The sequence below is a fragment of the Helicobacter pylori FD535 genome, assembly GCF_000296015.2.
Taxonomy (GTDB): Bacteria; Campylobacterota; Campylobacteria; order Campylobacterales; family Helicobacteraceae; genus Helicobacter; species Helicobacter pylori_CT.
The window spans coordinates 1-43,777 of record NZ_AKHP02000032.1; the positions used below are offsets into that span (position 1 = coordinate 1).

At 39.8% G+C, this 43,777-nt stretch carries 39 protein-coding genes, 7 tRNA genes and 1 pseudogene; 33 read left to right on the top strand and 14 right to left on the bottom strand.

Annotated elements, in window-relative coordinates:
• Window positions 1–218: 218 nt before the first annotated feature.
• The 4 genes from carA to DV63_RS13670 all read right to left on the bottom strand — a co-directional run bounded on the left by carA (window position 219) and on the right by DV63_RS13670 (window position 4,123).
• Window positions 219–1,346: a glutamine-hydrolyzing carbamoyl-phosphate synthase small subunit gene (carA, locus tag DV63_RS13655; protein ID WP_000624837.1), complete on the bottom strand. Its 1,128-nt coding sequence runs from the start codon at window positions 1,344–1,346 to the stop codon at window positions 219–221.
• Window positions 1,346–1,897 (bottom strand): DUF507 family protein, encoded by a 552-nt coding sequence (locus DV63_RS13660; protein WP_001237424.1) that lies wholly within the window; start codon window positions 1,895–1,897, stop codon window positions 1,346–1,348. Before DV63_RS13660 ends, carA begins: the two co-directional genes overlap by 1 nt.
• A 78-nt stretch (window positions 1,898–1,975) precedes the next feature.
• Window positions 1,976–3,223, bottom strand: a complete 1,248-nt coding sequence (locus DV63_RS13665) for a glycosyltransferase family 39 protein (protein WP_001177376.1) — start codon at window positions 3,221–3,223, stop codon at window positions 1,976–1,978.
• A 3-nt stretch (window positions 3,224–3,226) separates the two neighbouring features.
• Window positions 3,227–4,123 carry a DMT family transporter gene (locus DV63_RS13670; protein WP_001246367.1) on the bottom strand — a complete coding sequence of 299 codons (897 nt, stop codon included), beginning with the start codon at window positions 4,121–4,123 and terminating at the stop codon, window positions 3,227–3,229.
• Window positions 4,124–4,512: 389 nt separating this feature from the next.
• Here DV63_RS13670 and DV63_RS13675 point away from each other — a divergent pair, with 389 nt between their 5' ends.
• Window positions 4,513–4,974, top strand: a complete 462-nt coding sequence (locus DV63_RS13675) for an HP1233 family protein (protein WP_000301349.1) — start codon at window positions 4,513–4,515, stop codon at window positions 4,972–4,974.
• A gap of 24 nt (window positions 4,975–4,998) precedes the next feature.
• Here DV63_RS13675 and folP read toward each other — a convergent pair whose 3' ends face one another.
• The 6 genes from folP to DV63_RS13705 all read right to left on the bottom strand — a co-directional run bounded on the left by folP (window position 4,999) and on the right by DV63_RS13705 (window position 9,468).
• Entirely contained in the window at window positions 4,999–6,141 is a 1,143-nt protein-coding gene (gene folP, locus DV63_RS13680) for a dihydropteroate synthase (protein WP_000636109.1), read from the bottom strand.
• Complete coding sequence (locus tag DV63_RS13685) at window positions 6,138–6,794, bottom strand: DNA polymerase III subunit delta' (protein WP_000788104.1); 657 nt, start codon at window positions 6,792–6,794, stop codon at window positions 6,138–6,140. Before DV63_RS13685 ends, folP begins: the two co-directional genes overlap by 4 nt.
• Complete coding sequence (hobA, locus tag DV63_RS13690) at window positions 6,791–7,333, bottom strand: DNA replication regulator HobA (protein WP_000788216.1); 543 nt, start codon at window positions 7,331–7,333, stop codon at window positions 6,791–6,793. The genes DV63_RS13685 and hobA overlap by 4 nt, the downstream gene beginning before the upstream one ends.
• A complete protein-coding gene (locus DV63_RS13695) occupies window positions 7,330–8,547 on the bottom strand; it encodes an aspartate kinase (RefSeq protein ID WP_000909651.1) in 1,218 nt (405 codons plus the stop codon). Before DV63_RS13695 ends, hobA begins: the two co-directional genes overlap by 4 nt.
• 1 nt (window position 8,548) lies before the next feature.
• Window positions 8,549–9,016, bottom strand: coding sequence for an RNA pyrophosphohydrolase (locus tag DV63_RS13700; RefSeq protein WP_000902585.1), 468 nt, complete (start codon window positions 9,014–9,016; stop codon window positions 8,549–8,551).
• 161 nt (window positions 9,017–9,177) lie between these two features.
• Window positions 9,178–9,468: a c-type cytochrome gene (locus DV63_RS13705; protein ID WP_000755886.1), complete on the bottom strand. Its 291-nt coding sequence runs from the start codon at window positions 9,466–9,468 to the stop codon at window positions 9,178–9,180.
• 95 nt (window positions 9,469–9,563) lie between these two features.
• On the opposite strand from DV63_RS13705, the gene hemW reads away from it, so the two are divergent.
• Entirely contained in the window at window positions 9,564–10,601 is a 1,038-nt protein-coding gene (gene hemW / locus DV63_RS13710) for a radical SAM family heme chaperone HemW (protein ID WP_020982428.1), read from the top strand.
• A 51-nt stretch (window positions 10,602–10,652) separates the two neighbouring features.
• Here hemW and crcB read toward each other — a convergent pair whose 3' ends face one another.
• From crcB to DV63_RS13725, 3 genes are read right to left on the bottom strand one after another with little or no spacing between them, the layout of a single operon-like run.
• Window positions 10,653–11,045: a fluoride efflux transporter CrcB gene (gene crcB, locus DV63_RS13715; protein ID WP_001011998.1), complete on the bottom strand. Its 393-nt coding sequence runs from the start codon at window positions 11,043–11,045 to the stop codon at window positions 10,653–10,655.
• Window positions 11,046–11,091: 46 nt separating this feature from the next.
• Entirely contained in the window at window positions 11,092–11,772 is a 681-nt protein-coding gene (locus DV63_RS13720; RefSeq protein WP_001209519.1) for a uroporphyrinogen-III synthase, read from the bottom strand.
• A gap of 2 nt (window positions 11,773–11,774) precedes the next feature.
• The gene (locus tag DV63_RS13725; RefSeq protein WP_000888820.1) at window positions 11,775–12,107 is read right to left on the bottom strand and encodes a rhodanese-like domain-containing protein; all 333 of its coding nucleotides are present in this window, start codon (window positions 12,105–12,107) and stop codon (window positions 11,775–11,777) included.
• Window positions 12,108–12,178: 71 nt separating this feature from the next.
• On the opposite strand from DV63_RS13725, the gene DV63_RS13730 reads away from it, so the two are divergent.
• The 17 genes and pseudogenes from DV63_RS13730 (at window position 12,179) to DV63_RS13820 (ending at window position 29,007) form a co-directional block, all read left to right on the top strand.
• Window positions 12,179–15,019, top strand: coding sequence for an FAD-binding and (Fe-S)-binding domain-containing protein (locus DV63_RS13730; RefSeq protein WP_000392352.1), 2,841 nt, complete (start codon window positions 12,179–12,181; stop codon window positions 15,017–15,019).
• A 40-nt stretch (window positions 15,020–15,059) separates the two neighbouring features.
• Window positions 15,060–15,764 carry a di-trans,poly-cis-decaprenylcistransferase gene (locus tag DV63_RS13735; protein ID WP_000370698.1) on the top strand — a complete coding sequence of 235 codons (705 nt, stop codon included), beginning with the start codon at window positions 15,060–15,062 and terminating at the stop codon, window positions 15,762–15,764.
• A complete protein-coding gene (locus DV63_RS13740; protein ID WP_000959607.1) occupies window positions 15,758–16,444 on the top strand; it encodes an ABC transporter ATP-binding protein in 687 nt (228 codons plus the stop codon). The genes DV63_RS13735 and DV63_RS13740 overlap by 7 nt, the downstream gene beginning before the upstream one ends.
• Before the next feature lie 478 nt (window positions 16,445–16,922).
• Window positions 16,923–17,369 (top strand): hypothetical protein, encoded by a 447-nt coding sequence (locus tag DV63_RS13750; protein ID WP_001865994.1) that lies wholly within the window; start codon window positions 16,923–16,925, stop codon window positions 17,367–17,369.
• A gap of 1 nt (window position 17,370) precedes the next feature.
• Window positions 17,371–17,694, top strand: a complete 324-nt coding sequence (locus DV63_RS13755) for a hypothetical protein (RefSeq protein WP_017179795.1) — start codon at window positions 17,371–17,373, stop codon at window positions 17,692–17,694.
• Window positions 17,695–18,093: 399 nt separating this feature from the next.
• Window positions 18,094–19,368 carry a phosphoribosylamine--glycine ligase gene (purD, locus tag DV63_RS13765; RefSeq protein WP_000654416.1) on the top strand — a complete coding sequence of 425 codons (1,275 nt, stop codon included), beginning with the start codon at window positions 18,094–18,096 and terminating at the stop codon, window positions 19,366–19,368.
• 41 nt (window positions 19,369–19,409) lie between these two features.
• Complete coding sequence (locus tag DV63_RS13770) at window positions 19,410–19,889, top strand: RDD family protein (RefSeq protein WP_001257397.1); 480 nt, start codon at window positions 19,410–19,412, stop codon at window positions 19,887–19,889.
• A gap of 2 nt (window positions 19,890–19,891) precedes the next feature.
• Entirely contained in the window at window positions 19,892–22,153 is a 2,262-nt protein-coding gene (locus DV63_RS13775; protein ID WP_000641009.1) for an LPS-assembly protein LptD, read from the top strand.
• Window positions 22,154–22,167: 14 nt separating this feature from the next.
• A complete protein-coding gene (locus DV63_RS13780) occupies window positions 22,168–22,872 on the top strand; it encodes a phosphoribosyltransferase (protein ID WP_017179794.1) in 705 nt (234 codons plus the stop codon).
• Between the two features lie 2 nt (window positions 22,873–22,874).
• Window positions 22,875–24,941, top strand: a complete 2,067-nt coding sequence (locus DV63_RS13785; protein WP_000345762.1) for a polyribonucleotide nucleotidyltransferase — start codon at window positions 22,875–22,877, stop codon at window positions 24,939–24,941.
• 132 nt (window positions 24,942–25,073) lie between these two features.
• On the top strand, window positions 25,074–25,391 hold the full coding sequence (locus DV63_RS13790; protein ID WP_000669961.1) for a F0F1 ATP synthase subunit C: 318 nt from the start codon (window positions 25,074–25,076) through the stop codon (window positions 25,389–25,391).
• 67 nt (window positions 25,392–25,458) lie between these two features.
• Window positions 25,459–25,545, top strand: a tRNA-Leu gene (locus DV63_RS13795).
• A gap of 53 nt (window positions 25,546–25,598) precedes the next feature.
• Window positions 25,599–25,685, top strand: a tRNA-Leu gene (locus tag DV63_RS13800).
• Between the two features lie 256 nt (window positions 25,686–25,941).
• Window positions 25,942–26,457 (top strand): serine O-acetyltransferase, encoded by a 516-nt coding sequence (cysE, locus tag DV63_RS13805; RefSeq protein WP_000886336.1) that lies wholly within the window; start codon window positions 25,942–25,944, stop codon window positions 26,455–26,457.
• A gap of 93 nt (window positions 26,458–26,550) precedes the next feature.
• A pseudogene (locus DV63_RS13810) lies at window positions 26,551–27,238 on the top strand (NlaIII/IceA1 family type II restriction endonuclease).
• 8 nt (window positions 27,239–27,246) lie between these two features.
• The gene (locus DV63_RS13815) at window positions 27,247–28,236 is read left to right on the top strand and encodes a DNA adenine methylase (RefSeq protein ID WP_001106553.1); all 990 of its coding nucleotides are present in this window, start codon (window positions 27,247–27,249) and stop codon (window positions 28,234–28,236) included.
• Window positions 28,237–28,338: 102 nt separating this feature from the next.
• Window positions 28,339–29,007 carry an HAD family hydrolase gene (locus DV63_RS13820; protein ID WP_001163041.1) on the top strand — a complete coding sequence of 223 codons (669 nt, stop codon included), beginning with the start codon at window positions 28,339–28,341 and terminating at the stop codon, window positions 29,005–29,007.
• Between the two features lie 8 nt (window positions 29,008–29,015).
• Here DV63_RS13820 and DV63_RS13825 read toward each other — a convergent pair whose 3' ends face one another.
• Window positions 29,016–30,752 carry an ABC transporter ATP-binding protein/permease gene (locus DV63_RS13825; RefSeq protein WP_001074959.1) on the bottom strand — a complete coding sequence of 579 codons (1,737 nt, stop codon included), beginning with the start codon at window positions 30,750–30,752 and terminating at the stop codon, window positions 29,016–29,018.
• Window positions 30,753–30,937: 185 nt separating this feature from the next.
• Here DV63_RS13825 and DV63_RS13830 point away from each other — a divergent pair.
• The 14 genes from DV63_RS13830 to DV63_RS13900 form a co-directional block, all read left to right on the top strand.
• Window positions 30,938–31,013 (top strand) — tRNA-Thr (locus DV63_RS13830).
• Window positions 31,014–31,040: 27 nt separating this feature from the next.
• Window positions 31,041–31,125: transfer RNA gene (locus DV63_RS13835), tRNA-Tyr, on the top strand.
• Window positions 31,126–31,140: 15 nt separating this feature from the next.
• Window positions 31,141–31,217: transfer RNA gene (locus DV63_RS13840), tRNA-Gly, on the top strand.
• Between the two features lie 30 nt (window positions 31,218–31,247).
• Window positions 31,248–31,322: transfer RNA gene (locus tag DV63_RS13845), tRNA-Thr, on the top strand.
• 125 nt (window positions 31,323–31,447) lie between these two features.
• Entirely contained in the window at window positions 31,448–32,647 is a 1,200-nt protein-coding gene (gene tuf / locus DV63_RS13850; RefSeq protein WP_001040572.1) for an elongation factor Tu, read from the top strand.
• 33 nt (window positions 32,648–32,680) lie between these two features.
• Complete coding sequence (rpmG, locus tag DV63_RS13855) at window positions 32,681–32,839, top strand: 50S ribosomal protein L33 (protein WP_000865159.1); 159 nt, start codon at window positions 32,681–32,683, stop codon at window positions 32,837–32,839.
• Window positions 32,840–32,878: 39 nt separating this feature from the next.
• Window positions 32,879–32,954 (top strand) — tRNA-Trp (locus DV63_RS13860).
• A 139-nt stretch (window positions 32,955–33,093) separates the two neighbouring features.
• Entirely contained in the window at window positions 33,094–33,273 is a 180-nt protein-coding gene (gene secE / locus DV63_RS13865; RefSeq protein ID WP_000362125.1) for a preprotein translocase subunit SecE, read from the top strand.
• 29 nt (window positions 33,274–33,302) lie between these two features.
• Window positions 33,303–33,830 carry a transcription termination/antitermination protein NusG gene (gene nusG / locus DV63_RS13870; RefSeq protein ID WP_001846772.1) on the top strand — a complete coding sequence of 176 codons (528 nt, stop codon included), beginning with the start codon at window positions 33,303–33,305 and terminating at the stop codon, window positions 33,828–33,830.
• A gap of 17 nt (window positions 33,831–33,847) precedes the next feature.
• Window positions 33,848–34,273: a 50S ribosomal protein L11 gene (gene rplK, locus DV63_RS13875; RefSeq protein WP_001085997.1), complete on the top strand. Its 426-nt coding sequence runs from the start codon at window positions 33,848–33,850 to the stop codon at window positions 34,271–34,273.
• Window positions 34,274–34,317: 44 nt separating this feature from the next.
• Window positions 34,318–35,022, top strand: a complete 705-nt coding sequence (rplA, locus tag DV63_RS13880; RefSeq protein ID WP_001085839.1) for a 50S ribosomal protein L1 — start codon at window positions 34,318–34,320, stop codon at window positions 35,020–35,022.
• 108 nt (window positions 35,023–35,130) lie between these two features.
• Window positions 35,131–35,625, top strand: coding sequence for a 50S ribosomal protein L10 (gene rplJ / locus DV63_RS13885; protein WP_001171738.1), 495 nt, complete (start codon window positions 35,131–35,133; stop codon window positions 35,623–35,625).
• A gap of 44 nt (window positions 35,626–35,669) precedes the next feature.
• Window positions 35,670–36,047: a 50S ribosomal protein L7/L12 gene (gene rplL / locus DV63_RS13890; protein ID WP_001018228.1), complete on the top strand. Its 378-nt coding sequence runs from the start codon at window positions 35,670–35,672 to the stop codon at window positions 36,045–36,047.
• A gap of 223 nt (window positions 36,048–36,270) precedes the next feature.
• On the top strand, window positions 36,271–43,777 hold a 7,507-nt coding region (locus tag DV63_RS13900), incomplete at its 3' end, for a DNA-directed RNA polymerase subunit beta/beta' (protein ID WP_020982429.1).

The following is a 43,777-nucleotide window of genomic DNA, read 5'->3' on the forward strand; positions in this document are numbered from 1 at the left end:
CTGCCACTAAAAACCCTTCAATAGGTTTGCCCATACTACCGATACTTCCCATAATAACTCCTTCTAAAAGTTTTGTCGCAATAACAATAATAATTATTGCGAGAGAATGCTATTGCAAGAGAATTAATTTAGAGTAAATGCGAGATTTTTTGATAAAAAGATTTAAATCTATTTTTAAAGCACTTTTCAACCTCTATAGGCGTTGTTTTTAAAAACCCCTAAAAATCCTTTAACAATTCCATAAATTCCTTAAAAATATAGTGGCTCTCTTTGGGGCCGGGGCTGCTTTCTGGGTGGTGCTGGACAGAAATAATGGGAGCGTTTTTATAACGCACGCCCTCAATGGTGTTGTCAAAAAGGTTGCGGTGCGTGATGATAGCGATTTCTTCAATTTCTTCAGGGACGCAATAGTTGTGGTTTTGCGCGGTGATTTCAACGGCGTTTGTTTTCAGGTTTTTAACGGGGTGGTTGCTCCCATGATGGCCAAATTTGAGTTTGTAAGTAGGGTAGCCTTGCGCGATAGAGAGCAATTGATGCCCTAAGCAAATGCCAAACATGGGGATTTTAGCGTCAATGAGTTGCTTGATTTCTCCAATTTCTTGATGCAAGCTTAAAGGATCGCCTGGCCCGTTAGAGAGGAAAATCCCGTTAATTTCTTTTTTTTCATAGGCCTTAATCAGCTCGTTAGCTTTAGTGTGGTGCGGGTAAATAAGGGCTTTTAACCCCACATTTTGAAGCTCATTTAAAATATTGCCCTTAGCCCCAAAGTCTAGCACCGCGATAATTTTATGAGAGGTTTTTCCATCAAAAGGCTTGTAATCTAGGGTTTTGAAATCAAAAGTCGTGCGTTGGTGCGTGGTTATTTTTGGCGTAGAAACGCTAGACACTAGGGGGGAGTGGGAAATTCTAGGGGCGTTTTTTAAAATTTCTTCAAGCTTGTTTTTGTCATGCTCTATCGTGGAAGCCACCATCATCAAGCACCCATGATGGCGTAAGGTTTTGATCAAACTTCTGGTATCAACGCCACAAATCCCTAAAACGCCACGCTCTTTCAAATAAGTGCTCAAGCTAAAATCCGCCCTTGAATTAGAAAAAAATTCGTTGTAATGGCGCGCTAAAACCCCTGTACATGAAAAAAAGGATTCATCATCTTTAGAATTAGCGCCCACAACCCCAATTTCAGGCATGCTAAAAACCACAAATTGCCCCTTATAGCTAGGGTCGCTAATGACTTCTTGATAACCGCTCATAGAAGTGTTAAAAACAAGCTCGCCTGCTTGCGTGCCGCTAGCCCCAAAACTTTGCGCTTGCAAAAAAAGCCCGTTTTCTAAATAGAGAGAAATCATTATAAAAAGCCCTTGCGCCTTAATTCTTCTTCATAGAGCCTTTCAAACACCAACTCGTATTCATCGCTCCCTACGGGCAGTTTGCGTTTGTAATGCTTGATTTTTTCATGCACTTCATTTTCAATGCTTTCATACGCTTTAGAATAGGTGTCAATGGATTTGTAAATCAAATTTCTTATCAAATTCTCTGACACGCTAAACATGATCAAATCCTCATCTAAGATTTTATTCAAAATCTGGTACGACAAATCGTTGCACCTTTCTTCCCAAAACAAATGAAAGCCCTCTTTTTGAGCGATCTGTCTTTTAATCATCCAAAAAAGCTGCCTTTCATCCATCCGCATGAATTCTATCTCATCGGTGTTTTCTTCTAAAAGCTCTCTGGCTTGCTCGTCTATGGCGTTTTCTTTTTTAACGCTTTTTTCCAAAATCCCTTCTATCAATTCGCACAATAATTCTCTAGGGGCTTTTAATTCTAATAGTTTTGAATGGATAAAGTCGTTGGCAATCTTATGGCTGATATGGTTTATATGGGTTAGTTTGAGTCTCATGATTTTTCTCGCGTATTTTATTTATTTTTGGAGTGTATTTTATCATTCTTTAGATAAAATGCTTTTTAAAGAATGGGTTTAATGGCGCACCAAACTATAGGATTGTAGAATTTTATCAGCGTAGATGATTGCAATATCAGGGCGTTTTTTAGAAATTTTGGTGTTGATCAGTCTTAATCTCCCCCCCTCTTTAATGCCATAAAATTGAAGCCTTAAAGCGAGTTGTTTATCGTTGGTGCGGATTTGATGAATGCCCCTTAATTGCAAGGCCGTAGCGACTTCTTTGGCTAAGAAATGCCGGTTTAATAATTTTTCATTGGCGCCAGAAATTTTACTCCCCCATAAAAAAAGCGTTTCAGTGAGCATTAAAAGATACAAACTAAAAACGCGCAAATAATACTGCCCCCTAAATTCCTTTAAACGCACCCTAAGGCTATTTAAAACGCTTTTAACAAACAAAGGCAAACCGATTAAAGCTAAGGGGGCGAAAGTTTTTAAATCTATCTCTTGGCGCATGCTCAAAAGCAAAGGGAAAAGCCAACCGCTCGCGCTCATAAAGGCTAGTAACGATGGCTTTTTATCAAAAAGGGCTTTATAGATCGTATAAGGGTAGTAGAGGAACAATAAGGGCGAATATAAAAGCATGAGTTCTAAGCATGTGTCTATAAAATACCCGCTAGGCAAGCCCTTATTGAAACTCCCGCTAAAAAGAGCGGTATTCACGCTTAAACCCACCAAAATAAAGATCGCGCTCTTAAAATAGCGTCTTCTTAAAGCGTAGGTAAAAACCCCTAGTAAAAGCGGGATGAACGCGCCGTCTAAAAACGCGCAAGCGCTAAGGGTTAAATAAGGGATTTTTTGGGTTTTGATATATAAATAGCTGACCAAAAGCCCAAGGCTTAACACCAGCACGCTTTTAGCCAATAAAATCGCAAAGAGATTCACCCCAGGCAATAAAGCGTAAGTCAATACCACATAAAGGGCGTCTTTAGGCTTTTTTAAAATCTTTCGCCCTATCAAATAAAATAAAAACATGTTAATGATGTGAGCGATCAAAAAAGGCAATCTTAAAGCCAAATCGTTTTGGCCTAAAATTTCAGTGCTTTTTTGAGCGATTTGGACAAACCATGCGCTGCTATAAAAAAAATCCTTTGCTTCATTGTAGCTGATAGAAATTTCTTCGCTCATCAACAGTCCCAAAGCCAGGACTAAAAAAACCATGAGAATAAAGACTAAGTCGCTTAAATCAAAGCTTCTTGTTTTTTTCTCTGGATAAATAAAGTAGCTAAAGTATAACAGAGCGCTTTGTAAGGGGCTTAGTTGCATCGCTTAAATTTTTTTTAATTCTTTTAAAAGAGCGGGCAAGGCAATGAGTAAGCCTGAACATAAAATCAAAGCCACCCCCAAAGAGCTTTTAAGATCCAAAAATTTATCGCCTAAATACAGCCCAAACAACAGCCCCCAAACAATGCGGGTGTATTCAATGGGGGCAATGATCCCAGCAGGAGCGTTCATGTAAGCATAAGTTAAGAAATACTGCCCTAAAGTCCCGCTAATCCCTATTAAAGAAATCCACAAAATGTCTTCTTTTCTAGGAACATGAATGCCTGTGGATAAAAAAGGAATATCAACAAACATGCCCACTAATCCAAGAAGGCTCATGCCAAAAGCGAACGCTAAAATCACGGCTTGCTTGTCATAGTATTCCCTCAAATCCCTTAAAGTGATATACGCTAAAGACACAAAGATCCCGCTCAATATGCCCATAAAAATTTCAACCGGCCCCACATTTTCCACGCTAGGATCTGAAATCAACACCACCCCCACTAGCCCGATGCATGCGGAAATTAACGCGCTTCTTTTTAGTTTTTCTTTCAAAAGCAAAGGGGAAAGAAGCACCGTATAAATCGGTGCGCATTGCGAGAAAGCCGTCGCTGTAGCGAGTGAAATTTTTTCAATATTATAAAAAAACGCTAGCATGGCCAAGCCCCCTACAACGACCCTAAAAGCGAGCTTTTTAAAACCGCCTTGTTTGTAACTCTTTAAGCGGTAGGGTTTGAAAGGATAAACGAGCAAGAGCAAGAGCGTCATGGTAATGGAGCGGTAAAACACGTTTTCCATAGGGGAAAAATAATCCGCTGTGATTTTAACAAACGCGCTCATGGTCCCAAAGCATAAATTCGCCAAGAGTATCATTGAAACGCCAAATAAAATGGTATTACGCATGCCCTTTACCCATAAAGATTTTAGGGTAGTTTAACCTAAAATCTCTAATCAAGACTTAAAGTTTTTAAGCTTTAAAAGCATAAAAGTTGCGTTGATTGGTAAAATCATGTTATAACAATGTTCTAGGAGTTTTACCTTTTGTCTAGAATGATTCTAGAAGCTTCAGCATTTCAAACTCCTTATAGAAATATGAAAACATAAAAACACGAATCCTTTTTGAAAATAAACTCCTAGACCCTTTTTAAAGGGTTTGAACGCCACCGCTTAGAAAACTCTTTTAAGCTTTTCAAGTCCTTTGTTTTGTTAAAAAATCATGCCATGAGGCTTAGTTTCATTAGGGAATGGATTTTGCTTGATATTAGCGTAAAATTCAATTTCAGGAAATTCGCATGGCTGTTTCTTCTATTAACCAGTTTGATTCCAACCTCTATGGGCTTTTAAACGCTAAAAGCACTCCTAAAGAAGACCTGGCTCCTGTTGAAAACACAGAAAAAATAGAGCGAGAAAAAAAGGACGCTCCCATAGAAAACCTCCCCTTTAACCCTGACAAGCGAGAGACTTACGGCTTTTTGGTTTTAGAATTGATGAGCGATAGAGAGTATGAGGCTTTTTTAAGGGCTACGGCCGGAATGGATGAGAGTCAAAAACGCTTGGCCGCTCAGTCGCTCTATAGTTTGACGGATTTTTATAACGGGAAATTCTCTAAAGAAGTGGAAAACGCCCCCAAACAACCGATAAATGGCTTGCACAAAAAGGCCCTACAAACCTTTAACGCTACCAACCATAACGCTTTTTTGCAACGCTATCAAAACGCTTACAACAACCCTTCTTCTATGGATGTTACCCTTTAAAATGGGGTTAGGGTGAGGCGCTTTTTAATCCGTTTCTTCTAAACTCTTAAACACTTTGATGAGATCGATATGCTCATCGATGTCATGCGCTCTTAAAATACTCGCTCCATTTTGCAACGCTATTAAATGTAAACTCAAAGTGCCAGCGAGCCGGTTTTGAACTTCACGCCCGGTGATAAGCCCGATCGTGTTTTTACGACTCGCTCCCACCAATAAGGGTTTTTTGAATTTGAGGAAGTGGCTTAAATGCTTGATTAAGGCTAAATTATGCTCTTTTAATTTAGCGAATCCAAACCCTATATCTAAAATAATATCTTGAAGCGCGTATTTTTCTAAAACCTCTAGTTTTTCTTTAAAGAAGCGATCCATTTCGTCAAATAAATTGTGGTAAAAAACATTTTCTTGCATGTCTTTGGGGGTTTTTTGAGCGTGCATTAAAATGCAAGTGGGTTTGTAATCTTTGGCGACTTCTAGCATTTCAATACTACTAAAACCGCTCACATCATTAAGGATGGAAAAAGAATGTTCCAAAGCCATTTGGGCGGTTGTGGCATGGTAGGTGTCTATGCTGAATTTAGCGCATTGGTAGAGTTTTTGGGATTTGATTTCTAATAAAACTTCTTTCAAGCGATCTTGCTCTATTTTTGGATCAATGATTTCACTTTGTGGTCTTGAACTGGCCGCGCCTATATCAATGAGCGTGATACCCTTTTCTAGCCATTGATAGATTTCTTCAAGCGCTTTTTTGCTATCAAACCGGCTCTTTTCATAGAAGCTATCCGGAGTCAGGTTTAAAACCGCCATGATCTGTGGGTTGTTAGGCTTAGGGGCTTTGAGGTGGCTTTTTAATTCTTGCGCTAAATTTTTAAGCCCAAAGGGTTGGGAGTGGCACTTGACAATAAGGCGTTCTAATTGGTTAGCGCTCACAACCAACACCCCATCATAAAAAGGCTCTTTAGCTAAAATACAATCTCTTGGCGTGGCAAAATCGCCCCCAACACTTATGGCCTCTTGTTTTAAAATCAGCGTTGCACTTAAGGGCAGATGCTGGATTTCAAAAACAAAGCTAACGCCTTTTTTATGCATATGGGTTTGAGCGATCTCTTCTGGGCCTATTTTTTGTAGAGTGCTTTTGAGCGCATCAGGGTTAAGGCGTTTTACAATCATGGCGTTTTCTTTTTAGATAAAAGGCTTAAAAGTAAGGGTAAAAGATTGTAGCTGAGCTTGTAATAAGAGCTGTTAGCCTTAATCGCTAAATCAAAGGCTTGCAATTCTTGCTCGTTTAAGGGGATCTTATGCCTGTTAACGCTCTCCAACAGGCTTTCAATTTTTTCCCTCTGATTTTCTCTAGAATCAAAATTTTCTTTGTCTAAATTTTTTAAAAACGCGTAAATATCTTTCAAATCCAGCCTGGATAAATCCAAATCTAAAGGTTTTAGGGGGATTTTTTGGCGTTTGTCTTCTTTAATTAGGCGGGATTTAATGGTGGCTAAAACATGGTTTGGGCTTTTAGCAAACATGATAAAACAAACATTATTCGGAGGTTCTTCTAAGATTTTTAAAAGCGCATTTTGGGCTTCTGTGCCATAACTGGGCGCAGCGATTAAAAAAGCGTTTAATTCGCTGTGTTTTAAGTGCGCCTTTGAAATCACTTCTTTGGCATGCTCTATTTTAAAATCCTTGTTGAAAGTTTTGATCACCTTTTTGTCTTTTTCAATAATCTCCGTGTAGAATTTAATGTGGTGCTTGAAAAGGCTTGCAGTCTCTTCTAGGCTCTCTTCAAGATTGTCCGTATAAATAAGGCGGCTGAAATTTTTCACAAAGTAACCTTATTGTATAGCGCGCTAAAAAGTGCGTTCTCAAAGAGTTTGAAGAGCTGCAATAATTTATAATCCAATAAGCTGTCATGCTCTTTTAAAAGCAAACAATCTTCTTTAAGCTCTTCAAAAAGCCATAAAAAACTAGGGATTTTACTCAGTAGTATCGTTTTCAAGCCTTCATTTTCAATTCTCCCAACATGCCAAAACATGGGGTTTTGATAAGTCATCTCTATGGTGGCTAAAGAGAGATTCGCATCGTTTTTTGGGTAGAAAGAAGAAGCGTTAAAATCAATGACTGGCAATAAGGGGCGCTCTTTTAAATCTTTGGGGTTTAGGTTAGAAAGAATGTAGTTTAAAAACCAGCACCTAGAAGAATCAGCGCTCACTAACAGCGATCCGCCATTAAGCACATGCGAGATGGTTTGCGCGATGAGTTTGGCATAGCTGGATCGCTCTAATTCTAGCCACCCGCTTTGTTGGGCGATAAATTCCCCCTGATCGCGCACAAATTCCTTGATCCAGTCGTAGAAATTTTTCATTGATCTAATTGATACACCGCATGTAAAGTTCTAACCGCTAATTCAGCGTATTTAATGTCAATCAAAACCGAAATTTTAATCTCGCTTGTAGAAATCATCATGATATTGATATTGTCTTTAGCTAGGGCTTTAAAAGCGATACTCGCTACCCCAGAATGCGACTTCATGCCCACGCCCACTATGGAAACTTTAGCGATATTTTCATCATAATCAATGGAATCCATTTGCGCTAAAAAAGGCTTTAAGGCTTGCTTGGTTTCTTCTATTTGGGTCTTAACGATCGTAAAATCCAAATCGGTTTTGCCGTCTCTGCCGATCGTTTGGACTATCATATCCACATTAATGCGATACTCCGCTAAAGCGCCAAAGATTTCAGCGGCAATGCCTGGTCTGTCTTCCACGCCCTCCATGCTCACACGAGCCTGATTCTTATCCAATGCGATCCCACTCACTATAGGGGTTTCCATGCGTTCTCCTTTAAAGTCTTTTTCAGCCACAATGAGCGTGCCTTCGCTATGGTTAAACGAATTGCGAGTCACTAACTTCACGCTGAGCTTTTTGGCTAATTCTACCGAGCGGTTTAACAAAACTTTAGCCCCCATAGAAGCCAGTTCAAGCATTTCATCATAGCTGATTTGCGCGATTTTTTGAGCCTTTTCTTCAATGCGCGGATCGGTGGTGTAAACGCCATCCACATCCGTATAGATTTCGCACAAATGCGCTTTTAAAGCCCCGGCCAAAGCGACCGCGCTCAAATCGCTCCCCCCACGCCCTAAAGTCGTTGTTTCGCCTTGAATATCAGCGCCTTGAAACCCAGCGATCACCACAATGTAGTTTTTTTCTAAAAGCTCTGTGATGCGTTTGGTGTCAATGGATTGGATCACGGCGTTTTGAAAATGCGAACTGGTTAAAATGCCCGCTTCTTTCCCGCTCAAGGAAATGGCTCTATGCCCGTATCTCTCTAACGCCATGCTCAAAGCCGCGCTTGAAATCCATTCACCTGTGCTGACAATCCTATCCATCTCTCGCTTGTTAGGGTTATGGCTAAAATTCTTGCCAAATTCTAAAAGCCTATCGGTTTCGCCGCTCATCGCAGAAACCACCACCACCACCTGATGCCCTAATTTAACGCTTTCTAAAACCCTTTGAGCGACATTGTGGATCCTTTCTATGCTGCCCATGCTCGTGCCGCCGTATTTTTGAACGATTAACACCCTATAAATACCCCTCTCTTTTGAAATAAGCGATGACTTGGCGGTACACTTGGCGTTTGAAAGGAACGATTTTTTTAAGCAAATCCTTAAGATGAATGAATTGATAAGCTCTAAATTCTGGCGTGTGTTTGTTCAAATCAATGTTGTTAGCATGCTTTAGGCGCACTAAAAAATAGCGTTGCTTTTGCCCGTCAAACGCATAGAATTTATGCTCCATGTTGCTTGGGAAATCATAGGCGATCCATCTGGGGTATTGCGCTAAAATCTCTATTTCATTCGTGCCAATTTCTTCTAATAATTCTCTATGGAGTGCTTCTAAAGGGGTTTCGCCCTCATCAATGCCCCCTTGGGGGAACTGCCACGCTCCTTCAATGTCTATGCGCTCAGCGATAAAAACTTCGCATGTGTTAGGGTAGTCTGGCGACATGATAATGGCCGCAACATTAGGACGATATTTTTTATGTAGCATAGGTCTTTATTTTAGCTCTTTCTTGTTTGATATAAGATCGTATTATAGTGTATGCTGGCTTTAAGTAGGGTTAAGAATGCCATTAAAATCAAAAATTAAGAAAAAAGGGCTTGGAACTCATTTTAATAGCGCCCAAATAACGCTATTAAAACTGAGAGGGTTTATTTGAGAGTGGGGATGTATTTGGCTAAAGCTTTGATGTCTTCATCGCTTAATTTTTTAGCTTGTGCGGTCATGACGGGATTCTTATTAGCACCGCTTTTAAAATCCATAAGCTCTTTTTCAATTTCCGCTTCAGTCATCATGTTGACGATTTTGCTTTTGCCTAAAGCTTTCTTTTCAAATTTAACCCCATGGCAAGCGGCACAACTTTTTGCAAGAGCTTTAACATCGGTTGCCATTAAAGCGTTTGCGAACGCCAAAACGCCTAAAGCCATAATAACCTTTTTCATCGTTTGTCTCCTCTACTTATCAAAATGATCTTAAAATGATACAATTACAAGTTTAAGTTTTGCTTAAAAATGAAGTGAAAATGAGAGAAATAAATATGATTTTATACATTCATATCCCCTTTTGTGAAAATAAATGCGGTTATTGCGCTTTCAATTCCTATGAAAATAAGCATGGGCTAAAAGAAGAATACACTCAAGCGTTATGCCTGGATTTAAAGCATGCGTTAAGTCAAACTGACGAACCAATTGAAAGCGTTTTTATTGGCGGCGGCACGCCTAACACTTTAAGCGTGAAATCTTTTGAAAGGATTTTTGAAAGCATTTATCGCAATGCACGCTTGAGCTTGGATTGTGAGATCACCACTGAAGCTAACCCTGAATTGATTTCTAAAGCTTGGTGTCAAGGCTTAAAAGATTTAGGGATCAACCGCTTGAGTTTAGGGGTGCAAAGTTTTAGGGAAGATAAATTGTTGTTTTTAGAGCGCCAGCATTCCAAAAATATCGCTCCCGTGATAGAAACTATTTTAAAAAGCGGGATTGAAAATATCAGCATTGATTTGATTTATAACACCCCATTAGATAATGAAAACTCTTTAAAAGAAGAATTGAAACTCGCTAAAGAACTCCCTATCAACCACTTGAGCGCTTACGCTTTGAGTATTGAAAAAAACACGAATTTAGAAAAAAACGCCAAAAAACCCTCATGCACCAATTTTGACAATGTGATAAAAGAGGCTTTAGAGGGCTTTTCCTTCAAGCAATACGAAGTGTCTAATTACGCTAGAAATTATCAAGTCAAACATAATCTGGCTTACTGGGGGGCTAAAGATTATTTAGGGTGTGGGGCTGGGGCTGTGGGCTGCGTGGCGAATGAGCGCTTTTTTGCGAAAAAACTCATAGAAAACTACATCAAAGACCCCCTAAAACGCCAAGTTGAGACGCTTAATGAACAAGACAAGCGATTAGAAAAGCTGTTTTTAGGCTTAAGGTGCGTGCTGGGGGTTGAGCTTAGTTTGTTAGATGGAAATAAAGTAAAGTTTTTGATTGAAGAAAATAAGGCTTTCATTAAAAATAACCGATTGGTAGCGAGCGATTTTTTCATGGCCGATGAAATGGCTTTGTGGCTGTTGTAATTATAAGCTTTGCTTTAATCAAGCGTCAATAAAAACGCCAAAAAGCGTTTTTTAATTAACGCCTACAAAATTTTTAGCCAAAAACCACCCGATAGCCACCCCAATAAGCCCTAAAAGGTTAGTGCCTAAGACATAAGAAACGGCTTCAAGGTATTGGGATTTTTGCAAGAGTTTTAAAGTGTCTAGCCCATAAGAAGAAAAGGTCGTAAAACCCCCTAAAACCCCGGTGACAAAGAAAATCCCAAAATCATCACCAAAAACTTTTTTAACAGCCAAATGCCCCATAAAGCCGATGACAAAACACCCTATGAGATTCACGCTAAAAGTCCCTAAAGGGAAACTTTCAAACATTAAAAATTTACTGGGCATCATTTTGCCCACAAAATACCTTAGCGAACTCCCTATAGCCCCTCCTAAAGCGGCCCATAAAAAGACAAAATTCATGCATCATCCTTTAAAAAATAACTGATAGCATTATAATGAGGTGTTTTTAACATTCCTTAACCCTCAAACTCAAAGCCAGTTCTAAACACGCTTCTAAGGAAGGCTTTTTGGCAATATAGCTTGGAATGCCTTGCTCTTGTAAATAAAGAGCGGTCGTGTTGCCAATGCTTATAGCGGTGTAATTTTCTAAAAATTCAAAATAGTGCAAAAAGGCTTTTGCATGGCTTATAGCGGTAAAAATAAGAACGCTCTTTTCTTTGGGTTTTAGGGCGTTTCGCTCGCTTAAGGTCAAATGTTTGAGCTTGTTTTCATAAACAACGGCTTGCTTGAAATCAATGCCATGCTCTAAAAGAATGGTGTCTAAAGAAGAGGCAATCTCTTTTGCCCTGAGATACAAAACGCTTTTTTTTTCCAATAAAGGAAGAATTTCTTGAACGAACTCTTTGCCATGGGCTTTTTCCCCTATAAAGGCGACTTTAAAATGGTGATCTTGTAAAGTTTTTGCGGTAGGTTCGCTCAAAGCGTAAGCGGGAATGTTTTGTAAAATTTTGAGTTTGGGGCTGTCTTTTAGAGTTTCTAGCAAGGAAAACACCGCATTTTTAGAAGTGAAAATAAGAGCGTTAAAAGGGGTTGGATCTAATTCTAGGGGATAGTAGCGCAATTCATTTAAAATGAGAGTCTTATAAGGGGCGATTCTTTGAGAATGCACCCATACAACCTCCCTCATGCCTAGTTTTTTTTAGTGCAAGTATCATCATAGACCATTCTAAAGCCGTATTTTTCAAAGTCATAGACATTGCCCTCTAAATAATAGGGCGTATAGCCTAATTCATGCATGCTTTTAGCCGCATCTAAAGCCCTGTGGCCAGCCCTGCAATGGAGCAACACTTTTTTATCTTGGTGCTTAGATAAAAAATCAGCGAGCTTTTCTTGGTCATTGACGCTAATGAGCGTAGCGTTAGGCAAATGCAATTCTTCATATTCGTCCAATTCGCGCACATCCACGACAATAAAATCATTGAAATTGACTTCTTCTAAACTGATTGCATAATCTTCAAGCATGTTTATCCTTAATTTTTAAAGTAAGGTTATGTTACAATGATTTGATAAATAGGAATGTTTAAGGAGTGTGTGTGGAAGAAAATTATCATGCTTTTTTTACCGAAGCGAGCAGGTTTTTAAACGAGAGAATCTTTAAGGATTATTTACGCCGTTTGGCTTATGGCATTGATGCGTCATGTTATCGTTATATCCCTAAAATAGTCGCTTGGGTGAAGGATGAAGAAGAAGTTCAAAAGCTTTGTGTTTTAGCGCAAAAACACAGCGTAACTCTGACTTTTAGAGCGGCTGGGAGTTCCTTATCAGGGCAAGCGGTCTGTGATGGGGTGTTGGTTATGGCTACGCATTTTTTCAAAGACGCTAAAATTTTAAATAACGCTACAAGCATTCAGCTCTCATGTGGGGTCATAGGAAGTAATGCGAACGCTTTATTGAAACCTTATCATAAAAAAATAGGCCCGGATCCCTCTACGATAAACATCGCTATGATAGGGGGGATTGTCGCTAATAACGCTAGCGGGATGTGTTGTGGGGTGGAGCAAAACAGCTACAAAACCCTAAAATCCTTAAGAGTGATTTTAGCTGATGGCACGCTTTTAGACACGGCCAATCATAAGAGCGTTGAGGATTTCAAAAACGCACGCAAAGATTTGATTGAAGGGGTTTTGAATTTAAGAAAAGAGATTTTAGAAGACAAAGAATTGCATGCTTTAATCAAGAAAAAATACGAGATCAAAAACACCACCGGCTACAGCTTAAACGCTCTCATTGATTTTGAAGATCCTATTGAAATCATCAGCCATTTATTCATAGGCTCTGAGGGGACTTTAGGCTTTATTTCAAGCGTGGAATTAGAATGCGTGAAAGACTACGCTTATAAAACTTGCGCGTTATTGTTTTATGAAAATTTAGAGCGATGCGCCAAAGCCGCTCAAATTTTAGCCGCTTTAAAAGCCAAACAACCTGAAATGATTTCTTCAGCAGAGCTTATGGATTATGCGTCCTTAAAAAGCGTGAAAGGTTTGGAGGGCATGCCTAGAGTGATTTTGGAAATCAAAGAGCCTAACGCATGCTTACTCATTCAAAGCGAAAGCGATGATCCTTTAATTTTAGAAAACAACATGCAAACGATTTTAAACGCTTTGAGCACGATACCGGTCGTTTTAGATTCTCAAATCAGCAGTGATCCTAATGTTTATCAATCGTGGTGGAAGATCAGAAAAGGCATTTTCCCTATCGCAGCGTCAAAAAGAAAAAGCCAAAGCTCTGTGATCATTGAAGACGTGTGCTTCAGTCAAGAAAATTTTGTAGAGGGGGCAAAAGCGATTGAAGGGCTTTTAAAAAAACATGGCTTTAAGGATAACAGCATTATTTTTGGGCATGCGTTAAGCGGTAATTTGCACTTTGTCGTTACGCCGATTTTAGAAAATGAAGCTGAAAGAAAAGCGTTTGAAAATTTAGTTTCTGACATGTTTTTAATGGTGAGCCAAAGTTCTGGCTCTATTAAAGCCGAACATGGCACAGGCAGGATGGTAGCCCCCTTTGTGGAAATGGAGTGGGGAGAAAAAGCCTATAAAATCCACAAACAAATCAAAGAATTGTTTGATCCTAAAGGCATTTTAAACCCTGATGTGATCATCACAAACGATAAAGAAATCCACACTAAAAATTTAAAGAGCATTTACCCTATTGAAGAGCATTTGGACATGTGCATGGAATGCGGGTTTTGTGAAAGGATTTGCCCTAGTAAAGATTTATCTTTAACGCCACGACAACGAATCGTTATCCACAGAGAGGTAGAGCGCTTAAAAGAAAGAGTAAGTCATGGTTATCATGAAGATCAAGTTTTATTAGATGAGCTTTTAAAAGAGTCTGAATACTTAGCGCACGCCACTTGTGCGGTGTGCCATATGTGCTCTATGCTATGCCCTTTAGAAATTGATACCGGAAAGATCGCCCTAAATTATTATCAAAAAAACCCTAAAGGTGCAAAGATCGCTTCAAAGATCCTTAATCACATGCAAACAACCACAAGTGCGGCTCGTTTTTCTTTAAAAAGCGCTCGCTTGGTTCAAAATCTCATAGGCTCTCACAACTTAGTGGGCCTAACCAAAGGGATTAAAAAATTCATCAAGCCTTTTCCTAAAGCCTTTCATTACATGCCCAAAAACAACGCCTATCCTTTAGAAAATAAAACGCTTAAGAGCGGAGAAAAAGTCATTTATTTCAGCACTTGCATCAACCGCTCGTTCGCTCCATCAACTAAAATGGCGGATCAAAGGAGTATCCAAGAAGTGTTTGAATCCTTATGCCAAAAAGCCAAAGTTTCGGTAATGTATCCTAATGGATTGGACGCGCTTTGTTGCGGGAAAGCCTTTATTAATTACACCGACTTAACCAAACAGAACAACGAAAAAAACCATGCGATTTTTCTACAATTAAGCGATAAGGGAAAAATACCGATCATTTTAGACCACAGTGCATGTTCGACGCATTTTTTCAAGCAAATGAAAGCTTATAAGGATTTGAAAGTCTATGATTTGAGCGTCTATATTGAAGAAGTTCTGAGCCCTAAATTAAAATTCAACCCCATTAACGAAGACATAGGGTTATACACGATGTGCGCTTTAAAGTTAGAAAATAAAGAAGAGTTGTTGTTTAATTTGGCTAAAAAATGCACTTTAGGCGAGATTGTTATCCATAAAGAGACGGGTTGTTGTGGCTTTGCGGGGAATAAGGGCTTTTTCACCCCTGAATTGAACGAGAGCGCTTTAAACGGCTTTCAAGCGTTTTACCAATCCTATGATCTTAAAAGGGGCTTTTCCACTTCTAGCACTTGCGAGATCGGTTTAAGTGAAAAAACCCGATTTTCTTGGCAGCATATCGCTTATTTAGTGGATGCTTGCACGCTTTAAATGGTGTATAATTGAAGAATTTCTTTAAAGGTTAAAGGCATTGGATAACACTCTCAAACATCTTGCCATTATTATGGATGGTAATGGCAGGTGGGCTAAATTAAAGAATAAAGCTAGGGTTTATGGGCATAAAAAGGGCGTAAAAACCCTTAAAGACATCACGATCTGGTGCGCTAACCATAAGCTAGAATGCTTGACTTTATACGCTTTTTCTACGGAAAATTGGAAACGCCCTAAAAGTGAAGTGGATTTTTTAATGAAGATGCTTAAAAAATACCTTAAAGATGAGCGATCCACTTATTTGGATAATAACATACGCTTCAAGGCGATAGGGGATTTAGAGGGCTTTTCTAAAGAATTGAGAGACACGATCTTGCAGCTTGAAAACGATACCAGGCATTTTAAGGATTTTACGCAAGTTTTAGCCCTTAATTACGGATCTAAAAACGAGCTTTCAAGGGCCTTTAAAAGCTTGCTAGAAAGCCCGCCTAGCAATATAAGCCTTTTAGAAAGCTTAGAAAATGAAATTTCTAATCGTTTAGACACGCGCGATTTGCCGGAAGTGGATTTATTGTTACGAACAGGGGGGGAAATGCGCTTGTCTAATTTTTTATTGTGGCAGTCCAGCTATGCAGAATTGTTTTTCACGCCGATTTTGTGGCCTGATTTCACCCCTAAAGATTTAGAAAATATCATTAGCGATTTTTACAAAAGAGTGCGCAAATTCGGGGAATTAAAATGCTAGTAGAAATAGAGAATTTGACTAAAACCTATGGGAGTTTGAAAGCGTTAGACAATATCAATTTGAAACTACCCAAACAGCAATTTATAGGGCTTTTAGGCCCTAATGGAGCGGGTAAAACCACTCTGTTAAAAATTTTAGCCGGATTGAATTTGAACTATCAGGGGGAAGTGAAAATTTTAAACCAAAAGATCGGCATAGAAACTAAAAAAAGCGTGGCGTTTTTAAGCGATGGCGATTTTTTAGACCCTAAATTAACGCCTTTAAAAGCGATCGCTTTTTACAAGGATTTTTTTAGCGATTTTGATTCATCAAAAGCCCTAGATTTACTCAAACGCTTCAGCGTGCCTTTAAAAAGAGAATTCAAAGCCCTTTCAAAAGGCATGAGGGAAAAATTACAGCTGATCTTAACCCTATCGCGAAACGCTTCTTTGTATCTTTTTGATGAGCCGGTGGCTGGGATTGACCCTATCGCCAGAGAAGAGATTTTTGAACTCATCGCTAAGGAATTTAGCCAAAACGCAAGCTTGTTAGTCTCTACGCATTTGGTGGTGGATGTGGAAAAGTATTTAGATAGCGCGATTTTTTTAAAAGAAGCTAAAGTAGTGGCTTTTGGGGGTGTGGGAGAATTGAAAAAAGGGTATAGCAGTTTGGAAGTAGCGTATAAAGAAAGGTTGAAATAGATCAGTAAAGGATTTCCTATTGAGTGATAATACTTTAAGAAATACTAAAAGCGTTTTTTATAATAATATAAAAGATTTTGACGCTAGTTAAAGGATAACTTCTTAAAAAAGCGCTCTTTAGGGTTAGGGGGTTTAGTTTGGGGTTGTAGGGGGAATGATTTCAAAATACCCTTATCCCCTTAAGGGAATGAGTTTTACTATTAAAAATAAAATCTAAAGTCATGTCTAATTATAACAGATGGCTTGATTGCTAAAGATTGTATGGTTGCAGATGAAGCCTAAGATTGAATTGCGAGTTATCGCTTTGTTGGTGGTGAGATCTTTAGAAAAAATCTTTTTAGTAATATTTATGTTGGGTTTGGGTTTCGTTGAGTTTAGGTTTCATTAAGTTTAATGGGGTATTAAAATTAGAGATGGTTAGAATTTTTGTCTTATTCTATTTTTTGGTAGAATAATAATTTTTCACAAGGAATTACACATGAATAATATTTGGTTTCAGTATAAAATTGGCAAGCAACTAGATGCATTAGAAATTGAAGATTCTTTATGTCTTTCTTTATTCAAATCTCTTGAAAATTGTATTAAGTTTAAAAAACTTAGCAATATTGGATTAAAAGAAGCAGAAATTAAAAGAGATACTGAAATTTTAAGAGAAAAAAATCTTAAAGAACAGCGTAGGCAAAAAGAAGAGCAAGAAAAAAAATCTCAAGAGAATTTTCAAAAGTTTTTAGAATTTTGCAAACAACAAAATCGTGTTCTTAAAAAATTTGATAACACCAATTTTTCGTTTGAATGCGATGAACCGGCTACAAAAAAGCCCTTAAAAAACCCTACAAACAACATTCTTAACTCCCATCAAAATACACAGCCACAAAACAATACTAAAATGTTTGATTATTTTGATAATCCTATGTTTAGGTATTGAAGTGAAAAAAGCATTATACATAACAAGCAAAATAACTCTTTGGTTATTGGCACTTTTAGGTGTTTATGCTTTAGTGATCTTTGTTGCACTTAAAACCTATTATCAAAATAAAGGCTATAGTATTTTAACATTTGGAGTAATTATAATGACAGAAGAAACCTATGAAGCCTATCTTGATACGAATATTAAACAATTGGAAGAGATAAGAAATCAAAAGCTTAATAAAGCATTGGAATTGTGCAAACAATCAGGTCTTGTCCTTAGAGCGTTTGACGGCAAAAATTTTTCATTTAAATGCGATGAACCAAATCGCTCTAAACCCTAACGAAAAGATAGATCCTTAGAATTTTAATTTTTCTAAAAATTAAGAGCAAAAAATTAGAAATTCGAACGCAATTGAAACCTTACCGCCCATACCCACGACTATAACTTCTCTCGTTTTCTATCTTTTGATTGTGTTTTTTATGCTGTATAGTTTTACATGGAATTTCTTTAAAATTTAAGTATAATTGTAAGCATCGCCTAGATGATTCGTGTTTCTTATTGATGGCAAGTTCGTTGAAAAAATAAGTTAGGCTAAGGTAGTGGTTTTTGTGTGATGGCATTTTTTAAATCTGCCCCTAAGAAAATCCTCCTAGCCTTATTAGTGTAGGTTTGTTGAACTTATGCGCATGTAAAAGTAGCGGTCATCTGGGTTTAAAAACAACCACATTGCAGGAAAGACATGAAAGATAACAACAACTATAATGTTTTAATTGTGGGGAATAAGGGGCGGGAGTATGCTTTGGCTCAAAGGCTTCAGCAAGATGAGCGAGTGAATGCTTTGTATTTTTGTTTGGGTAATGGTGGCACTCAAGATTTAGGCGAGAATCTGGAATGCGAACATTACGAGCATATCGTGGAATTAGCCCTGAAAAAACAGATCCATTTAGCCATCATTTCAGAAGAAGAACTTTTGGTTTTAGGGCTTACAGAGATGTTAGAAAAAGCGGGGATTTTAGTGTTTGGGGCTTCTAAAGAAGCGGCTAGGTTAGAGGCTTCTAAAAGCTATATGAAAGCTTTTGTTAAAGAGTGCGGCATCAAAAGCGCGTCTTACTTTGAAACAAACGATTTAAAAGAAGCTCTCAATTACATTCAAAACGCTTCTTTCCCCTTAGTGATTAAAGCGTTGAATAAAAACACAAGCATTGTCCATCAAGAAGAAGAAGCGATAAAAATCCTTGAAGACGCTTTCAAACAAAGCAATGAGCCTGTGATCATAGAGCCTTTTTTAGAGGGGTTTGAGCTTTCAGTTACAGCGCTCATAGCCAATGATGATTTTATCTTGTTGCCCTTTTGCCAAAACTACAAACGCTTATTAGAGGGGGATAATGGAGTCAATACAGGGGGTATGGGGGCCATCGCTCCTGCAAACTTTTTCTCTAATGAATTAGAAGAGAAAATAAAAAATCATATCTTTAAACCCACTTTAGAGAAGCTTCAGGCTGATAACACGCCTTTTAAAGGGGTTTTGCTCGCTGAAATTGTGGTCATAGAAGAAAAGGGCGTTTTAGAGCCGTATTTATTGGATTTTAGCGTGCGTTTTAAAGATATTGAATGCCAGACGATTTTACCTCTTGTAGAAAATCCGCTACTAGATTTGTTTTTAGCCACAGCTAGAGGGGAATTAAATTCTCTTGAATTGGTGTTTTCTAAAGAATTTGTGATGAGTGTCGCGCTTGTTTCTAGGAATTACCCCACTAGCTCTTCGCCCAAACAAACCCTTTATATTGATCCGGTTGATGAAAAAAAGGGTCATTTGATTTTAGGGGAGGTGGAGCAGGATAATGGCGTGTTTGAAAGCAGTGGAGGGAGGGTGATCTTTGCCATTGGCAGAGGAAAATCCTTATTAGAAGCCAGAAACCATGCTTATGAAATCGCTCAAAAGGTGCATTTTGAAGGCATGTTTTACCGCAAGGATATTGGTTTTAAGGTGTTGGATTTGAAAGAATATTCTTGAAGTTTAAGACAAACCAAAGAGTTTGTCTTGTTTGTTTTTGAATGCGCTCTCCAAATTTAGAAAAAGAAGAAACTGAAATCATAGAAACACTCCTTATGCGTGAAAAAATGCGTTTATGCCCCTTGTATTGGCGTATCTTAGCGTTTTTAACCGATGGTTTGTTGGTAGCGTTTTTATTGAGCGATCTTTTAGACGCATGCGGTTTCTTGCATTCTTTATATTGGCTGACTAACCCCATTTATCACAGCGTGTTTGTTGTAATGAGTTTTATCGTCTTGTATGGCGTTTATGAAATCTTTTTTGTGTGTTTGTGCAAGATGAGTTTGGCTAAACTGGTTTTTAGGATTAAAATTATTGATATTTATTTAGCAGATTGCCCCAGTAGGGCTATTTTATTGAAGCGTTTAGGGTTAAAGATCGTGGTTTTTCTATACCCTTTTTTATGGTTTGTAGTGTTTAAAAACCCCTATCATAGGGCGTGGCATGAAGAAAAAAGCAAAAGTCTTTTGGTGTTGTTTTAATCATGATTTATTGGTTGTATTTGGCGGTCTTTTTTTTGTTGGGTGCATTAGACGCTAAAGAAATCGCTATGCAACGATTTGACAAACAAAACCATAAGATTTTTGAAATCCTTGCGGATAAAGTGAGCGCTAAAGACAATGTGATAACCGCATCAGGGAATGCGATCTTGTTGAATTATGATGTGTATATTTTAGCGGACAAGGTGCGTTATGATACCAAGACCAAAGAAGCGTTATTAGAGGGGAATATCAAGGTTTATAGGGGCGAGGGCTTACTCATTAAAACCGATTACGTGAAATTGAGTTTGAATGAAAAATATGAAATCGTTTTCCCCTTTTATGTTCAAGATAGCGTGAGCGGGATTTGGGTGAGCGCGGATATTGCTAGCGGGAAGGATCAAAAATACAAGATTAAAAACATGAGCGCTTCAGGGTGCAGCATTGATAACCCCATTTGGCATGTCAATGCGACTTCAGGCTCATTCAACATGCAAAAATCGCATTTGTCTATGTGGAATCCTAAGATCTATGTCGGTGATATTCCTGTATTGTATTTGCCCTATATTTTCATGTCCACTAGCAATAAAAGAACGACCGGGTTTTTATACCCTGAGTTTGGCACTTCCAATTTAGACGGCTTTATTTATTTGCAACCCTTTTATTTAGCCCCCAAAAACTCATGGGATATGACCTTTACCCCACAAATCCGCTATAAAAGGGGTTTTGGCTTGAATTTTGAAGCGCGCTACATTAACTCTAAAAACGACAGGTTTTTATTCAACGCGCGCTATTTTAGGAATTACACTCAATACGTCAAACGCTATGATTTGAGGAATCAAAATATCTACGGGTTTGAATTTTTAAGCTCTAGCAGGGACACTCTACAAAAATACTTTCATCTTAAGTCTAATATTGACAACGGGCATTACATTGACTTTTTATACATGAACGATTTGGACTATGTGCGTTTTGAAAAGGTCAATAAGCGCATCACAGACGCCACGCACATGTCTAGGGCGAATTACTATTTGCAAACAGAAAACAATTATTACGGCTTGAATATCAAGTATTTTTTAAACCTGAATAAAATCAACAATAACCGCACTTTCCAATCTGTCCCTAATTTGCAATACCATAAATATTTAAATTCTTTGTATTTTAGAAATTTGTTGTATTCGGTGGATTATCAGTTTAGAAACACCGCAAGAGAGATTGGCTATGGCTATGTGCAAAACGCTTTGAACGTGCCGGTGGGCTTGCAATTTTCTTTGTTTAAAAAGTATTTGTCTGTAGGGCTTTGGAACGATCTCCAACTATCTAACGTGGCTTTAATGCAATCTAAAAATTCTTTCGTGCCTACGATCCCTAATGAATCAAGGGAATTTGGGAACTTTGTGTCTTCAAATTTTTCCATGTATGTCAATACGGATTTAGCCAGAGAATACAACAAGCTTTTCCACACGATCCAATTGGAAGCGGTTTTCAACATCCCTTATTACACCTTTAAAAACGGCTTGTTTTCTCAAAACATGTATGCTTTAAGCGCGCAAGCCTTAAACAGCTACACTTCGCCTTTATTGAGAGATTATGATTATCAAGGGCGTTTGTATGACTCTGTGTGGAATCCTAGCAGTATTTTACCCAGCGATGCGAGCAATAAGACGGTGAATTTAACCCTAACGCAATACCTCTATGGCTTAGGAGGGCAAGAGTTATTGTATTTTAAAATATCGCAACTCATCAATCTTGACGATAAAGTTTCGCCCTTTAGAATGCCACTAGAGAGCAAGATCGGGTTTTCGCCCTTAACAGGATTGAATATCTTTGGGAATGTCTTTTATTCGTTTTATCAAAACCGCCTAGAAGAAATCTCTGTGAACGCCAATTACCAACGCAAGTTTTTAAGCTTTAACCTCTCCTATTTTTTAAAAAACAATTTTAGCAGTGGGATTAATAGCATTGTAGAAAATCCTGCGGATTATTTAAAGGCGGGTTTTAGCAACGACTTTGGTTATTTTTCCATGAGCGCGGATGTGGGTTATGATATTAGAAATAATGTGATCTTAAATTGGAATGTGGGGATTTATAAAAAAATCCGTTGTTTTGGGATTGGCTTTCAATTCGTCAACCAACGACGCCCTATCCTCACCGGCGATCCCAACCAACCTATAAGAGTGTTTGAAAATAACTATGTTAAGCTAGAATTAGACTTTTCACCGATCACTAAAACCAATGTAACTTACCGCTCTTTACAGCGTAAGTGAAAAAAGGAATGCATTTGAATACGGATTTTAGCCATATCACCGATATAGAGGGCATGCGTTTTATCAATGAAGAAGACGCTTTGAACAAATTGATCAATGAAATCCACACGCGCCATGTTGATTTAAAAGATTCCATCATGCTCGCTTTGAGTTTTAACGCTCTGTATTTAGCTAACGCTTTAGCGCAAAAATTTGGAGCGACTTATGATATACTTTTTTTAGAACCTATCCTAGCCCCTTTAAACTCAAAATGCGAGATCGCTTTGGTGAGTGAGAGCATGGATATAGTGATGAATGAAAGTTTGATCAATTCCTTTGACATCACTTTAGACTATGTTTATGGGGAAGCCAAGCGAGCTTATGAAGAAGACATTTTGTCTCACATCTATCAGTATCGCAAAGGCAATGCGATCAAAAGTTTAAAAGATAAAAATATTTTTATCGTAGATAGGGGGATTGAAACCGGTTTTAGAGCAGGGTTAGGCGTGCAAACTTGCTTGAAAAAAGAATGTCAAGACATTTATATTTTAACCCCCATTGTCGCGCAAAATGTCGCTCAAGGCTTAGAAAGTTTGTGCGATGGGGTGATTAGCGTGTACCGCCCTGAATGCTTTGTCTCTGTGGAGCATCATTATAAAGAACTCAAGCGATTAAGCAATGAAGAAATTGAAAAATACTTGGGCGCTAACAACGCGCCCAATTTAAAAAAGGAACATTAAATATGGATTTTATCACCATCAATTCTGGTAACAAAACCGAAGAGTTCGCTCTCAAACAAGTGGCTAAACAAGCCACTAGCTCTCTTTTATATCGCTTAGGAAAAACCATCATTTTAGCGAGCGTGTGCGCAGAAAGAGAGCCTGTGAGTGAAGATTTTCTGCCTTTAGTGGTGCAGTTTTTAGAAAAATTTTACGCAGCCGGAAAGATCCCGGGCGGTTTTGTTAAAAGAGAAGGCAGGGCGCAAGATTTTGAAATCTTAACCTCTAGGCTTATAGACAGGACTTTACGCCCTTTATTCCCTAAAGACTACCGCTACCCTACACAGATCACTTTAATGGTTTTAAGCCATGATATTGAAAATGACTTGCAGGTTTCTGCTTTAAACGCCGCTTCAGCCGCTCTCTTTTTGGCCCGTATCGCTCCCATTAAAAGCGTGAGCGCTTGCAGGATCGCTAGGATTGGTAACGAATTTATCATTAACCCTAACACAAGCCTTTTGAATCAATCCAGTTTGGATTTGTTCGTGTCCGGCACGAAAGAGAGTCTGAACATGATAGAAATGCGCTCTTTGGGGCAAAAATTAAACGCTTTAGAAGAGCCTTTGATGCTAAAAGCTTTAGAATTGGCTCAAAAAAGTTTGAAAGAAACTTGCACGCTTTATGAAGAGGTTTTCACGCCCCACCAAAACGAGCTGCTTTTCAAAGAGAGCCAAGGAATAGTCTTTAATGAAAGGCTGTTAGATTTATTGAAAAATCAGTATTTTGATGAAATCATCAAAGGCATTGAAAGTTCTGCTTTGAGCGAGCGAGAAAACGTTTTCAATGAAATTGCCAAAAAGATCAGTGAAGCCCACTCAGAATTCAGTTTAGAAGAAATTGGATTGTCTTTAGAAAAAGTGAAAAAAACGGAGATAAGACGCATGATCATTAAGGATAAAATCCGCCCGGATAAGCGCGCGTTAGAAGAAGTGCGGCCTATTTTGATAGAAAGCGGTTTGCTCCCTATGGCGCATAGCTCCATTTTATTCACTAGGGGGCAAACTCAAAGCTTGGTGGTAGGGGTTTTAGGCACGGATAATGACGCTCAAACCCATGAGAGTTTGGAGCATAAAGCCCCTATTAAAGAGCGCTTCATGTTTCATTATAATTTCCCTCCTTTTTGCGTGGGCGAAGCGAGCTCTATTGGCGCGGTTTCAAGGCGCGAATTAGGGCATGGGAATTTGGCTAAAAGAGCCTTAGAAACGAGCATTAAAAATAAAGAGCAGGTGATACGATTGGTTTCTGAGATTTTAGAAAGCAATGGTTCAAGCTCAATGGCGAGCGTGTGCGCAGGGTCTTTAGCCCTTTATGCAAGCGGTGTGGAAATTTATGATTTAGTCGCTGGGGTGGCTATGGGCATGGTGAGCGAAGGGCAAGATCACGCTATTTTAAGCGATATTAGCGGATTAGAAGACGCAGAAGGCGATATGGATTTTAAGATTGCCGGGAATTTAGAAGGCATTACGGCTATGCAAATGGATACCAAAATGAGCGGTATCCAATTAGAGGTTTTATACCAAGCCTTACTCCAAGCCAAAGAAGCGCGAGAACACATTTTAAAAATCATGCATGAAGCGAAAGAAAAGATCGTGATCAATTTTTCTAACTTGCCTGCAACGGAGATTTTTAATGTCGCGCCCGATAAAATTGTAGAAATTATCGGTCAAGGGGGGCGTGTGATCAGAGAGATAGTGGAAAAGTTTGAGGTTAAAATTGATTTGAACAAACCGAGCGGTGAAGTGAAGATCATGGGGAATAAAGAACGGGTTTTGAAAACCAAGGAATTTATTTTAAACTATTTGCATTCTTTAGATCAAGAATTGGAGCAATACGCTATTGATGAGGTATTAGAAGCTCAAGTGAAACGAATCGTGGATTTTGGGGCGTTTTTAAGTTTGCCTAAGGGGGGTGAAGGCTTGTTAAGAAAGCAAAACATGGACAGGTGTCAAGTGGTTTTAAAAGAAGGCGATAGCATCAGGTGTAGGGTGATTAGTTTCAATAAGGGTAAAATCGCTTTAGATTTGGCTTAAAGTTTTAAAAAGCGTTTTTTAAAAGCGTTTTTAAGCTAGTTTGTATTAAAATAAATCCTTGCTTGTATTTTTGAAAGTAGAGGAACGATTCGAAATGAAAATCAAGCCTAATTTTTGAAACGGAGTGCGAAAATGAAATTTTTAGCGTTATTTTTTCTGGCTTTAGCGGGCGTTGCTTTTGCTCATGATGGCGGAATGGGTGGGATGGATATGATTAAATCTTATTCCATCTTAGGAGCGATGATCGGTTTAGGGATTGCCGCTTTTGGTGGGGCGATCGGCATGGGGAATGCGGCCGCAGCGACCATTACAGGCACAGCGAGGAACCCAGGAGTGGGCGGTAAATTGCTCACCACTATGTTTGTGGCCATGGCGATGATTGAAGCGCAAGTGATTTACACTCTAGTGTTTGCTATTATCGCTATTTATAGTAACCCATTCTTGAGTTAAGGGTTTGATGGGCTAAATTATTGCTTAAAAAGCATGATTTAGCTATAATGTTTGCTTTAAATTTTTAGCACTGGTGGTGGAATTGGTAGACACGCCATCTTGAGGGGGTGGTGGGAGCAATCTCGTGCGAGTTCGAGTCTCGCCCAGTGCACCATTAAGTTTCTTTAAGGAATAAGTGGGTATAATCTCACTCTTTGCTCTATATACGCCGAAGTGGTGGAATTGGTAGACACGCTAGACTCAAAATCTGGTGGGAGCAATCCCGTGTCGGTTCGAGTCCGACCTTCGGCACCATTACCGATAATCTTTTTCAGTCTGCATTTTTATTTTTTTCATTAAAATAGTTTTATTCCAAATAAATGCCAAATAAATGAATGATGGATTAGTGGGTTTTTAAGCCTTTTTTAAAGGGTTGTTTAATCCATTATAAAAGGGGTGTGAGTTTAGGTATAATGACAAGAAAAATTTGCATCAAGTTTTATTGGAATGGATGAGAAAAAATCTGCTTAAGTCATGTTGATTCAAATATATTCCAACCGGAGACTCTATCATGCTGGATTTGTCTTATAGCCTGGAGCGTGTCTTGCAAGAAGACCCGGCAGCTAGGAATAAGTGGGAGGTTCTTTTGCTTTATCCAGGCATTCATGCATTGCTTTGCCACCGCCTAGCACATGCGTTGCACAAGCGGAGGTTTTATTTTATTGCACGCACTCTTTCTCAGTTAGCACGCTTTATTACCGGGATAGAAATCCACCCAGGCGCTAAGATTGGGAGAGGGCTTTTTATTGATCATGGCATGGGTGTGGTGATTGGCGAGACCACAGAGATTGGAGATGATGTTACCATTTATCATGGCGTAACTCTAGGGGGCACGGGCAAGTTCAAGGGCAAGCGCCACCCTACTTTAGGCAACCGAGTGGTGGTGGGGGCAGGGGCTAAGGTCTTGGGCGCGATTTGCGTGGGCGATGATGTAAAGATTGGGGCTAATGCGGTGGTGCTTTCAGATTTACCTACGGGTTCTACGGCTGTAGGCGCTAAAGCTAAAACCATCACAAAGGATCGTTGATTTTAGATAAGCGGTTGAGCTAATTTGTGCCATGCGGTTATTTTGCGGTAAATTGATTAGAATTTATGAAATGTTATAGGGAGGGTTTTTAAAATGAGTAAAAGTAAAAAAGAGTTATTTTTGGAACTTGCACAACCTGATAAAAATGGGGTGAGTCGTTGGGTAAGTGCTATAGAATTTATAGAAAAATATCAAGGATTGCAGCTAGGTAATGGGGGGAGTTGGTGTAGGAATAACTCATCTTTGGCTAAAGAATTTATATTAGAATTTGATAGAGAGCAAGCTCCAGGAAATTCTATTGATAGAATACGCTTGAATGGCTACAATACCAGATGTGTTTTTAACCAAAGTATCCGTTCAAAACATTAAAAATTGCTATAGCCAACAATGTTGCACGATGGGCGGTGGGTGCGGCAACTCTGAAAACACTCAAATAGAAGTGGATCATAAAGACGGCCACAAAGATGAATTAAGAGTTTCTGACTTAAACACACAGACTTTTGATGATTTCCAAGCTTTATGCAAAGCTTGTAACGACAAGAAACGTCAGATTTGTAAAAAATGCAAAGAAAGTGGCTACAGATTTGATGCAACAAAAATTCCTGGCAATCATTATCCTTTCTATGAGGGGGTGGCTGAATATGATGGTTGTGTGGGCTGTTATCAATATGACCCCATACAATACAGGAAAACTTGTAATGATAGGATATACAATGAAGGGTATCAAAAAGGTTATGGTGAGGGGTATCAAATTGGATACCATCAAAAGACTACTTTATAGCGGTTGCAATGAACTACATCGGTTCTAAATACAAGCTCATTCCCTTTATTAAGGAAAATATCCATGCGGTTGTGGGCAAGGATCTTTCTGGTGCGATTTTTTGTGATCTATTCGCTGGGACGGGCATTGTGGGGCGCGCGTTTAAAAATGCTGTCCATAAAATCATTGCTAATGATTTGGAATATTATAGCTTTGTTTTGAATCAAAATTATATCGGCAACATTCAAGAAATCCCTAATAAAGAAGAGCTTATTGATGAAATTAATAGCGTTGCTTTAAAAAAAGGCTTTATTTATTCGCATTATTCTTTAGAGGGGGGTTCAAGGCAGTATTTTAGCGGAACAAACGCTCAAAAAATTGATGCGATGCGTTTAAAAATTGAAGAGCTTAAGCTTTCTCAAAACATTGATAATCATGCGTATTATTTTTTGCTCGCATCGCTATTAGAAAGCGCAGACAAGGTGGCTAACACCGCTTCAGTGTATGGGGCCTTTTTAAAACGCCTTAAAAAAAGCGCTCAAAAAGAACTCTTCTTAAAAGGCGCTCATTTTGATTTGAGTTTAAACGCTAACGAAGTGTATCAGCAAGACGCTAGCGAACTGATCAAAAAGATTTCAGGGGATATTTTGTATTTAGACCCTCCTTATAACGCGAGGCAATACGGGGCGAATTACCATTTATTAAACACGATTGCTATTTATACGCCCTTTGCTCCAAAAGGCAAAACCGGCTTGCCCGGTTATCAGAAATCATCGTTTTGCTCTCGCGCTAAAATCTTAAACGCTTTTGAAAATTTAATCAAAACAGCGCGATTCAAATATATCTTTTTAAGCTATAACAATGAAGGGCTTATGAGCGAAACAGAGATTGGAAATATTTTAAAAAAATACGGCGCTTACTCCTTAATGACCAAAACCTACATGCGTTTTAAAGCGGATAACAAACGCGCCCACAAAGCCGCACACACCAAAGAGTGTTTGCATATTCTTATCAAATAAGAGTCAAAATAGTCCAACCTTTAAAGGGCAAAAATAATCGCTTAAATACCGCTTGAATAAGGTAAAATGAATCCAAAATAAGCCTATAAAAAAGGGGAAATCATGGCACTTGAAGTGGTTTTATGGGATTTTGATGGCGTGATTTTTGACAGCATGCATTTAAAATATGAAGGGTTTAAGGCGTTGTTTCAAAAGCATGGCAACAAGAATCAAGAGGATTTGAAGCAATTTGAAGTTTATCACTATCAAAGTGGGGGGATTTCAAGGAATGAAAAAATCCAATATTTTTATAACGAGATTTTAAAAACCTCTATCGCTCAAGAAGAAGTGGATGCGTTAGCCCTAGAGTTTGGCGCTATTATAGAACAAAAGCTTTTTGATAGGGGGCATTTGAATAGCGAAGTGATGGCGTTTATTGATAAGCATTATAAAAATCATGTTTTCCATATCGCTTCAGCGGCCTTGCATAGCGAATTGCAAGTGTTGTGCGAGTTTTTAGGGATCATTAAGTATTTTAAGAGCGTTGAAGGGAGTCCGCCTAATAAACCCAAAATCATCGCTAATATCATTCAAAAATACGCCTACAACCCAAGCCGCATGCTAATGATAGGCGATAGCGTCAATGACTATGAAAGCGCTAAAGCTAATGAAGTGGCGTTTTTGGGCTATAACAGCAAGGTTTTGAAAAATTTAGTGGGTCAAAACGGCTATCAAGGGAAGTATTTGGAGAGCTTTAAAGGGTTTGATTTGCAAAACTTTATAAAAGAGTGAAGCCAATTTTAGCCAAGATTATCTTTGTGTTGGCTCATATCAATGATGACTTCACAGCGTTCGATCGTGCTTAAGCGGTGGGCGATAACGATCAGGGTTTTATTTTTAGCGATTTGATAGATTTCATCCATGATTTTACTCTCGGTTTCATTGTCTAGGGCCGAAGTGGCTTCATCTAAAACCAAAATTTCAGGGTTATCGTATAAGGCTCTTGCAATGCCTATGCGCTGTTTTTGGCCGCCGCTAAGCTTAGCGCCCCCTTCGCCCACTTGGGTTTTAAGGCCCTCATGCTCGCATAAAAAATCATAAATATGAGCCATTTTGCACACCTTAATCAAGCGTTTTTCATCTATGGCACTCCCAAAAGCGATATTATCCCCCACAGTGCCATCAAAAAGGTAAATATTTTGGGGGATATAGCCTATTTTTTTACGCCATGAGCGCCTGTTTTCGTTGGTTAAAAGGGTGTTATCAATAAAAATTTCCCCGCTTTTAGGGTAAGTAAGCCCCATAATAATATCCGCCAGCGTGGATTTTCCGCACCCGCTATGGCCTATGAGAGCGACTTTTTGACCTTTTTGAATGGTGAGGTTAAAATTTTTTAAAACCGGGTGTTTTGACTTATAAGCGAATGAAATGTTTTGAAGAGTGATTTTTTCATTAAAGTCTAAAGGGACTAAATCCTCTTCAACGATGGTTTTAGAAAGGCTTTTAAAAACAATGTTGGTCGCAGACTGGTTGTAAGCGATTTCATTATAATAGTTGATCACTCCAGTCACAGAAGGGAGCGTGCGATAAAGCGCTAGAGCATACATAGAAATGGTAGGGAGCACCATTTTAGCTTCGCCGTATTTGAATAAAATGTAAGCGACTGCTAAAATCAACAAGCTAAAGCCCACCGTTTCTATTGAATACCTGGGGACCACTTGCAAAGTGGTGTAAATAATCTCGGTGTCATGGGCTTTACGGCTATTTTCTCCAAAAAGCTTGTGGGCTTCTTCGTGGTTGTCTTTGAGTTTAGTGATTTTGAAATTGCTGAAAAATTTTGAAAAAACCTTAAGCGTTTGCGCTTTGGATTTGGCAGCCATCTCGCCCTTTTTTTTGATAAGAACGGTGACTTTTTTAACAATAAGAAAAATTTGTAAGGCGAGAATCATCGTAAAAACGAGCGTTATTTTCCAATTAGTTAATATGAGCGTGGAATAGAAAAAAACGATCACGGTTAATTCAGTGAGTAAATTCAAAAAAGCGTTAAAGCTCATAAACATGCCCTCTGCTTTATTGTTGATAATGTCTCTTAAAGAATCCAAGTTGTGGTTAAGGTGGGAGAGGTAGTTGCTTTTAATGTGTTGTAAAAAAAGTTGTTGCTTGATTTGATAAGCTTTCTTATTGGAAAAACGCCCTTTCAAATAAGTGAAAGACACCCCATAAAACATCCTGAACAAATAAATCCCCACCAAGCAAAAACTAAAGAAATACATAAGGCGAACGGGAGATGAAAAATGGAAAAAATCATAAACCATTTTCCAGTCTTTATCGTCTAAAGCCCTGCTAGGATCGGAAGCGAGAGTGATAAAAGGCATTAGGAGGGTTAGGGACATCACTTCCACAAAAGAAGAAAAAACCGCCATCAGCACAAGCAGGAAAAAAACCATTTTTTCCTTGAAAGTGATGAGCATGTAGATTTGCTTTAAAGAACGCAAAAAATATTTTAAAGTAGAAATTTTATGTTTTTTTTTCGCCATAATTTAAGTGTCCATAAATTCTTTTATATGTAATAAGCTTGAGCTGTGTTAAGCCAAATTGAGCTAGATTATAGCTAAATTTTAACCATGCTCTGTGCCATACGAATAATTTAGCTTTCTGTCATCCTTTCTTGACAAGTCAAGTATAAAACTGCTATAATCCCAAGTCTTTGATTATTTTAGTTGCTGGCTTAGCTCAGTTGGTAGAGCAGCTGCCTTGTAAGCAGCAGGTCGGGGGTTCAAGTCCCTTAGCCAGCTCCAGTTAAAATGTTATTTTGCGAAGTTTTTGGTGAGATACTCAAGTGGCCAACGAGGGCAGACTGTAAATCTGCTGACTATGTCTTCCGTGGTTCGAATCCACGTCTCACCACCATTTTGTTTTATAGATGCGGGAATAGCTCAGTTGGCTAGAGCATCAGCCTTCCAAGCTGAGGGTCGCGGGTTCGAGTCCCGTTTCCCGCTCCATTTTTAGGATAACATTTTAGTTTTTGAGACGCCTATATAGCTCAGAGGCAGAGCACTTCCTTGGTAAGGAAGAGGTCGGCGGTTCAATTCCGCTTATAGGCTCCAGTTTATAATCTCTTGAATGGCGGTAAGACAAAAATGTCTTAAATTTTGTGGTAGCATTTAGGAATACTTAGGATTTTGTTTAGTATAATTCTAAAATCCATTTCAAAAATTAAGGAGAAATACAAATGGCAAAAGAAAAGTTTAATAGAACTAAGCCGCATGTTAATATTGGAACCATAGGGCATGTAGACCATGGTAAAACGACTTTGAGTGCAGCGATTTCAGCGGTGCTTTCTTTGAAAGGTCTTGCAGAAATGAAAGACTATGATAATATTGATAACGCCCCTGAAGAAAAAGAAAGAGGGATCACTATCGCTACTTCTCACATTGAATATGAGACTGAAAACAGACACTATGCGCATGTGGATTGCCCGGGACACGCTGACTATGTAAAAAACATGATCACCGGTGCGGCGCAAATGGACGGAGCGATTTTGGTTGTTTCTGCAGCTGATGGCCCTATGCCTCAAACCAGAGAACATATCTTATTGTCTCGTCAAGTAGGCGTGCCTCACATCGTCGTTTTCTTAAACAAACAAGACATGGTAGATGACCAAGAATTGTTAGAGCTGGTAGAAATGGAAGTGCGCGAATTGTTGAGCGCGTATGAATTCCCTGGTGATGACACTCCTATTATAGCGGGTTCAGCTTTAAGAGCTTTAGAAGAAGCGAAGGCTGGCAATGTGGGTGAATGGGGTGAAAAAGTGCTTAAGCTCATGGCTGAAGTGGATGCCTATATCCCTACTCCAGAAAGAGACACTGAAAAAACTTTCTTGATGCCGGTTGAAGATGTGTTCTCTATTGCGGGTAGAGGGACTGTGGTTACAGGTAGGATTGAAAGAGGTGTGGTGAAAGTAGGCGATGAAGTGGAAATCGTTGGTATCAGAGCTACACAAAAAACGACTGTAACCGGTGTAGAAATGTTTAGAAAAGAGTTAGAAAAAGGTGAGGCCGGCGATAATGTGGGCGTGCTTTTGAGAGGAACTAAAAAAGAAGAAGTAGAGCGCGGTATGGTTCTATGCAAACCAGGTTCTATCACTCCGCACAAGAAATTTGAGGGAGAAATTTATGTCCTTTCTAAAGAAGAAGGCGGGAGACACACTCCATTCTTCACCAACTACCGTCCGCAATTCTATGTGCGCACGACTGATGTGACTGGCTCTATCACCCTTCCTGAAGGCGTAGAAATGGTTATGCCTGGCGATAATGTTAAAATCACTGTAGAGTTGATTAGCCCTGTTGCGTTAGAGTTGGGAACTAAATTTGCGATTCGTGAAGGCGGTAGGACCGTTGGTGCTGGTGTTGTGAGCAATATTATTGAATAATATTAGCAAAAAGAGTTACCATAAAGGGTCATTATGAAAGTTAAAATAGGGTTGAAGTGTTCTGATTGTGAAGATATCAATTACAGCACAACCAAGAACGCTAAAACTAACACTGAAAAACTGGAGCTTAAGAAGTTCTGCCCAAGGGAAAATAAGCACACTCTTCATAAAGAAATCAAATTGAAGAGCTAGCTCTTTCTTTTGTGTTGTGATTGAAAAGGAGGGGAGGTTAGGTCAGTAGCTCCAATGGTAGAGCGTCGGTCTCCAAAACCGGTTGTTGGGGGTTCGAGTCCCTCCTGACCTGCCATCTACTATTTATTCTATCAAATTTGTGTTTCAGTTGGATTGTTTTTAAATTTTTTAATTTTAGTTTAAGCTATTTTGGATAGAATTGAAAATTCTTTTAATATAAATGTATTAAGTTTAAGTGAGGGCGAAAAGAAACTATGGATAAATGGCTCATGCAATATAAATTAGCTAGAGAAGAGCTTTCTAAAGTGATATTTCCTATTAAAGAGCAGATACGCAATGCACTTGTTTCTGTTTTGGTGGTGGTGAGTGCTATCACGCTGTTTTTAGCTTTGTTGGATTTTTCTCTAGGGGCTTTTGTCTCTAGTGTTCTATAGGTTGGTGGCTTTAAATAAGGAGAGTAATGATGGATTGGTATGCCATACAAACTTATTCAGGGAGCGAGCAGTCCGTTAAGAAAGCGATTGAGAATCTGGCGAACGATCATAATATAAGAGATAGGATACAAGAGATCATTGTGCCTACTGAAGATATTATAGAGGTTTCTAAAAAAAGCAAGACGAAGGTAACGGAACGAAGCCTTTATCCTGGGTATGTTTTTATTAAGGTGGATTTAGATACGGTTTTGTGGCATAAGATACAATCTTTGCCAAGGGTGAGCCGTTTTATTGGAGAAAACAAAAAGCCAACCCCATTGAGTGAAGCGGATATTGGGCATATTTTAGAAAAAATGAATAACCGAGCAGCCCCCAAGCCAAAAATCTTTTTTGAGCAGGGCGAAGTGGTGCGCGTGGTGGAAGGCCCTTTTGCAAACTTTACCGCTACGGTGGAAGAGTATGATGTGGAACACCGCAAGCTCAAGCTCAATGTTTCTATTTTTGGTAGGAACACTCCAATAGAGATTTTGCATTCGCAAGTGGAAAAAATTATATAACTTTTTAAGGAGAAAACATGGCTAAAAAAGTAGTCGGAGAAATCAAACTTCAAATCCCTGCCGGTAAGGCAAACCCTTCACCTCCCGTAGGGCCAGCGTTGGGTCAAAGAGGGGTTAATATCATGGAATTTTGCAAGGCTTTTAACGAGAGAACTAAAGACATGGGGAGTTTTAATATCCCAGTGATTATCACGGTTTATCAAGACAAAAGTTTCACCTTTATCACTAAAAAGCCTCCGGTAACGGATTTGATCAAAAAAGCTTCTGGGGTTGAAAAAGGTTCTGACAACCCGCTTAAAAACAAGATTGCAAAGCTCACCCACAAGCAAGTGGAAGAGATCGCGCAATTGAAAATGGAAGATTTAAACACAAGCACCATGGAAGCGGCCAAAAAAATCGTTATGGGTAGTGCTAGGAGCATGGGCGTAGAAGTTGTGGATTGATTGGGTTTTGTTGGTATTGAAAGAAATTTTTAAGGATTAGAATCGTGGCAAAAAAAGTGTTTAAAAGATTGGAAAAACTTTTTTCTAAAATTCAAAACGATAAAGCGTATGGCGTAGAGCAAGGCGTAGAGGTGGTTAAATCCCTCGCTTCAGCCAAATTTGATGAAACCGTGGAAGTAGCGTTAAGACTAGGGGTTGATCCAAGGCATGCGGATCAAATGGTGCGCGGTGCGGTGGTGCTTCCTCATGGAACAGGGAAAAAAGTAAGAGTGGCCGTTTTTGCAAAAGACATTAAGCAAGATGAAGCCAAAAACGCTGGGGCTGATGTCGTTGGCGGAGACGATTTGGCTGAAGAAATCAAAAATGGCCGTATTGATTTTGACATGGTGATTGCAACGCCTGATATGATGGCGGTTGTCGGTAAGGTGGGTAGGATTTTAGGCCCTAAAGGTTTGATGCCAAACCCCAAAACCGGAACCGTTACGATGGATATTGCTAAAGCGGTTAGTAACGCTAAAAGCGGTCAAGTGAATTTCAGGGTGGATAAAAAGGGCAATGTTCATGCCCCTATTGGTAAGGCGAGTTTTCCTGAAGAAAAAATCAAAGAAAACATGCTTGAGTTGGTTAAAACGATCAACCGCCTAAAACCCAGTAGTGCGAAAGGCAAGTATATTAGAAACGCCGCTCTTTCGCTCACCATGTCGCCTTCAGTGAGTTTGGATGCACAAGAATTGATGGATATTAAATAGCGTTAGGAGTTTTTAATCTTAGGCTGAAGATCGTAAGAGCTAAAAAGCTTAAAATTTCTTTTTTAAAAAGATAATCTTGCAGAGGTCTAGTCTAGAAAGGAGGAAAAAATGCAAAAACAACATCAAAGGCAGCATAAAGTAGAGCTAGTCGCTAACTTAAAATCGCAATTTGCAGATGCCAAAGCCCTTTTAATTTGCGATTATAAGGGTCTTAGCGTGAGAAAGTTGGAAGCTTTAAGGAATAAGGCTCGCAATCAAGGCATTAAAGTGCAAGTGATTAAGAACACTCTTGCTCATATTGCCATGAAAGAGACCGGCTATTCTGATTTGGATTTGAAAGAAACCAATGTGTTTTTGTGGGGCGATGATCAAATCGCTCTCTCTAAGCTCGTGTTTGATTTCCAAAAAGAGCATAAAGATCATTTTGTGTTGAAAGCGGGCTTGTTTGATAAAGAAAGCGTTAGCGTAGCTCATGTGGAAGCGGTTTCAAAACTCCCAAGCAAAGAAGAGCTTATGGGAATGTTGCTTTCTGTTTGGACGGCTCCGGTGCGTTATTTTGTTACGGGTTTAGACAATTTGCGTAAAGCGAAAGAAGAAAACTAAGAGCCTATGATGGCTTTAATTTAAAAAATTTGAAGGATTGGATTATGGCAATTTCAAAAGAAGAAGTGTTAGAGTATATTGGTTCATTGAGCGTTTTAGAGCTTTCTGAATTGGTTAAAATGTTTGAGGAAAAATTTGGCGTGAGTGCGACTCCAACGGTCGTAGCGGGTGCGGCTGTAGCTGGCGGTGCAGCGGCTGAGAGCGAAGAAAAAACCGAATTTAATGTGATTTTGGCTGATAGCGGTGCTGAAAAAATTAAGGTGATTAAAGTGGTTCGTGAAATCACCGGACTTGGTCTGAAAGAAGCTAAAGACGCCACCGAAAAAACCCCTCATGTGCTTAAAGAGGGCGTGAATAAAGAAGAAGCTGAAACCATCAAGAAGAAACTTGAAGAAGTAGGCGCTAAGGTTGAAGTCAAGTAAGACTTAAAAACAGAAAGGCCTTTGTGCCTTTCTCTGATCTAGTGCGGCAGATGATTTTGCTCCATGATTTTGTTTGTGAGCGTGTGGCCTAAAGTGGTTAGTATTGCAGGTGGGTTTTTGGTGTTTTTATCATGGATGGTTCTAAAGTTTAAAGATCCTTTTGCAATGCTTACTTGAATTAATGCATTAAATAACTCAAAATTTTTGATCAAAGGCTTGAAATATGTCAAAAAAAATTCCCCTAAAAAACCGCTTGAGAGCTGATTTTACAAAAACCCCAACAGATTTAGAAGTCCCTAATTTATTATTATTACAACGAGACAGCTATGATTCTTTCTTGTATTCCAAAGATGGCAAAGAGAGCGGGATTGAAAAGGTTTTTAAATCCATTTTCCCTATCCAAGATGAGCATAACCGCATCACTTTAGAATACGCGGGTTGCGAATTTGGCAAGTCTAAATACACCGTTAGAGAAGCGATGGAGAGGGGCATTACCTACTCTATCCCGCTCAAAATTAAAGTGTGCTTGATCTTGTGGGAAAAAGATACCAAGAGTGGTGAAAAGAACGGCATCAAGGATATTAAAGAACAAAGCATTTTCATTCGTGAGATCCCTTTGATGACAGAACGCACTTCATTTATTATCAATGGGGTGGAGCGTGTGGTGGTCAATCAACTCCACAGAAGCCCCGGTGTGATTTTCAAAGAAGAAGAGTCTAGCACTTCTTTAAACAAGCTCATTTACACAGGGCAAATCATCCCTGATAGGGGTTCGTGGCTGTATTTTGAATACGATTCTAAAGATGTTTTATACGCTCGTATCAATAAACGCCGTAAAGTGCCTGTTACTATTTTATTCAGGGCGATGGATTATCAAAAACAAGATATTATCAAAATGTTCTACCCGCTTGTTAAAGTGCGTTATGAAAACGATAAATATTTGATCCCGTTTGCTTCATTAGACGCCAATCAAAGAATGGAATTTGACTTGAAAGATCCGCAAGGCAAGATCATTCTTTTAGCAGGAAAAAAGCTCACTTCAAGAAAGATTAAAGAGCTTAAAGAAAACCATTTAGAATGGGTGGAATACCCTATGGATATTTTACTCAATCGCCATTTAGCTGAGCCTGTTATGGTGGGGAAAGAAGTCTTATTGGACATGCTCACTCAGCTAGATAAAAACAAATTGGAAAAAATCCACGATTTAGGCGTGCAAGAATTTGTGATCATCAACGATCTAGCCTTAGGGCATGACGCTTCCATTATCCATTCTTTTTCAGCCGATTCTGAGTCTTTGAAATTACTCAAGCAAACTGAAAAAATTGATGATGAAAACGCTCTGGCGGCGATTCGTATCCATAAGGTTATGAAACCAGGCGATCCCGTTACGACTGAAGTGGCTAAGCAGTTTGTCAAAAAACTTTTCTTTGATCCAGAACGCTATGATTTGACCATGGTGGGCCGCATGAAAATGAATCACAAGTTAGGCTTGCATGTGCCTGATTACATCACGACTTTAACGCATGAAGATATTATCACCACCGTTAAATACCTCATGAAGATCAAAAACAATCAGGGCAAGATTGATGATAGGGATCACTTGGGCAATCGTAGGATCAGAGCGGTAGGGGAATTATTGGCTAATGAATTGCATTCAGGCTTAGTGAAAATGCAAAAAACCATTAAAGACAAGCTCACTACCATGAGTGGGGCTTTTGATTCGCTCATGCCCCATGACTTGGTCAATTCTAAAATGATCACAAGCACCATCATGGAATTTTTCATGGGCGGTCAGCTCTCGCAATTTATGGATCAAACGAACCCCTTGAGTGAGGTTACGCACAAACGCCGCCTTTCAGCACTCGGTGAAGGGGGGTTGGTGAAAGACAGGGTAGGGTTTGAAGCTAGAGATGTGCACCCCACGCATTATGGCCGAATTTGCCCCATTGAGACTCCAGAAGGTCAAAATATCGGTCTGATCAACACCCTTTCCACTTTCACAAGAGTGAATGATTTAGGCTTTATTGAAGCCCCTTATAAAAAGGTTGTGGATGGCAAGGTCGTGGGCGAGACGATTTATTTGACCGCTATTCAAGAAGACAGCCACATCATCGCTCCCGCAAGCACCCCCATTGATGAAGAGGGTAATATTTTAGGCGATTTGATTGAAACGCGCGTGGAAGGCGAGATCGTTTTAAACGAAAAAAGCAAAGTAACCTTAATGGATTTAAGCTCTAGCATGCTAGTAGGGGTAGCCGCATCGCTCATTCCTTTCTTAGAGCATGATGACGCCAACCGCGCCTTAATGGGGACTAACATGCAGCGCCAAGCGGTGCCGTTATTAAAAAGCGACGCTCCCATTGTAGGCACAGGGATTGAAAAAATTATCGCTAGGGATTCTTGGGGAGCGATCAAAGCCAATCGCGCAGGCGTTGTAGAAAAAATTGATTCTAAAAATATTTATATTTTAGGCGAAGGCAAAGAAGAAGCCTATATTGATGCGTATTCTTTGCAAAAAAACTTGCGCACCAACCAAAACACCAGTTTCAATCAAGTCCCTATCGTTAAAGTAGGCGATAAAGTGGAAGCCGGGCAAATCATCGCTGATGGCCCTAGCATGGATAGAGGCGAGTTGGCGTTAGGGAAAAATGTGCGCGTGGCGTTCATGCCTTGGAATGGCTATAACTTTGAAGACGCGATCGTGGTGAGTGAGCGCATCACTAAAGATGATATTTTCACTTCCACCCACATTTATGAAAAAGAAGTGGATGCTAGGGAGCTTAAGCATGGCGTGGAAGAATTTACCGCTGACATTCCTGATGTGAAAGAAGAAGCGCTCGCTCATCTTGATGAAAGCGGGATCGTTAAAGTGGGCACTTATGTGAGCGCTGGCATGATTTTAGTGGGTAAGACTTCTCCTAAAGGCGAGATTAAAAGCACGCCTGAAGAGCGGCTTTTAAGGGCTATTTTTGGGGATAAAGCTGGGCATGTGGTCAATAAGAGTTTGTATTGCCCCCCCAGTTTGGAAGGCACGGTGATTGATGTGAAAGTCTTCACTAAAAAAGACTGTGAGAAAGACGCGCGGGTTTTGAGCGCGTATGAAGAAGAAAAAGCCAAGCTTGATATGGAGCATTTTGACCGCTTGACCATGCTCAATAGAGAAGAATTGTTGCGCGTCAGCTCGCTCCTTTCTCAAGCGATTTTAGAAGAGCCTTTCAGCCATAACGGCAAGGATTATAAAGAAGGCGATCAAATCCCTAAAGAAGAAATCGCTTCCATCAACCGCTTCACTTTGGCCAGTTTGGTGAAAAAATATTCCAAAGAAGTGCAAAACCACTATGAAATCACTAAAAACAATTTCTTAGAGCAAAAGAAAGTTTTGGGCGAAGAGCATGAAGAAAAGCTTTCTATTTTAGAAAAAGATGATATTTTGCCTAATGGCGTGATCAAAAAAGTCAAGCTCTATATCGCTACAAAACGAAAGCTTAAAGTGGGCGATAAAATGGCAGGAAGGCATGGGAATAAAGGGATTGTGTCTAATATCGTGCCGGTTGCGGATATGCCTTATACCGCTGATGGCGAGCCTGTAGATATTGTCTTAAACCCTTTAGGCGTGCCAAGCCGCATGAACATCGGGCAGATTTTAGAAATGCATTTAGGCTTAGTGGGGAAAGAATTTGGGAAGCAAATCGCTAGCATGCTAAAAGATAAAACCAAAGATTTTGCCAAAGAATTGCGCGCTAAAATGCTAGAAATCGCTAACGCCATTAATGAAAAAGACCCCTTGACAATCCATGCACTTGAGAGTTGTTCTGATGAAGAGCTTTTGGAATACGCAAAAGATTGGAGCAAGGGCGTTAAGATGGCTATCCCTGTGTTTGAAGGCATCTCGCAAGAAAAATTTTATAAGCTATTTGAATTAGCTAAGATCGCTATGGATGGTAAAATGGATCTGTATGACGGGCGCACAGGCGAGAAAATGAGAGAGTGCGTGAATGTGGGCTACATGTATATGATCAAACTCCACCACTTAGTGGATGAAAAAGTCCATGCCAGAAGCACAGGCCCTTATAGCTTAGTAACGCACCAGCCTGTTGGGGGTAAAGCGCTCTTTGGGGGTCAAAGGTTTGGGGAAATGGAAGTGTGGGCGCTAGAAGCTTATGGCGCAGCGCACACTCTAAAAGAAATGCTTACCATTAAATCCGATGACATTAGAGGCAGAGAGAACGCTTATAGGGCTATCGCTAAAGGTGAGCAAGTGGGCGAGAGTGAAATCCCTGAGACTTTCTATGTTTTGACTAAAGAATTGCAATCGCTCGCTTTGGATATTAATATTTTTGGGGACGATGTGGATGAGGATGGAGCGCCTAAACCCATTGTCATTAAAGAAGATGACAGGCCTAAAGACTTTAGCTCTTTCCAGCTCACTCTAGCCAGCCCTGAAAAAATCCATTCTTGGAGTTATGGGGAAGTTAAAAAGCCAGAAACGATCAATTACCGCACCCTAAAACCTGAACGAGACGGCTTGTTTTGCATGAAAATCTTTGGCCCCACTAAAGATTATGAATGCTTGTGCGGTAAATACAAAAAGCCTCGCTTCAAAGACATTGGCACATGCGAAAAATGCGGCGTGGCAATCACGCACTCCAAAGTCAGGCGTTTTAGAATGGGGCATATTGAATTGGCCACTCCTGTAGCGCATATTTGGTATGTCAATTCCTTGCCTAGCCGTATCGGCACGCTTTTGGGCGTTAAGATGAAAGACTTAGAGCGCGTGTTGTATTATGAGGCTTATATCGTTAAAGAGCCAGGCGAAGCCGCTTATGACAATGAAGGCGCTAAGCTTGTGATGAAATACGATATTTTGAATGAAGAGCAGTATCAAAATATCTCACGAAGATACGAAGACAGGGGATTTGTGGCGCAAATGGGCGGTGAAGCGATCAAGGATTTGTTAGAAGAAATTGATTTGATCACCTTGTTGCAGAGTTTGAAAGAAGAAGTGAAAGACACCAATTCCGATGCGAAAAAGAAAAAACTCATTAAGCGTTTGAAAGTGGTAGAAAGCTTTTTAAATTCTGGTAACAGGCCTGAGTGGATGATGCTCACGGTTTTACCGGTATTGCCACCGGATTTAAGGCCTTTAGTCGCGCTAGATGGCGGGAAGTTTGCGGTCAGCGATGTGAATGAATTGTATCGTCGTGTCATCAATCGTAACCAACGCTTGAAACGCCTAATGGAGCTTGGGGCGCCAGAAATCATTGTGCGCAATGAAAAAAGGATGCTGCAAGAAGCCGTGGATGTGCTTTTTGATAACGGCCGCAGCACCAATGCGGTTAAAGGGGCTAACAAACGCCCTTTAAAATCGCTCAGCGAGATCATTAAAGGCAAGCAAGGGCGTTTCAGGCAAAACCTTTTAGGTAAGCGCGTGGATTTTTCAGGCAGAAGCGTGATTGTGGTTGGGCCTAATCTTAAAATGGACGAATGCGGGTTGCCTAAGAACATGGCGTTAGAACTCTTCAAACCGCACTTGTTATCCAAGCTTGAAGAGAGAGGCTATGCCACCACGCTCAAACAAGCTAAACGCATGATTGAACAAAAAAGCAATGAAGTGTGGGAGTGCTTGCAAGAAATCACAGAGGGGTATCCGGTGTTACTCAACCGCGCTCCTACCTTGCACAAGCAATCCATTCAAGCGTTCCATCCAAAGCTGATTGACGGAAAAGCGATCCAATTGCACCCGTTAGTGTGTTCAGCGTTCAACGCCGATTTTGACGGGGACCAAATGGCGGTGCATGTGCCTTTGAGCCAGGAAGCGATCGCTGAATGCAAGGTGCTAATGTTAAGCTCTATGAATATCCTTTTGCCCGCTAGCGGTAAAGCCGTAGCCATTCCTAGCCAGGACATGGTTTTAGGGCTTTATTATCTTTCTTTAGAAAAGAGCGGGGTCAAGGGCGAGCATAAACTTTTTTCTAGCGTGAATGAAATCATCACCGCTATTGACACGAAAGAATTAGACATCCACGCAAAGATTAGGGTTTTGGATCAAGGGAATATTATCGCTACGAGCGCGGGGCGCATGATCATTAAATCCATTTTGCCTGATTTTATCCCTACGGATTTGTGGAACAGACCCATGAAGAAAAAAGATATTGGCGTGCTTGTGGATTATGTGCATAAAGTCGGTGGTATCGGCATTACTGCAACCTTTTTGGATAATTTAAAAACGCTTGGTTTTAGGTATGCGACTAAGGCGGGTATTTCTATCTCTATGGAAGATATTATCACGCCAAAAGACAAGCAAAAAATGGTGGAGAAAGCCAAAGTAGAAGTTAAAAAAATCCAGCAACAATACGATCAAGGGCTGCTCACTGACCAAGAGCGTTACAATAAGATCATTGACACTTGGACTGAAGTCAATGACAAAATGAGTAAAGAAATGATGACCGCTATCGCGCAAGATAAAGAGGGCTTTAACTCTATTTATATGATGGCAGATAGCGGTGCAAGGGGGAGCGCGGCACAAATCCGTCAGCTTTCAGCGATGAGGGGTCTTATGACAAAGCCGGACGGCAGTATCATTGAAACGCCCATTATTTCTAACTTTAAAGAGGGGTTGAATGTCTTAGAATACTTCAATTCCACGCATGGTGCCAGAAAGGGATTAGCGGATACAGCATTAAAAACAGCCAATGCGGGGTATTTGACAAGAAAGCTCATTGATGTTTCGCAAAATGTCAAGGTGGTGTCTGATGATTGCGGCACGCATGAAGGGATTGAAATCACGGATATTGCGGTGGGGAGTGAGCTGATTGAACCTTTAGAAGAGCGTATTTTTGGGCGCGTTTTATTAGAAGATGTGATCGATCCCATTACGAATGAAATCTTGCTTTATGCGGACACTTTGATTGATGAAGAGGGCGCTAAAAAGGTGGTTGAAGCCGGGATTAAATCCATTACGATCCGCACCCCAGTAACTTGTAAAGCGCCAAAGGGTGTGTGCGCGAAATGCTACGGCTTGAATTTAGGCGAAGGCAAGATGAGTTATCCGGGTGAAGCGGTGGGCGTGGTAGCCGCGCAATCTATCGGGGAGCCTGGAACGCAGCTCACTTTAAGGACTTTCCATGTGGGCGGAACAGCGAGCAGGAGTCAGGATGAGCGCGAAATTGTAGCGAGCAAAGAAGGTTTTGTGCGTTTCTACAACCTTAGGACTTACACGAATAGGGAGGGTAAAAACATTATCGCTAACCGCCGTAACGCTTCTATTTTAGTGGTAGAGCCTAAGATTAAAGCGCCTTTTGATGGGGAATTACGCATTGAAACGGTCTATGAAGAAGTCGTTGTGAGCGTGAAAAATGGCGAGCAAGAAGCTAAATTTGTTTTAAGAAGAAGCGATATTGTCAAGCCAAGCGAATTGGCCGGCGTTGGCGGTAAGATTGAGGGGAAAGTGTATTTGCCTTATGCTAGTGGGCATCAGGTGCATAAGGGGGGGAGTATCGCTGATATTATCCAAGAGGGCTGGAATGTGCCTAATCGCATCCCTTATGCGAGCGAATTGCTAGTCAAGGATAATGACCCTATTGCGCAAGATGTGTATGCCAAAGAAAAAGGCGCAATCAAATACTATGTGTTAGAGGCCAATCATTTAGAGCGCACCCATGGGATCAAAAAGGGCGATATTGTGAGCGAAAAAGGCTTGTTTGCGGTGATAGCTGACGATAATGGTAGGG

Coding starts and splice junctions, on each gene's coding strand:
- DV63_RS13670 (WP_001246367.1), bottom strand. CDS start 4,123: ATGCGTAATACCATTTTATTTGGCGTTTCAATGATACTCTTGGCGAAT.
- crcB (WP_001011998.1), bottom strand. CDS start 11,045: ATGAATTTTGTCTTTTTATGGGCCGCTTTAGGAGGGGCTATAGGGAGT.
- rplL (WP_001018228.1), top strand. CDS start 35,670: ATGGCAATTTCAAAAGAAGAAGTGTTAGAGTATATTGGTTCATTGAGC.
- hemW (WP_020982428.1), top strand. CDS start 9,564: ATGATTTTATACATTCATATCCCCTTTTGTGAAAATAAATGCGGTTAT.
- tuf (WP_001040572.1), top strand. CDS start 31,448: ATGGCAAAAGAAAAGTTTAATAGAACTAAGCCGCATGTTAATATTGGA.
- DV63_RS13770 (WP_001257397.1), top strand. CDS start 19,410: ATGCGCTCTCCAAATTTAGAAAAAGAAGAAACTGAAATCATAGAAACA.
- hobA (WP_000788216.1), bottom strand. CDS start 7,333: ATGAAAAATTTCTACGACTGGATCAAGGAATTTGTGCGCGATCAGGGG.
- secE (WP_000362125.1), top strand. CDS start 33,094: ATGGATAAATGGCTCATGCAATATAAATTAGCTAGAGAAGAGCTTTCT.
- DV63_RS13700 (WP_000902585.1), bottom strand. CDS start 9,016: ATGCTACATAAAAAATATCGTCCTAATGTTGCGGCCATTATCATGTCG.
- carA (WP_000624837.1), bottom strand. CDS start 1,346: ATGATTTCTCTCTATTTAGAAAACGGGCTTTTTTTGCAAGCGCAAAGT.
- folP (WP_000636109.1), bottom strand. CDS start 6,141: ATGATTGTAAAACGCCTTAACCCTGATGCGCTCAAAAGCACTCTACAA.
- DV63_RS13825 (WP_001074959.1), bottom strand. CDS start 30,752: ATGGCGAAAAAAAAACATAAAATTTCTACTTTAAAATATTTTTTGCGT.
- rplK (WP_001085997.1), top strand. CDS start 33,848: ATGGCTAAAAAAGTAGTCGGAGAAATCAAACTTCAAATCCCTGCCGGT.
- DV63_RS13775 (WP_000641009.1), top strand. CDS start 19,892: ATGATTTATTGGTTGTATTTGGCGGTCTTTTTTTTGTTGGGTGCATTA.
- DV63_RS13725 (WP_000888820.1), bottom strand. CDS start 12,107: ATGCTTGAAGATTATGCAATCAGTTTAGAAGAAGTCAATTTCAATGAT.
- DV63_RS13785 (WP_000345762.1), top strand. CDS start 22,875: ATGGATTTTATCACCATCAATTCTGGTAACAAAACCGAAGAGTTCGCT.
- DV63_RS13665 (WP_001177376.1), bottom strand. CDS start 3,223: ATGCAACTAAGCCCCTTACAAAGCGCTCTGTTATACTTTAGCTACTTT.
- DV63_RS13740 (WP_000959607.1), top strand. CDS start 15,758: ATGCTAGTAGAAATAGAGAATTTGACTAAAACCTATGGGAGTTTGAAA.
- DV63_RS13790 (WP_000669961.1), top strand. CDS start 25,074: ATGAAATTTTTAGCGTTATTTTTTCTGGCTTTAGCGGGCGTTGCTTTT.
- DV63_RS13815 (WP_001106553.1), top strand. CDS start 27,247: ATGAACTACATCGGTTCTAAATACAAGCTCATTCCCTTTATTAAGGAA.
- DV63_RS13705 (WP_000755886.1), bottom strand. CDS start 9,468: ATGAAAAAGGTTATTATGGCTTTAGGCGTTTTGGCGTTCGCAAACGCT.
- DV63_RS13720 (WP_001209519.1), bottom strand. CDS start 11,772: ATGAGGGAGGTTGTATGGGTGCATTCTCAAAGAATCGCCCCTTATAAG.
- DV63_RS13820 (WP_001163041.1), top strand. CDS start 28,339: ATGGCACTTGAAGTGGTTTTATGGGATTTTGATGGCGTGATTTTTGAC.
- DV63_RS13660 (WP_001237424.1), bottom strand. CDS start 1,897: ATGAGACTCAAACTAACCCATATAAACCATATCAGCCATAAGATTGCC.
- purD (WP_000654416.1), top strand. CDS start 18,094: ATGAAAGATAACAACAACTATAATGTTTTAATTGTGGGGAATAAGGGG.
- rplJ (WP_001171738.1), top strand. CDS start 35,131: ATGCAAAAACAACATCAAAGGCAGCATAAAGTAGAGCTAGTCGCTAAC.
- DV63_RS13750 (WP_001865994.1), top strand. CDS start 16,923: ATGAATAATATTTGGTTTCAGTATAAAATTGGCAAGCAACTAGATGCA.
- rpmG (WP_000865159.1), top strand. CDS start 32,681: ATGAAAGTTAAAATAGGGTTGAAGTGTTCTGATTGTGAAGATATCAAT.
- DV63_RS13675 (WP_000301349.1), top strand. CDS start 4,513: ATGGCTGTTTCTTCTATTAACCAGTTTGATTCCAACCTCTATGGGCTT.
- nusG (WP_001846772.1), top strand. CDS start 33,303: ATGGATTGGTATGCCATACAAACTTATTCAGGGAGCGAGCAGTCCGTT.
- cysE (WP_000886336.1), top strand. CDS start 25,942: ATGCTGGATTTGTCTTATAGCCTGGAGCGTGTCTTGCAAGAAGACCCG.